The following is a 57,671-nucleotide window of genomic DNA, read 5'->3' as shown; positions in this document are numbered from 1 at the left end:
AATACCGTGATGCTGGTCTGAGTACCGTCGCGTTTCCTGTAGAGACCCGTCGGGCCTTCACGGTCTTCGCTAAGGAAGACCAACAGGAAGCCACACGCGCCGCTGAGGCTGCATGGTTCGCTGAACGAGCCAAGGAACAGGTCCCACCGACTCCCCTTGAGGCTGCCCGTAAGCGTGCTGAGCGTGATGCCCAGAGTGAGCGGATTCGACGTATGGGCGTAGAGACCCGAGCTGCCAGAGGTGGCGGTGCATGGTCCTCTTTCCCCGACTTTGACTGATCCCTCTACGACCCTTCAAGACAACTAATTCAGGAGTAAATACCCATCATGAAACGCGATCAATACGAAGCACCCAACGCCTATACCGTGTCCCAAACCGAAGGCTCGACCCGTATCCAGTTCACCCGTGCCGACAAAATCAAGGAAGGCATGGCGGCGGACACCAGCATCTACGTCGAGATCTTTTCTCAGGCGCTCGATGAGTATTTCAATGAAGGTGATTGGAAAGCCGAAGCGGCCCAAGCGATCCCTTGTGAGTTCCGTCCGGCCAAGACTGAGCCGACTGCTCAACAACTGGTCGTAATGCAGAACCGTTCGGTTACCTTCGACCCTCGGACCAGCATCTATGGTGACAAATCAGAGTTCACCAGTGGTCAGGCTATCGTCGGCGATGTGATCTTCACGGAGCCCTGCGACAAGGCTGCATTGTTCTCCTTCCGTACCACCTTCTTGGACGCTCACCTCATTGCAGGCTGGTCCGGTGAAGGCTTGCAACAGACTGGCAAGAAGCTGCTGGATGACTTTGAGCTGACCTGTGGCGGTGTCGTTGCGGGTATCTTGAAGGACGCTCAGTCCACCGAGACCAAGACCTATACAGGCGCCCTGAGTGCGACTCCGCGTGAGCGTGCAGAAGACATCATCGACGCCTTGACCATGCACCTGAACCTTGCAGTGGGTCGCGACCTTGAGTCCTTCGTGTTGCTGATGCCTGTGGTCTTGTCGGCTGTCCTGAACCGTGCCGCTCAGCGTGCTGGTCATGATGACCTTGAGGACTACTTGGGGACCCGCACTCAGTTCTACTCGGGTGAGGACCATGGTGTGTTTATGCTGCCTATGGGCTTCGCCTCGTTGTCCTTCCGTGAGGGACCAGACGGCGACATCTGGAACGTAACGACCACTCGTAATCCGGCCATTCAAGGCTGGGATCTTGAGGTCACCGGTGTGGCGGACGTAATCGCTCAGGGCAAAGTTCGCCTGAAGCTGGCTAACCCTGCCGACCCTACCGAGAAGTTCCAGACCGAGACAGTTAGCTTTCCGCTAATCACTCGCGTGGTCTTCGCTGCTGAGTAACACCATCACCATCAAGAACCATTGGGGTCCCTTCAAGGGGACCTCGTGGGTCTCGTGGGAAGCCTCAAGCCTACTTTAGGTTTTGAGTTTCAACCGCTACGAATCCGGGTGTTTGAGGCTTCACCACGATACCTACTGCAACACACATCACATCACGAGAAGCCCTAACGATGGTCCATATGAAACTGTGGGCAGTCGTGAAGGCTGTCCTATTGTCCAGAGCGTTCTGGAAGCTTGTCGGCATCCTTGGGGCGACCTTTGGGATCGCTAACGCTGAGGTCGTCTCTGAGGTCCTTGGTGAGCTGTTCACTGAGGTCTTTGCGGGCGCTTGAGGGTCCTGAAAGGCTGATGGAAATATGAAGAAAATTTCTCCGACCTGACCTCAGTGTTAAATGACGTGCAGTTACCCCCGTAGGCCCTCGCGCCTGTGCCTCAGCGCCTGCTCATGGGGTCCTTATCGCGCCCACGTGCGCCACTGTAAGAACCCTTTCGACTGTCACAAGTGATGTCACAACCCCTGTCACAAGTCGTTGCCAAGAGCCTGATGAGGTCGTTAGGATGGGGCTCCCTTGCTCCTTGTAGACTCTCAGTCTGCGAACCGAAGGACATGCGTCTCGCCCAGCAATAACGGGCGGTTTAGCTCAGTCACTTCGCGGATGTAATCCCACAACAGGGTGATCCGCTTGAGCTTCCTCAGGTCCTCGCGGCAGTACATCCAGAACTGGCGTGTGAGGTTGATCTCGTCCGGCAGTACCGGCAGCAAACGCGGGTCCTGTGCCGCCAGAAAGCACGGCAGGATTGCCAGCGAGCGACCCTGCTGCGCCGCCACGAACTGCGCGATCACGCTGGTGCTGCGCAGGTTGGCGCTGGCGCCGGGCAGCACATTGGCCAGGTACAGCAACTCGGAACTGAACGCCAGATCGTCGACGTAACTGATAAACGGGTGATCCACCAGGTCGGCCGCCCGGCGAATCGGCGGGTGCTGGTCCAGGTATTCCTGGGTAGCAAATAACTGCAACTGGTAGTCACACAGCTTGCAGCACACATACGGCCCGTGTTCCGGGCGCTCCAGGGCAATCACGATGTCGGCTTCGCGCTTGGACAGGCTGATGAAGTGCGGTAACGGCAAGATGTCCACGGAAATGGCCGGGTAGGCATCCACGAAGTGGCTCAGCTGCGGGGTGATAAAAAAACTTCCGAAGCCCTCGGTGCAGCCCATTCGCACATGCCCCGACAGCGCCACGCCCGAGCCCGAAACCTGCTCGCAGGCCATGTGCAGCGTGCTCTCGATTGACTCGGCATAGCCCAGTAGACGCTGGCCTTCAGGGGTCAGGGTGAAGCCATTGGTACGGGATTTTTCGAACAGCAAGGTACCCAGCGCGGCTTCCAGCGAACTGATACGCCGTGACACGGTGGTGTAGTCCACCGCCAGGCGCTTGGCGGCGCTGCTGGCCTTGCGGGTGCGGGCCACCTCGAGAAAAAACTTCAGGTCGTCCCAGTTCAGTGCGCTTAACGATGTGATGTTTTTTTGCATGTTAGACCGGCTTTTATGTGCGTTCTTATTAGAAGAACGCACACCTATACTCCAAAAACAGTCCTGCGACCAATCCGGGCGCACCGGTGCACGACTTAATCTGTAGAAGCGAGCTTGCTTGCGAGCAAGCTCGCTCCTACAGATTGGCGTGACCGGACATAACAATAATTTCGGAGACTTCCATGAACGTTTCTACTACCCCGTACCAAAATGCCCGACTGCTGATCGATGGCGAGTGGGTCGAGTCCCAGACCACCGAGTGGCACGACATCGTCAACCCGGCGACTCAGCAAGTACTGGCCAAAGTCCCTTTCGCTACCCCCGATGAAGTCAACGCCGCTATCGCCGCAGCGCAACGCGCCTTCCAGACCTGGAGGCTGACGCCGATCGGCGCGCGGATGCGCATCATGCTCAAGTTGCAGGCGCTGATTCGTGAACACTCCAAGCGTATCGCCACGGTGCTCAGTGCCGAGCAGGGCAAAACCATTGCCGACGCCGAGGGCGATATTTTTCGCGGCCTGGAAGTCGTGGAGCACGCGTGCTCTATCGGTACCCTGCAGATGGGTGAGTTCGCAGAAAACGTTGCGAGCGGGGTGGATACCTACACCTTGCGTCAACCTATCGGCGTTTGTGCAGGCATCACGCCTTTCAACTTCCCGGCAATGATTCCGCTGTGGATGTTCCCGATGGCCATCGCCTGCGGCAACACCTTCGTCCTCAAACCGTCAGAACAAGACCCGCTGTCGACCCTGATGCTGGTGGAGCTGGCTCTTGAAGCCGGGGTTCCACCAGGCGTGCTCAACGTGGTCCATGGCGGCAAGGACGTGGTGGATGCTCTGTGCACCCACGCCGATATCAAGGCTGTATCGTTCGTCGGTTCAACCGCCGTGGGCACCCACGTGTATGACCTGGCAGGCCGCCACGGCAAGCGCGTGCAATCGATGATGGGCGCCAAAAACCACGCCGTGGTACTGCCCGATGCCAATCGCCAGCAAACCCTGAATGCTCTGGTCGGTGCCGGTTTCGGTGCTGCCGGGCAACGCTGCATGGCCACCTCGGTGGTGGTGCTGGTGGGCGCGGCCAAACAATGGTTGCCGGACCTTAAGGCGCTGGCACAAAAGCTCAAGGTCAATGCCGGCAGCGAGGCGGGTACCGATGTCGGCCCGGTGATTTCCAAGCGTGCGAAAGAGCGCGTGCTGGGGCTGATTGAAAGCGGGATCAAGGAAGGCGCGGTACTGGAGCTGGATGGCCGCGATATCAAGGTCCCGGGCTTCGAGCACGGCAACTTTGTGGGGCCAACCCTGTTCTCGGGTGTCACCACCGTCATGCAGATCTACACCCAGGAAATCTTCGGCCCGGTCCTGGTGGTGATTGAAGTCGATACCCTTGACCAGGCCATTGCGCTGGTCAACGCCAACCCGTTCGGCAATGGCACCGGCCTGTTCACCCAAAGCGGTGCGGCGGCGCGTAAATTCCAGAACGAAATCGACGTGGGCCAGGTCGGCATCAACATCCCGATTCCGGTGCCGGTCCCGTTCTTCAGCTTCACCGGTTCCCGTGGTTCCAAGCTGGGCGATCTGGGGCCGTACGGCAAGCAAGTGGTGCAGTTCTATACTCAGACCAAGACCGTCACCAGTCGCTGGTTCGACGATGACAGCGTGAATGATGGCGTCAACACCACCATCAATCTTCGTTGAGGGCACAGACCATGAACATTGCATTTATCGGCTTGGGCAACATGGGCGCACCGATGGCGCGCAACCTGCTCAAGGCCGGGCACTCGTTGAACCTGTTTGATCTGAACAAGGACATTCTGGCTGAACTGGCAGCCCTGGGCGGCCATGTCAGCGCTTCGCCCCGTGAGGCGGCCAAAGGTACTGAACTGGTGATCACCATGCTGCCGGCTGCCGCCCATGTGCGCAGCGTATGGCTGGGTGAAGACGGGGTGCTGGCCGGCATCGGCGAAGGTGTCCCGGCGGTGGATTGCAGCACCATTGACCCGCAGACCGCTCGCGATGTAGCGGGCGCGGCGGCCAGACAAGGCGTGCAAATGGCCGATGCCCCGGTGTCCGGCGGCACCGGCGGGGCGCAGGCAGGCACCCTGACCTTTATGGTCGGTGCCAGCCAGGCCCTGTTCGATACGCTGCACCCGGTCCTTTCGCAAATGGGCCGCAACATAGTCCATTGTGGGGATGTGGGCACCGGCCAGGTGGCTAAAATCTGCAACAACCTGCTGCTGGGTATCTCCATGGTCGGGGTCAGTGAAGCCATGGCTCTGGGCGCGGCATTGGGTATCGACAGCGAAGTGCTGGCCGGGGTGATCAACAGTTCCACCGGACGCTGCTGGAGTTCCGAAATCTACAACCCGTGGCCGGGCATTGTGCCAACGGCACCCGCTTCGCGCGGCTACACCGGCGGTTTTGGTGCCGAGCTGATGCTCAAGGATCTGGGGCTGGCCACCGAAGCTGCACGTCAGGCGCATCAGCCCGTGGTCATGGGCGCAGTGGCGCAACAGTTGTACCAGGCAATGAGTTTGCGCGGAGAGGGCGGTAAAGACTTCTCGGCCATCATCAATAGCTATCGCAAGCCCGAATAGGGCATTTACGGGAGTCCGCGTCGGGCGGACTCCCGGTTTTTTGCGTGGTGCCAATCAGGCAAAGACAAAATACTTGCGCACTGTTTCAACCACTTCCCATGTGCCTTTCATCCCCGGCTCCACGATAAAGATATCCCCGGCCCGCAGATGAATCGGTTGTTTGCCCTCGGGGGTGATGATGCAGTAGCCCTCGCGGAAATCGCAGTACTCCCACTTCACGTATTCCACGTACCACTTGCCGGGCGTGCAAATCCAGGTGCCCATGATTTTGCTGCCATCATCGCTGGTGTAGGCATTGAGGTTCACGGTGTGCGGATCGCCTTCGAGCTTTTCCCATTTGCAGGCATCAAGCACGGGCAGGGGGTGGGTGTCGCGAAGTACGGTAATTGGCGCAGACATAAGGACTCCGGTAGATGGATCAAGGCACGGATTCCAGCCTAACCGGCGGCGGTGTCCGGCAGATGTCTGGTTCCGACCCCCAGTGACCCGAATACGCAGCCTGCGGATACGAAAAAGCCCCGATCCTTGATACAAGGACCGGGGCTTTGTTGTGTCAGGCAAGGATCAGCGCGGGTTTGCCAATGCTTTGCCCGTACGCAGGCGTACTTGATAGAACCCGTAAAGGATCAGCAGCCACACCGGGATCGCATACACCGACGCACGCACATCGGGGATCATCCAGATCACCGAGACGATGGTGGCCATGAACACCAGGCACAGGATGTTGCTGAGCGGGAACCAGAACGCTTTGAACGAAGGCTTCACGCCCTGTACCGCCATGGCCTTGCGGAACTTGATATGGGTCAGGCTGATCAGCGCCCAGTTGATCATCAACGAAGCCACCACCAGCGCGAACAGCAACTCCAGTGCCTTGTGCGGCGCCAGGTAGTTGACCACTACACACAGCAAGGTCACCAGCGCCGACACCCCCAGTGCCCGCAATGGCACACCATTTTTGGTCAGCTTCATCAGCGCCTTGGGTGCATCGCCCTGTTCGGCCAGACCGAAGAGCATGCGGCTGTTGCAGTAAACGCCACTGTTATAGACCGACAGGGCAGCCGTCAGCACCACAAAGTTGAGGATCTGGGCGGCGGTATTGCTGCCGATCAAGGCAAAAATCTGCACGAACGGGCTGCTGCCGTATGCATCCCCGCCGGCGCCAAGGGTCACCAGCAACTGGTCCCAGGGGTACAGCGCCAACAGAACAGTCAGGGCGCCGACGTAGAAAATCAGAATCCGGTACACCACCTGGTTGATGGCTTTGGGGATCACTTTTTTCGGTTCGCTGGCTTCGGCGGCGGTGATACCCACCAGCTCCAGGCCACCGAAGGAGAACATGATAAAGGCCATGGCCATCAGCAAACCGGTGCCGCCATTGGGGAAGAATCCGCCATGGCTCCACAGGTTACTGAATGAGGCTTGGGAGCCGCCGGTGCCGCTGATCAGCAGATAGCAACCCAGCACTATCATGCCGACAATCGCCACCACCTTGATGATCGCGAACCAGAACTCCATCTCGCCGAAGACCTTCACGTTCAGGGTATTGATCAGGTTGACCAGCACAAAGAACACCACGGCACTGACCCAGGTCGGAACCTCGGGCCACCAGAACTGGATGTATTTGCCGACCGCAGTCAGTTCGGCCATGCCCACTAGCACGTACAGCACCCAATAGTTCCAGCCCGACAGAAAGCCCGCATAGCCGCCCCAGTACTTATGGGCAAAGTGGCTGAACGAGCCGGCCACGGGTTCTTCGACGATCATCTCGCCGAGCTGGCGCATGATCAGAAACGCGATAAAGCCGGCAATCGCATAACCGAGAATCATCGACGGCCCTGCGGACTTGAGCACGCCCGCCGAGCCCAGAAACAGCCCGGTACCGATAGCGCCGCCCAGGGCAATCAGCTGGATATGACGATTTTTCAAACCGCGTTTGAGTGTGACCGGGGGGGAGTTAGCGTCAGCCATCGGGTGCCTTGTGGGTGGTTATTCTCAATGATGATGAAATCAACGGGACGACAGGCGCCGCGTTGGGTCAGCAAGCCCCGGATATTACTCTTGGTAAAAATTCAGGCATACAGGCGAACAGCACTCTAGGAAGTTTCTTATCGGTTATCCGGGGTCGATAGCGCCCCAAGCAGGGTTTGCGCACAGGCCGGTAATTGTTCGAAGGAGCGGGCGCACAGCAGCAGTTTGCGGTCTGCCCAGGGCTCATTCAGGGGCACTGCCTTGAAGGTGCGCGGTGCCTGCCAGCGTTCGATGGTGGCCTTGGGCACTATGCCCAGCCCGGCGCCCCGGGCGACCATGCGCAAGACCCCATCAAAGCCCTCGGCCCGGATGCGCACCTGCATGCGGCAACCGCTGTGCAGCGCCTGCTCTTCCAGATACACGGCCAGTGCACTGCTGGCTGACAGTCCAACATAGTCATGGCTCAAGGTGTCGCTGAACCTGAGCTGCGGCAGACTGGAGAGTGGATGCTCCTGGGGTAGCACCAGCACCAGCGGATCATCGCGAAAGGGCCGGGTTTGCAGATCCCGGGTATCGACTGCATTGGAAACTATCCCGATATCGGCGGCGTCCTGGCGCAGGGCATGGGTGATACGCAGGCTGGTCAATTCGTGCTGGTCGACGCTGATATGGGGATGCTGGCGTACAAAATCGGCCAGCAACTCGGGCAGATATTCGGTAAGGGCTGCGGTATTGCACAGCAACCGTACCTGGCCTTTAAAGCCCTGGGCGTATTCGGCCAGATCGTGATTCATGCGTTCCACCTGTCGCAGCAGCAGCCGGGCATGTTGCGCCAGCGCCTGGCCCGCAGGTGTCGGGCTGATGCCCCGCCGGCTGCGTTGCAAGAATGCCACCCCCAGCGCCGCTTCCATCGCCCTGATGCGCGCACTGGCGGCGGCCAGGGACAAATGGCTGAGACCGGCGCCCGCGGTGATGCTGCCGGTCTGCAGGCAATTGAGATACAGCCGTAAATCCACCAGATCGAAGTGCATAAGCCTCCATGTCACCTGCCTTGGTAAATAAGCCTCTTGTCATGCAAGAGGCTGGCTCAGTATATGACGCATTTCCAACCCCGGCACCGTGGCCCAGCATAGGGCCATGAAAACACTCTTCGAGTTCTACCAAAACCTTGGCTGGTCCCTGTCACTGCTGGTGCTGCTTACTTTTCTGGTGGCCGGAACGGTCAAGGGGGTGATTGGCCTCGGCTTGCCGACGGTAGCCATGGGCTTGTTGGGTCTGGCTATTGCCCCGGCACAGGCAGCGGCATTGCTGATCATCCCGTCCATCGTCACCAATACCTGGCAACTGGCTGCGGGCGGCCGGCTACGCAGGCTGATAAAGCGGCTGTGGCCGATGCAACTGGGGATTTTGCTGGGCACCGGCCTTGGCATGCTGTGGCTCAGCAGTGATGGCGGCAGCTGGGTGGTACGGGCTTTGGGCATGGCCTTGTTGCTGTATGCCTTGAGCGGGCTGTTTCTGCCCGTGCTGCGGGTCGCGCCACGGATGGAGAACTGGCTGGGGCCAACCTGCGGGTTGATCACCGGGATCATTACCTCGGCCACCGGTGTGTTTGTAATCCCTGCCGTGCCGTATCTGCAGGCCCTGGGCTTAAGCAAAAATCAGCTGGTACAGGCCTTGGGATTGTCCTTCAGCGTCTCCACCTTGGCCCTGGCTGCCGGGCTTTACTGGCGCGGTAGTCTGGGTGGCGGCGAGCTCAATGGGTCATTGCTGGCGCTGCTGCCCGCCATGCTCGGCATGTGGCTGGGTCAATGGCTGCGTCAGCGCATCAGCGGCGCATTATTCAAATCCGTATTTTTTATCGGTATGGCGCTATTGGGTATGCATCTGCTAATCGCTGGTTAAAGGTTTTGGCAACAATATGGCAGCTATTCGTGCTTGATAAGCAAAGGTGATTTGCTCCGATGCGGGTTTTTCCCGAGGGCAGTGATCAATACCCTGCCAGGTATTAAATCTTTAACACCCGAAGGCCGCTCAACAGCGCTGAGGGTTAATCCCGAATGAGGCTGATGATGAAAAAAATACTCTTGCTTAACGGTGCCAAAAAATTTGCCCACTCCGATGGTCGCTACAACCTGACCATGCACGACACTGCGCTGGCTTTTTTCGATCGCCAGGGCTTCGAAGTCAAAGTCACCCACATCGATGAAGGCTATGACGTGGCCGAGGAAGTCGAGAAATTCCTGTGGGCCGACGTGATCATTTATCAAATGCCGGGCTGGTGGATGGGCGCCCCCTGGATCGTTAAAAAGTACATCGACGAAGTCTTCACCGAAGGTCACGGCAAGCTCTACGCCAGTGACGGCCGTACCCGTTCCGACGCTTCGCAGCGCTATGGCAGCGGTGGTTTGATTCACGGCAAAAAGTACATGCTGTCGCTGACCTGGAACGCACCGCAGCAAGCCTTTGATGATCCGGCTGACTTCTTCGAAGGCAAAGGCGTGGACGCGGTGTACTTCCCGTTCCACAAGGCCAATGAGTTCCTTGGCATGAGCGCCTTGCCGACCTTCCTGTGTGTCGACGTGATGAAACGTCCACAACCCCAGGACGATGCCGCCCGTTATGAGCAACACCTGAAACAAGTGTTCGCCATCTAACGCCTGCAATTGCGGTAGTCGCTGACTCGCGGAGCGCGGCTGCGAGCCGTTTGATTGCGCACCGCGGGACTGCGATCAGTGTGAAATTGCTACCCTGATCGCAGCCTCGCTTCGCGAGTCAGCGACTACGCTGCAGGCAGTTACCAATGAGGGGCACGTGTGAAAGCCAGATCCGATGAGCTGCAAATCTTTGTTTCAGTGATTGAGTGCGGCTCCATTTCCGCGGCTGCCGAACAGGCCGGACAAACTCCTTCGGCGGTCAGCCGTACCTTGTCACGGCTGGAGGCCAAGCTCGAAACCACCTTGATCAACCGCACCACGCGGCGCATGGACCTGACCGAGGAGGGCAAGTTTTTCTTCGAGCGGGCCAAGCTGATCCTGGAGCAAATGGATGAGCTTGAAGACCGTTTGATTTCCCACCAGCGCACGCCTTCCGGGCGTCTGCGGATCAATGCCGCCTCGCCGTTCATGCTGCATGCCATCGTGCCGTATATCAGCGAGTTCCGTGAGCTCTACCCCGAGATCCAGCTGGAACTCAACAGTAATGATCTGATCATAGACTTGCTGGAGCAAAGCACTGACATCGCGATCCGCATCGGTACCCTGGCCGATTCCACCTTGCACGCCCGCTCATTGGGCTGCAGCCCCTTGAGCATCCTCGCCAGCCCCGACTACATCGCCCGCCACGGCGCCCCCGGCAGCGTCGCCGATCTGGCCAGTCACACCCTGATCGGTTTTACCCAAAATGACGGTTTGAACCAATGGCCGTTGCGTTATGCACAAGGCGATCGCTGGGCCATCGAGCCGCACATCAGTGCTTCCAGTGGCGAGACGGTCCGCCATCTGGCGCTGCAAGGGCAGGGCATCGCCTGCCTGTCGCATTTCATGACCCATGAAGACGTCAAGACCGGGCGCCTGCAAGTGCTGCTGGGCGAATTCAACAGCGGCTACCGCCAGCCGATCCACGCGGTGTACTACCGCAACTCGCAGCTGGCGCTACGCATTCAGTGCTTTCTGGACTTCATCCAGGACAAGCTCGCCAGCTATGCGGTGCCGTACTTCAAAGGGTAAATCCCCGCGCATTAGTGATCTGTACGCAAGACTGAATTGGCCCGCGGCGGGTTTTTCCAGTGCCCTCACTCTTCGATACTGGCGGCATCACTTATTTCACGCGGGAGTCACTCCATGAAGGTTTTCGTTACCGGCGCAGCAGGATTTATCGGCGGTTCAATTGCCAGCGCTTTGGTCAAGGCCGGGCATCAGGTTACGGGTCTGGTGCGCAACACCGATCAGCAACAGGAAATGCTCGCCCTTGGCATCACGCCGGTGCTGGGCGCCCTGGATGACAGCGACTTGCTCGCCAAGCAGGCTAGCCAGGCGGATGCGGTGATCAACGCGGCCAGCAGCGACCATCGGGGCGCCGTCGAAGCCTTGCTCAAGGCCCTGCGCGGCAGCGGCAAAGTGTTTTTGCACACCAGCGGTTCGAGCATTGTTGGCGACGCCTCGGGTGGCAAGGCCAGCGACGTTGTCTACTACGAAGGTCAGTTGCCCGAGCCGAGCGTCGACAAGGCGGCGCGGGTTGCCATCGACAATCTGGTACTGGCGGCGGCCAACGACAATGTACGTTCAGCGGTCATCTGCAACACCCTGATTTACGGCCACAGCCTGGGGGTAAAACGCGACAGCGTGCAACTGCCGCGCCTGCTCAAACAGGCCCGCAAGAGCGGAGTCGTGCGTCATGTCGGCAGCGGGCAAAACATCTGGTCCAACGTGCATATCGACGACGTCGTGGCCCTGTACCTGCTGGCACTGGAAAACACCCCGGCCGGGACTTTCTACTTTGTTGAAAGTGGCGAAGCGGCGTTTGCCGACATGAGCAACGCCATCGCCCGGGTGCTGGGGCTGGGTGAAGCCCACGACTGGCCGCTGGCCGATGCTGAAGCTGAATGGGGCTATGAAATGGCCAACTACGGCCTGGGTTCCAACAGCCGGGTACGCGGCAAAAACGCCCGCGAACTGCTGGGCTGGACGCCGCAACGCAGCAGCGTGGTGGAGTGGATCAAAAACCAAATGCTGTAACCCCTGATCTCTGCCCCCCGCAGGAGCGAGCTCTTTTGCGCCCAAGCTCGCTCCTGCTGTTCTTGGATAGCTTTTCGGTTTGTGCACAGGCCCGCATTTTTACTTTTGTTGTTTGTAAACGTTTCTGAAATCAGACAATGTTCGGCATCGTTATACAAAAATAAAAGGAAGTTCCAATGCGTGTTGTATGGTTCAAAACCCTGGCCTTGACGGCTGCCATCGCAGCCAGCTGTTCAGCCTATGCCGTTACGCTGGAAGGCGGTGCAGTCGCCGCCCCGGATCAGTACGGCGCTGAAGTCGCGGCGCAAATTCTCAAAAAAGGCGGCAACGCAGTCGATGCCGCAGTCGCAACCGCCTTCACCCTGGCCGTGACTTACCCCGAAGCCGGTAACATTGGTGGCGGTGGTTTCATGACCCTGTTTATCGATGGCAAACCCTACTTCCTCGACTATCGCGAAACGGCGCCCAAGGCTGCCAGCCGCGATATGTACCTCAATGACAAAGGCGAAATCATCGAGAACCTGAGCCTGGTCGGCTCGCGCGCCGCTGGCGTGCCGGGTACGGTGATGGGCCTGTGGGAAGTCCATCAGCGCTTTGGCAAATTGCCATGGAGCGAGTTGTTGACCCCCGCCGTGGGCTACGCGAAAAACGGCTTCAAGGTGGCCGATCAGCAATACCAGTACCGCGAAGATGCGTTGGCGCTGTTCAAGGGCACCACCAATTTCAGCGACTATTTCGGCAGCATGAAACCTGGCGAAACCTTCAAGCAGCCTGAACTGGCCGCCACCCTGGAACGTATTGCCGACCAGGGCGCCAAAGAGTTCTACCACGGCCAGACCGCCGACCTGCTGATTGCCCAGATGCAGCAGGACAAGGGCCTGATCACCAAAGAAGATCTGAATGACTACAAGGTCAACTGGCGTGAGCCGATGCGGGTCGATTTCCGCGGCAACAGCTTGTACACCGCACCGCTGCCAAGTTCTGGCGGTATCGCACTGGCGCAACTGATCGGCATCAAGGAAGACCGCGCCGCGGACTTCAAAGGTGTCGAACTGAACTCGGCACCTTACATCCACCTGTTGTCCGAAATTGAAAAGCGCGTGTTTGCCGACCGTGCCGATTACCTCGGTGATCCGGACTTCGGCAAGATGCCGGTGGCCGAGTTGACCGACCCGGCCTACATCGCCAAGCGGGCAAAAGAAGTGAACCCGAAAGCGATTTCGCCGACGGCCAATATCAAGCCCGGACTTGAGCCGCATCAGACCACGCACTTCTCCATTGTCGATAAAGACGGCAACGCCGTCAGCAACACCTACACCCTGAATTGGGATTACGGCAGTGGCGTCGTGGTCAAAGGCGCGGGCTTCCTGCTCAACGATGAAATGGACGACTTCAGCTCCAAGCCGGGCGTGGCCAACGCCTTTGGTGTGGTGGGGGGCAATGCCAACGCCATCGAGCCGGGCAAGCGCATGTTGTCGTCGATGAGCCCGAGCCTGGTGACCCGTGATGGTCAGGTCACCCTGGTGCTCGGTACGCCGGGCGGTTCGCGGATCTTCACCTCGATCTTCCAGGTGCTGAACAATATCTACGACTACAACCTGCCGCTGGAAAAAGCCGTGGCCGCCCAGCGGGTACATCACCAGTTGCTGCCTAAAGACACGATCTACTATGACGCCTACGCGCCGCTCACCGGCAAAGTTGCCGATGAGCTCAAAGCCATGGGCTACACCCTGGAGGATCAGGGCTGGAACATGGGTGATATACAGGCGATCCGGGTTAACGGCACCCAGCTGGAAACCGCCTCTGACCCCCGTGGTCGCGGGGTTGGCAAGGTTGTGAAGTAAGAACACCCTGAAAAACCTGTAGGAGCGAGCTTGCTCGCGAGCTCTGCGCTGAAAAGCTCGCAAGCAAGCTCGCTCCTACGGTTATCCCGCATCTTCGCAATTTGTTACCATTCTTTTTTCGATACCCCCTCCGCTTTTCCCGCCCCGAATTTTAGGTACGCCATGAAACTCACACGTCTGCGCGCTGATGCCCTGGCCGGACTCACGACGTCGTTTGCCCTGCTGCCCGAGTGCATCGCTTTCGCGCTGGTAGCCCACCTCAATCCGTTGATGGGGCTGTATGGCGCGTTCATCATTTGCACCCTTACCGCGCTCTTTGGCGGCCGGCCGGGCATGGTCTCCGGTGCTGCCGGCTCCATGGCCGTGGTGATTGTCGCGCTGGTGGTGCAACACGGCGTGCAATACCTGCTGGCCACTGTGCTGCTGGGCGGTCTGATCATGCTGGCGTTCGGGCTGCTCAGGCTCGGCAAGCTGGTGCGCATGGTGCCGCACCCGGTGATGCTGGGCTTCGTCAACGGCCTGGCGATCATCATTGCCATGGCCCAGCTGGATCATTTCAAGGATGGCGCAACCTGGCTGAGCGGCGCGCCGTTGTACCTGATGATCGGGCTGGTGGCGCTGACCATGGCCATCGTTTATTTGCTGCCCCGGGTGACCCGGGCCGCGCCGCCGGCCCTGGTGGCAATCCTCGGGGTCGGGCTGGCGGTTTATCTGCTGGGTTTGCCGACCCGCACCCTGGGTGACATGGCGCATATTGCTGGCGGCTTGCCGACGTTCAGCCTGCCCGATATCCCGTGGAACCTGGAAAGCCTGGGCATCATTGCGCCCTACGCCATCGTCATGGCGCTGGTGGGCCTGCTGGAAACCCTGCTGACCCTGAACCTGACCGATGAAATCACCGAAAGCCGTGGTTATCCGGACCGCGAGTGCGTGGCGCTGGGCGCCGCGAACATGGTATCGGGCGTGTTTGGCGGCATGGGTGGCTGCGCCATGATCGGCCAGACCGTGGTCAACCTCAGTTCTGGCGGACGCGGTCGCCTGTCCGGGGTAACGGCCGGGATCATGATCTTGCTGTTCGTATTGTTTCTGTCGCCGTTTATCGAGCGCATTCCATTGGCGGCGCTGGTGGGCGTGATGTTTGTGGTCGCGCAACAAACCTTTGCCTGGGCCTCATTGCGGGTGCTGAACAAGGTGCCGTTGAACGATGTTCTGGTGATTGTCGCGGTAACGGTGATCACCGTGTTCACCGATCTGGCCGTTGCGGTGTTGTGCGGGGTCATCATCGCGGCCCTCAATTTTGCCTGGCAGCAGGCGCGCCAGCTGTACGCCGACACCTATCTGGAAACTGATGGCAGCAAGCTTTACCGGGTCCACGGCACCTTGTTTTTTGCCTCGACGGCGGCCTTTCTCAAACAGTTCGATCCTGCTGGCGACCCGGCCAGAGTGACCCTGGATTGCAGCCATCTGAGCTTTGTCGACTACTCGGCCATTGCCGCGCTGGACACCCTGCGCGAGCGTTACACAAAAGCGGGCAAACACCTGCGGGTCCTGCATTTGTCCGAGCGCAGCAAAAAACTGCTCAAGCGCGCCCGCGTCCACCACGAGTAACCCCCCGCCTTTTTGTAGGAGCGAGCTTGCTCGCGAGCTTTTCAGACAGCTCGCGAGCAAACTCGCTCCTACAGCCCCAGCCCCGATCGATGAAAATACACCCCCGTGATTTTCATTTCGGCCTGTCGTCCATGCCTGATCGCGACAACACATATCGCTGCGCGAAAATTACTTTCATAAAGATTGTTAATTCACCCCGGTAATGCTTTTTAAGTTTCAGAAGAACTCAAAAAATATTGCCGGGGGAACATCGCATGACGCCATCTTCGGGCTATGGGCTGCTGTTGTATGCGGCCATTGCCATCATTGCGCTGATCGTTTTGATTGCGCGCTACAAGATCAATCCGTTTATCGTCATTACCCTGGTGGCCATCGGTCTGGGCCTGATGGCAGGCATGCCTGCGGGCAGTGTGATCGGGGCGTACGAGGGCGGTGTCGGTAAAACCCTGGGGCATATTGCGCTGGTGGTGGCATTGGGCACCATGCTTGGCAAGATGATGGCCGAGTCGGGGGGCGCGGAGCAGGTAGCACGGACGATGATCGATCGCTTCGGTGAGCGCAACGCGCATTGGGCCATGGTCTGTATCGCCTTCCTGGTTGGCTTGCCGCTGTTTTTCGAGGTCGGTTTTGTACTGCTGGTGCCGATCGCCTTTACCGTTGCCCGGCGGGTCGGGGTGTCGGTACTGATGGTGGGCTTGCCGATGGTGGCCGGGTTGTCGGTGGTGCATGCACTGGTGCCACCGCACCCGGCAGCGATGCTGGCAGTACAGGCCTACCAGGCGTCGGTCGGGCAAACCCTGATGTACGCGATTCTGATCGGCATCCCCACTGCGATCATCGCCGGTCCGGTTTTTGCCAAATTCATCGTGCCGCGTATTCAGTTGCCCGATATCAACCCGCTGGAACAGCAGTTCATCAACCGTGAACCGCGGGCCCGGTTACCCAGTTGCAGCATCACTCTGGCGACGATTCTGTTGCCGGTCGTGCTGATGCTGATCGGCGGCTGGGCCGACCTGATCTCTACCCCCGGCAGCGGGTTTAATCAGTTTCTGCAATTTATCGGCAACTCGGTAATGGCTTTGCTGATTGCGACGGTTGTCAGCTTCTGGACCCTGGGGCTGGCCCAGGGCTTCAACCGTGAATCTATCCTCAAATTCACCAACGAATGTCTCGCGCCTACGGCCAGCATCACACTGCTGGTGGGGGCCGGGGGCGGCCTGAACCGGATTCTGATCGACTCGGGGGTGACCACCGAAATTGTCGGTCTGGCCCAGGACTTTCAGCTGTCACCGCTGTTCATGGGCTGGGTATTTGCGGCCTTGATGCGCATCGCCACGGGCTCGGCCACCGTCGCCATGACCACGGCTTCGGGGATTGTGGCGCCAGTGGCGCTGGGCCTGGGGTATCCGCACCCGGAATTACTGGTGCTGGCTACGGGCGCGGGCTCGGTGATTTTTTCCCACGTCAACGACGGCGGCTTCTGGCTGGTGAAGGAATACTTCAATATGACCGTCGCCCAAACCTTCAAAACCTGGACCGTGCTGGAAACCTTGATTTCAGTCGTGGCGTTCGGTTTTACCCTGATCCTTTCAGAGCTGATTTAAATGGACATCCTGTATCAAATCCGGGTTCGCCAGGACACCTTCAGCGCTGCCGAGGCCCGCATTGCCCGGTTGATACTCAGTGATACCGGTTTTGCCGCCAGTGCCAGCCTCGATGAGCTGGCGCTGCGGGCCGAGGTCAGCAGCGCCACGCTGTCGCGCTTTGCGCGCAGTGTCGGCTGCCGTGATTTGCGTGACTTGCGCCTGCAACTGGCCCAGGCCAGCGGGGTGGGCAGTCGTTTTCTCGATACCGGCAGCATGCCTGAGCAGTCGGCTTTTTTCCGTCAGATTGTGAGTGATATTGAATCGACGCTGCACGAGCATCTGGCCGGCTTCAATGGCGTGCATTTCGCCGATGCGGTCAAGCTGCTGGGCGAAGCGAAGATGATTCATGCGTTCGGGATGGGCGGCTGTTCCAGTGTCTACAGCGATGAATTGCAGGTGCGTCTGGTGCGCCTGGGGTACCCGGTCGCGGCCTGTCGCGACGTCGTGATGATGCGGGTCACGGCGGCGACCCTGGGACCGGAGCATGCCGTTATTGTGTGCTCGCTGACCGGCCTGACCCCCGAGCTGATCGAGGTGGTAAAGCTGGCGCATAACTATGGCGCCAAAGTGATTGCCATCACCCGGCCCGCTACGCCGCTGGCGCAACTGGCCGATGTGGTACTGGCGCTGCAAGGGGTGGAAACCAGCTTTATCTACAAACCAACGGCGGCCCGCTACGGGATGCTGCTGGCCATTGACGTGCTTGCCACCGAGCTGGCGCTGTCGATGCCGGAAGCCAACCAGGAGCGCTTGCGCCGGATCAAACTGGCACTGGATGACTATCGCGGCGGTGATGATTGCCTGCCATTGGGGGATTGAAATGAACTACGACACAGTGATCCGCAATGCCCGGGTTATAGATGGCAGCAACGCGCCGGCCTATAGCGCTGACGTGGCGGTACGCGCAGGGCGTATCGAGCGTATTGGCAACCTCGGTGATGTGCGCGGCACCTGGGAAATAGACGCGGTGGGCCGGGTGCTGGCGCCGGGTTTTATTGATGTGCACACCCACGACGACACGGTGGTGATCCGCCAGCCGCAGATGCTGCCCAAACTCAGTCAGGGCGTGACCACAGTGATTGTCGGCAACTGCGGGATCAGCGCGTCGCCGGTGACCTTGCGCGATGAGCCACCGGACCCGATGAACCTGCTGGGCAACAAGGCCGCGTTTGCCTACCCGCGTTTCAGCGACTACCGCGCCGCCGTTGCGGCGGCCGGTCCCGCGTTGAACGTTGGTGCGCTGATCGGTCATACGGCGTTGCGCAGCAATCACATGGACGATCTGCAGCGCACCGCCACCCCCGGCGAAATTCGCGGCATGTGTCAGCAGCTGCGGGAAAGCCTGGAAGCGGGGGCGCTGGGGTTATCCACAGGGCTGGCGTATGCCAGTGCGTTTAATGCCGAGACCGACGAGGTGCTGCAACTGGCCGCAGAACTGACCGCGTTCGGCGCGCTCTACACCACGCATTTGCGCAGCGAATTCGAGCCGGTGCTGGAGGCCATGGATGAAGCGTTTTTGATCGGTCGCCAGGCCCGGGTGCCGGTGATTATTTCCCATCTCAAATGTGCCGGGGCGGGTAACTGGGGGCGCAGTCCGCACTTGCTGGCAGCTCTGGAGCAGGCAGCCAAAACCCATCCTGTGGGGTGCGACTGTTATCCCTACGCCGCCAGTTCTTCGACTCTGGACCTCAAGCAAGTGACTGACGCGTTCCGGATCACCATTACCTGGTCGACTCCGCATCCTGAAATGGGCGGGCGTGACTTGCAGGACATTGCAGGGCTTTGGGGCGTATCGCTGATGGATGCAGCGCAGCGCCTGCAACCGGCGGGCGCGGTGTATTACGGGATGGACGAAAGCGACGTTCGCAGGATTCTGGCGCACCCGCTGTCAATGATCGGCTCCGACGGCCTGCCTGACGATCCGTTTCCGCATCCACGCTTGTGGGGGGCTTTTCCACGGGTGTTGGGGCATTTTAGTCGTGACCTGGGGTTGTTCCCGCTGCACACGGCGGTGCACAAAATGAGCGGGTTGTCGGCGGCTCGTTTTGGTCTTGAGGGGCGGGGAGAAATACGCGAAGGCAACTGGGCGGATCTGGTGCTGTTCGATGCCGCGAAAGTACGTGATGTCGCCGACTTCAACTCCCCGCAACAAGCGGCACAAGGGATTGACGGGGTGTGGGTCAACGGGGTGCTGAGTTATGAAAACGGTGTGGCCAACGGTAACCGCGCCGGTGTGTTTCTGCCCCGATAGAGAGGAGGCTCAATGGTCCCGGAGCAGGAGCGAGCAGGCTCGCTCCTGCAGTGAGGGTCAGACTTTAAAGTGGCTCACCATCTCTTGTAGCTGATTGCCCAGACGCGCCAGTTCAACGCTGGACTTGGCCGTCTCGTCGCTGGCGGCTGCGGTTTGCTCGGAAACGTCGCGCACATTGACGATGCTGCGGCTGATCTCTTCAGCCACTGCACTTTGCTGTTCGGCGGCGGCGGCAATCTGCTGGTTCATTGACTGAATGTTCGACACGGTACGGGTAATGCCCTGCAGCGAGGTGCCCGCCTGGCGGGTCAGGGTCACGCTGCTGTCAGTCAGGGAGCGACTGTTGTTCATCACGTTGGCCACGTGCTGGGTACCGCTTTGCAAGGCTGCAACCAGGGTCTGGATCTCTTCGGTGGATTTTTGCGTACGCTGGGCCAGGCCACGCACTTCGTCGGCCACCACGGCAAAACCGCGTCCGGCGTCACCGGCACGGGCGGCTTCGATGGCGGCGTTAAGGGCCAGCAAATTGGTTTGCTCGGCGACGGCCTTGATCACATCCATGACGCTGCCGATCTTGTCGCTTTCCTGTTGCAACACGGCCATGGCTTCGGTCGAGCGACCGACTTCAACTGCCAGACGCTCGATCTGGTCAATGGCTTCATTGACCACCTTGTCGCCCTCACGGGCTTCGCCGTCGGCGGCTGCGGCGGCTTGCGAAGCCTGCTCGGCATTGCGCGCAACTTCCTGCACGGTCGCCGTCATTTCATGCATGGCAGTGGCCACCTGATCGGTCTCGATCTTCTGGCTGTTGACCCCGGCACTGGTTTGCTCGGTGACCGCTGACAGCTCTTCGGCGGCGCTGGCGATTTGCGTAACCCCGTCGCGAATACCGCCGATCAGGTCGCGCAGGGTGGTGCCCATGCGCGCAATACCTTGCTGCAACACACCCAGTTCATCGCGACGGGTCACCTGCAGGTTGTGGCTCAGGTCGCCACTGGCAATGCGCTCGACCACATCCAGGGTTTCACGCAACGGGCGGGTAATCTGGCGGGTGATGATCACCGCAGCAGCGATGCCGAACAGCAGCACCAGCAGGGTGGTGATCGCTTGCATGCTGTTGGCGGTGGCACTTTCGATGTCGCGGCGCTGCAACTGGAGTTTGTACAGCTCATCGCTGCGGCTCAGAACGCTGGCGCCGTACTCGGTCATCTTCTTGCGCACGTCGATGATGGTGTTGTCGGTGCTGCTGTACACCTGCAGCGCCTGTTGGTACTGCTCCATGGTCTGGGTCAGGGTACGCAGGGTCTCTGCGGGGCTCGTCGCGAAATAAGGGTTGAGCTTTTCAAGACTGTCGACGGTCTTTTCCAGTTGCTGGCTGGCGGCCTTTTCGGTCGCCGGCGTTGGCGCAGCAATATAGGCACGGACCTGATAACGCGAGAGCAGGAATTGTTCGCGGACTTCAGACACAGTCTGGTACATCGCGAAACGGGACTCTTCAGCGGCAGGCAGTTGCAGGGTGCTGGTCAGCAGCGTGGCGATGGCGTCCTGGGCCAGTTTGGCATTGCGGTCCATGGCGGCCCGCGCTTCGGCAGACTCGACATAAGCCTTGCGCATGGTCACCAGTGCGCGCTCGTAGTCGCCGATGATGGCTTGCTGCTCCTTGAGCAGTACGAGGTTTTCCTGGCTCTTGAAGGTGTCGATCAGCTTTTTCTGCTGTTCCTGAAAGGCGTCAATACTGCCTTGCACTGCTTGCGCGGCCGTCTCGTCGCCGTCAGTCAGCATGTACTGCAAGCGTGTCACCCGCAGGTTGGTAAACGCGGTATTGAGCCGGGTGATATCGCTCATCCAGTTACTGCGATCAACCATTTTGTCCAGGCTGAGCCAGTCAAAGATCGCCATTACGCAAGTGAGGACCAGTACCAGGCCAAAGCCAAGGGTCAGTTTCAGGTTGACGCTGATGTTGCTCAGCCAGCTGTTCATAAAGTTCTCCAGGAACGGTGCACGCAGGATCGAATTTCGCTGGAGGGTTTTAGTTATTGGCCCAGCAGAATGCTTGTGTTGGGGTGTATCGGCGGCAGTTCTCAGAGCTGAAATGTTTTCTTGATAACAATGAATATTCGGCGAAAAGCCCTTGCAAGCATGTGGGCAAGGGCGGCTTTACGTTTTTTTTCACATTCGTTTCACCTGTCCCTGACGTGGGGGTTTTTAGAATCTGGTTCAGCTAACCGATATCCGTCGTGTGCAATCTTTGCTCTTACAAAAAGAGGCGCGCATCGACCCATTGTCATATTCGCGTTTTAGGGTAACGGCCAGTGTCGTCCCTTGACTGCCATAGAGGGTATTTCTTCCGTGATTTTGAGTCTTCGTCTGGCTGGAGCCACACGTGCCATGCTGCGCGGTGTGCTGGCGCGTTACAGAAATGCATTGGTGATAGTCGCCGCAAGCCTGCTCACCGGTGCGGTCACGTGGAACCTTCTGGCGCCAGTGCCGGCGCCCAATCTGGCGCAGTCAAAACATGCCGGACAGGTACTGACCCTGACCCAGAGCTGGGCCAGAGGTGATGTGATTGCACTGGTGCGCCATGGCGAGCGCTGCGATCGCTCGTCGACCCCATGCCTGGGCCTGCCTGACGGGATCACGGTGCATGGCGAAGAGGTGGTTCAGGGGCTGGGCGCCAATTTCAGGCAGTTGGGGCTGAAGAACGTCGATATTTACAGCAGTGAGTTGACCCGGGCGCGGCAAACCGCCGATGCCATGTTCATTCGCCCGGTGCCGGCGCAGGACTGGTTATTCAACTGCCGCGGCACGATGTTGCGTGATGCCCTCAAGCACAAGGTGCCGGGGCGCAACCTGGTGCTGGTGACCCACAGCGAATGCATGGACGCGCTGGAAGCGGACATGCATGTGCCAACGGATACAACGTTCGGCTACGGGGCTTCATTGTTCATCCAGGACGATGGCACCCATGACCCGCAGATGCTGGGGTATGTCGAGACCAACGACTGGTCGGCCATCCTGCCGGAGGCAGCACCAGAGCATCACGTGTTCGAAGCCTCGCAATTCTGAGCCAATTCCACTGCAGGTGCCGGCTTGTCTGCAGTGCAGACAAGCCGGTGCTAGCGCGGGCAAGCCATGCTTGCACAGGGTTTGCCCTGACTGACAACCTCTCCAGGCCTGTGTGCAGCTCACGCCCGATTAAGCAGGCGGTTCCAGTTTTGCTCTTCGGGCAACGGCAGGTCGCTGAGTTCACGGGCCACAACATTTTCGATATCGCCGGCGCTCAGGACTTTTTCGTCCAGCCATGGCCACGTCGCATCCGCATCGCGAAAATTCAGCTGATCGTTTAATTGATGGCAGGCAAGTGCGAGTAAATGCATCAGCACCCACTGGCTGGTGATGTATTGCTTCTGCCCGGCCGGGATACGACTGAGCAGGGCCGCCACGTCGGCCAGTTGCGGGCTTGGCGAGGTCGCGGTGTGCAGGTTCCATAAAATCACCCCGTTGTTTGAAGCATCCTTTTGCGCCAGCGCCGGGTCGCTGCTGACGTCAATGCTGAGTTTTACGTCTTGCTGTTCAAGCTGATCAATCAAATAGTTGGCAAGATCGGACTTGCGCAGAAACGCGGTGGCCGTATTGAACGCCAGATGAGCGTCATAGTCGCTCAGGGTCTTGCTGGTGATGTTGATGGTCATGACAGGCTCCTTGGCTGGGAATCGTCCAGCACAGGGAGCGTAGTCAATGCAGGGTAATCGGCCACGCTAACCGGCTTTGTATTGCCCGGGATCAAGTCCGGGGCCCGGGCGTTGCCAGGCTGATGAAGTAATAGTGGTGACGTCCGACGCTGACCTTGTCCACTATGTTCAAGGCTAACCCGGGTATAACCGGTTGTTCGACGATGGCGACGTTATCGGGCGAGGCGCGGAGAAAGGCCTGCAGTTCGGCTGTGGAGTCCAGCGTCTGCTGCAGTTGCTGGCTGTAGAACACCAATGCGCCCAGGCGTTCATCCGGTTGCATCAACGCGATGTGTTTGCCGGCGGCTTGCAGGTTGAGTGCATGGGCCGCTACCGGTTGGAATGACTCCTCCTTGTCGGCCCGTGGCGCCCACAGCGCCGCCAGCAGGTAGCTGGCCACGATGCAGGCTAATACCGCTCCCGCCAGGGCACGATGATGCTCGCTCAGGAATCTGGCCAGGGTCGAGGTCCGGCTTTTCTTGTACAGCCAGTCCAGCACCACCCGGGCATATTCGGCGGCAATGACAGCAGCGGCCGGGGTCAGTGACATGAGGTACACCGCACGTTTGCTTGAGGCCAGGTTCAGCAGCAGAAACTGCGCCAGTAGCCAGACACAGAAGAACAGCAGATACGGGTTGCTTCGAAGTTGCCGGCGAAAGTGCCAGAGCCCCAGATAGGTCAGCAGGTTCCACGGCAGGAAGGCTTCGGGCAGCTTCCTCAGGTAGTAGTAAAACGGTTCGTAATGCCCGGCATCAACAAAGGAGCCGCTGAAACGTCCGACGCTGTTGGTCCACAGCACTTCGCCCACAGCCTGGAGCCCGCCGCGCTGATACAGCACCCACAACCAGATCATCAGCGGAATCAGTCCCAGCAGGGTCAACAGTGCCGGTCGTAGCCAGTCTCGCAGGACAAAGCGCTTCTCCATCAGGCTTTCGCACAGCAGAAATACAAAGATCACCACCCCTGGCAGCGCCAGCCCCAATACCCCTTTGCTCAGGGTTGCAATGGCGATCCCGGCAGCAAACAGCAGCCAGCTGCCCCGTGCAAAGCCCGGCTGGCGGCTGGCGTGAAAAAACGCCAGCAGCGCCATGCTCACGCCCAATGTCAGCAGGGCATCTTCCCCCACTTGACGGGTATTGCCCCAAAAGCTGCCCATGGTCGCCAGCATGGCGGCAGCCGTCCAGGCCAGTGCCGTGGGGCGTCCAAGTTTGCGCAGCATGGCGTATAGCAACATGACGCAAAATAATCCGGCGAAGGCTGATGCCAGGCGCACGGCGAACAGTTCACCCCCGAACAGGCGAATGGCGCCCGTATCCAGCCACAGGCTTAGCGGCGGTTTTTCGAGGAAGGGCTGGTTGAGCAGGGACGGCGTCACCCAATCGTTGCTCAGGTGCATCTGCATGGCGATGCCCGCTACCCGGGACTCGGTCGAGCCTTGCAGTTGGTGGTTGCCCAGGGCAAAAAAGAACAGCAGACAACCGAGCAGCAATAACAGCAGAGCAGGGCGGGTCAGGCGCATTTGGCTACCAGGGCAGAGTCGGAAGTAATGGTGCGCTGGAGTATAGGAGGGCAATTCTTAACAAAATGTGAAACCTGAGACCTCCGGGCTGCAAAGGGTGTGCGGGCTGCGGGAGGTACTCATCCGGGCGCCGGCCTGCCAGCTCCGGCAGGCACACCGGTCAATCACTGGGGCATCTGCCGGCCCCATCCGCTAGACTCCCGCGCTCAACGTGTGTCTCCTCCCTCTGCAGCAAAGGATGTTCATGATCTGGTTTCTTGAAGGGCAATCCAGCCAGCGCGATGTGATTGCCGGCGCGCGCGCGGCGCTGCCCGATGCAGTTCGGATTTTCGCCTCGCACCGTCAAAATCGCCCTGAAATAACCGGACTGGCGGATGTCGCCTGGCGCGAGCCGCTGGACAATCAAGAGCGTATTGCCTGGGTCATTGAGCAGGCCCTGAGCCATCAGATCAAGCTGGTGCTGGCCGGGCGTGTGGGGCAGGTCTATGAAGCCCATCGTGGCCAATTCGAGGCCGCAGGCTTGCAACTGGTCACGGGCGCCCTGGACCTGGACACCTTTGAGCGGGTCGACGACAAGTCGGTATTCACCCGTCAGGCGCTGGCCGCAGGGCTTGCCTGCATTCCGGCGGTGACCGTGCACAACCAGGCCGAGCTGCAAGAGGCCTACGCGCGGCTGTCCCGTGAAGGGCAGGTGTGTGTGAAACCGACCCGCGGCATTTATGGTCAGGGCTTCTGGCGCCTGGGGGATGATGTCGATCCGTTTCGCAGCTTTGCCAATGCCGATGCCCATGAGGTGAATGCCGAGGTATTTGCCCGGGCCTACGGCCAGTCCATTGAGCCCAAACCGTTGCTGGTCATGCCGTACATGCCCGGTAGCGAGGTGTCGGTGGACATGGTGTGCGAAGCGGGCAACGCGGTGGCATATGTCGGGCGGCGCAAACAGGGCCTGATGCAGTCATTCGAATGCGACGGTGCCGCCGTCGAGCTGGCACTCAGAGCCGCGCGGCATTTTTGCTGCGACGGCATCGTCAACGTGCAAACCCGTGATGATGCCGAAGGCAATCCGCATCTGCTGGAGATCAATCTGCGCTACTCCGGTGGTATCGGCTATACCCGGGAAGCGGGGGTTAACCTGCCCGGTATTTTCGCCGCCCGTCGCCTGGGAATGCCCGCGCCGGCCAGTGTCTGGCGCGAGAATGTTCAGGTAAAGGCGATCACTGTCGTGGTTCCGGTTTGCGGCGAAGCGCTTTTGGATCGGCAGAATTGATTTTGGCCATCTTTGGTAACCATTTTTAACTTGTCCTAAAACCCGGGCTCCCAGATCGTCCCTCACTTTTTAAGTCTTTCCAGGTAGTAAAACATTGATGAACAGCGGTAACCCCATGACCGGATCCAAGGCTTTGCACGCAAACCTTAAGCGCGGTCGACTGGATGTTGAGGTCAATGCATCGACCTTTGATCCCCAGGCACTTTTCAGTTTTGCCGAGCGCCGCAATCCCAAGCGCGCTTTTTTGTTTGTTTCCCGTGTGCTCGGCCGGCATATCCCGGCTCGTCCGTCGCTGATGGCCGCAAGCTTTAACGCGCTGGCGGCGAAAATCCCTGCCGACCTGCCTGGCCCGGTGCTGGTGATCGGCATGGCAGAAACCGCCGTGGGCCTGGGCGCAGGTGTGCATCGCGCCCTGAGCCGGACCCGTGATGACAGCCTGTACCTGTGCAGCAGTCGCCACCCCACCGGCGGCGAACTGTTCACCCGTTTTGAAGAAGAACACAGCCACGCCAGCTCGCATTTGCTGCACCTGCCGCAAGATGCCAGGACCCGGGAGATGATGCTGACTGCCCGTTCGCTGGTTCTGGTGGACGACGAAGCCTCGACCGGCAATACCTTCATCAACCTGAGCAAGGCGCTTGCCGAAGCCGGGCTGGATTCCATTCAACGGATAGTCACGGCAACCCTGACCGACTGGTCCGGGGACGCGGTGCGCAAGGCCATGGGCGATCACGTCAGCAGCGTGTCGTTGCTCGACGGTCGCTACACCTTCACCGAAGACCCCGCCGCAGAACTGCCCGACATGCCTGAAGTCGGCAGTGTGGCCCGGGGCGACTGGCCCCTGGACCCGAATCGCGACTGGGCCCGTATGGGGGTGCGTGAACACCTCGATACCCTGGCGCCCGGCTTGCAGGTTTTGCCAGGGGAGCGGGTGTTGGTCATTGGTACCAGCGAGTATGTATGGCGCCCGTTCCTGCTGGCCGAGCGCCTGGAGCGAGCCGGTGCCGATGTGCACTTCAGCTCCACCAGCCGTTCGCCGATTGCGCTGGGGCATGCCATCGATCATGCGCTGTCGTTCTGCGACAACTACGGTCTGGGTATTCCCAACTTCTTGTACAACGTTGCTCCCGGCCAGTTCGACCGGGTGCTGATCTGTACTGAAACCCCGGCAGCGGCGGTGGATCCGGCGCTGGTCAGCGCATTGAATGCACAGGTGATCGTTGATGAGCGTTAATCGTCCACTGGTGTTCGTTGATCTGGACGACACCCTGTTTCAGACCGCCCGCAAAATGGGGGATGAGCCACGCTTCCCGGCGACCCTGGATGTGGACGGTCAGCCCAACGGCTTTATGAGCGCGACGCAGAAAAGCTTTGTTGAATGGCTGCTGGCCACTGCCGATGTGGTCCCGGTGACCGCCCGCAGCATCGAGGCCTATCAACGGGTGCAACTGCCTTTTGTGCATGGCGCGGTGTGCGCCCATGGCGGGGTGATCCTCAATCCTGACGGTTCGCTGGACCCGGTCTGGCATGCGCACATGGGTACTGAGCTGGCGCTGGAGCAAACCCGCCTGCATCAGTTGAGTGAGCAAACCCTGGCCATTGGCGCCGAGCTGGGTTTCTCCCTGCGTGGCTGGGTGGTTGAGGAGCAAGGCTTGGCCAATTACGTGGTCACCAAGCACAACAACGAAACTGACGATGCACTGCTCACCGTGCTGGCCGTGGTCAAGGCGCGCGGTTTGCTGGACGGGTTGTACGTGCACGGCAACGGCAACAACCTGGCGTTCCTGCCGGTGGCCCTGCAAAAGCGCGCCGCAGTGCGCGAATGGGTACGTCGCGATCAGGCGATCAACGGTAAACGACCGTTGCTGGGCTTTGGCGACAGTGTCTCGGACATGGGCTTCATGACCGAGTGCGATTGGTGGGGGACGCCCAAGCGTGGTCAGCTGGCCAGTCATGTGCTGGCGAGCGTCAGCCATGAGTAATGCTTTCGAAGGCCTGCAAACCGTCGGCAGTGGCAGTTATGCCACCGATGATGTGCACTTTTTGCTGCGCACCATGCAGATTGAAGTCACCGATGTGCAGGAAAAAGAGCGCCTGATCCAGACCCGTCAGCGTCACTACTCGGAGATGATCAGCCAGGAACATCCGCCGTCCGACACCCATAAAAGCCTGTACCGCCTGGCGCTGGCGCAGAACGGCGCGCGCATGGCCGCAGATGTACAGGCGCTGGCCCGGGCCCTGGACCAGCGTTACAACGGCCCGACCATTGCGCTGGTGTCGTTCGTGCGTGCCGGGTTGCCGCTGGGTGTGTTGTTGCGTCGTGCGCTGGTCGAATCGGGCCGTGACGCCCGGCATTACGGGATCAGCATTATTCGTGATCGTGGAATCGACAACGTAGCACTCGAAGCTATCATCAAGACCCACGGCGCCGAGAACATCGTGTTTGTGGATGGCTGGACCGGCAAAGGTGCAATCAGCGGGCAGATCCGCGACAGCCTGGCCGGCGATTCGCGTTTCCCGGCCGACCCGCGCCTGGTGGTGCTGGCCGACCCCTGCGGAAGGGCCTGGCTGGCGGCTTCGGCAGAAGACTGGCTGATTCCTTCGGGCATCCTGGGGGCGACAGTGTCGGGCCTTGTTTCCCGTTCGATCTGGCCGCAAGACCCCGGCCTGCATGGTTGCGTGGTGTATTCGCATCTGGCCGGGCACGACGTGACACAAGACTTTATCCGCAGTATCGAAGCCGAGCGCGCGCAATTGGCGCCCCAGGCAGCCGCCCAACCCTGGACTGCGGAGCAGGCGCAAATATTGCAACGCTCAGCCGTGGCTGCGGTCGAACGTATCTCGACACGGTTTGCAGTGAGCAACCCGAACCGCGTCAAACCGGGCATCGCCGAGGCCACGCGCGCAGTCATGCGCCGGGTGCCGGACCACGTGCTGGTGCGCAACCGCGACGATCAGGATGTTCAATTGCTGCTGCACCTTACCCGGCAGGCGAATATCGAGGTCGAAGAAGTCGGTGAAGAGTTGGGGCCGTATCGCGCCGTGACTGTAATCAGGAGTGTTCGCTGATGATCAAGCATTCCGCCTTTGCCTTGGGCGCCACTCTTTATATGCCGGCCACCCGTCCCGACATTATGGACGTGGTCATGGGCGAGAAAATCCAGGGCCTGCGTTCGCTGGTGGTGTGCCTTGAAGACGCAGTGGCCGAGACGGACGTGCAGCAGGGGCTGAGCAACCTGAAAAATCTGTTGCTGGGCATCGAGGCGCGCGGCGGTCGACCGTCCGGCGGGCCGATCCTTTTTGTTCGGCCCCGGGATGCGGCAATGGCAGCGGTGCTTAATGAGTGGTCGTTGATGCGTCACGTCGACGGTTTTGTGGTGCCCAAACTGCGTCTGGGCAATATCCGCGAGTGGCAGCAGGCGGTGACCCGCAACGAATTGATGCTGATGCCGACCCTGGAAACTCCCGAGGTGTATGACCCGGGGGCCATGGTTGAATTGCGCAGTGCGATGCTCGAGCAGCTGCCGGGGCGGATTATCGCCTTGCGCATCGGTGGCAACGATTTGATGGGTTGCCTGGGCTTGCGTCGCAGCCCGGCGATGACCCTGTACAGCACGCCCATGAGCTATGTTATTCCGATGCTGTGCGGCGTGATGGGCTCTGCCGGTTTCGCCCTTACGGCCCCGGTGTTTGAACAGCTCAATAGCCCGCAGTTGCTGGAGCAGGAACTGGCGCTGGACATGGCCCACGGGCTGGTGGGTAAAACCGCTATCCATCCGTCGCAAATTGCAGTTATCCACAGGGCGTTGCAAGTCAGCCTTGAAGATCTCAACAGCGCACGCCACATACTGAGTGAGGCGGCGCCTGCGGTGTTCAAGTTCAACGACGCCATGTGCGAGCCTGCGACCCATTACAAATGGGCGCAAACAATTATTGAGCGAGCGCACTGGCAGGGGGTTCGCCCTGAAACCGGCGGCTCGTCGGACACTTTTGGAGGCAGCCTGCGATTGGCTGAATTAGTGGGTTGAACGACGTTTTGAATACACCAGTTAAAGGCAAGCAGGTTCTGTCAGCGTTTGATTTCGATGGCACGCTGACCTATCACGATACCTTTGTGCCGTTTTTGCGCTTTGCTTTTGGCAACCGGCTGTTCGCCATGCGCTTGATGCGGATGATTCCATCAACAGTTTGTTACCTGCTGGGTCAGATATCGCGTAATGATTTGAAGGAAAAGCTGATCACGGTCTATCTGACAGGTGCCAAAGAAGCCTGGGTCAAGGAACGTGCAGAAGCATTTTGTGACGTTTCGTGGCAGCGCCTAATGCGCCCTTTGGGCTTAACATCTGTCGCCAACCAGCTGGAGCAGGGCGCCACGGTCACCATTTGCTCGGCGTCCCCCGAACTGGTGCTCACGCCTTTCGCCAAAAAGCTTGGTATCGGCCTGATCGGTACCCGGCTGGCATCAGTCGACGGCGTACTGACGGGAGAGATCGACGGTACCAACTGTCGCTGTGAACAAAAAGTCATCCGGTTAGAGGCCAAGTATGGGCCTCTGGACCGCTACACATTGCGCGCCTGGGGTGACACCCGGGGTGATGAACAAATGCTCGGAGCCGCCGAGGAGCCACATTGGCGCGAATTTCACGCGCTGTGGCGCCGCAAGCGGCCACTTGATGTGTGCTTGCGCGAAGAGTTGTAAGCAAGGCGTAAGCAAAGCACGTCAATAATCAGCACCAACCTATCGTGCTTCAGTGCAGACAAGGAGACGCTTCATGGCCATTTCGCTATCCAAGAACCAAACCATTTCTCTCGAGAAAGAAGCCGGAACCGGTCTTAAGAAAATTCGCATGGGCCTGGGATGGGACCCGGTCAAGCCGAGCGGTTTTTTTGCCAAATTGCTCAACAGTGATACCGCCATCGATCTGGATGCTTCATGCATCCTGCTCGACAGTGCCGGCCAACCCCAGGATCTGGTGTGGTTCCGCCAGCTCAAATCCACTGACGGTTCCATCGTTCACTCCGGCGACAACCGTACGGGTGAAGGCGATGGAGACGATGAGTCGATACAGGTCAATCTTGAGCAACTGCCCGCCAGCGTGAAACACCTGGTGTTTACCGTTAACTCGTTCACCGGGCAAAACTTTGAAGCGGTAGAGAATGCCTACTGCCGTATCGTCGATGAACTGAGCGGTAAAGAACTGGCGCGCTTCAACCTCTCCGACAAGGGCCGCCACACCGGTGTAGTCATGGCCTACCTGAGCCGTACTGCGGCGGGTTGGGACCTGACCGCAGTGGGTACCGTTGCCAATGGCCGTACGGCACAGGACCTGAGCAGCGAGGCCGCCAAGGCGGTGCGCCCATGAGTACTCTGACTCCCGGCGCCAACACTGCGGTGACCACCGGCACCCTCAGTGTCACCATCAGCTACAGCCCTGTGCCGGGGGCTGATCTGGACGTGTCGGCCTTCCTGCTCAATGAGTCGGGCAAGGTTCGCGGTGACAACGACATGTGTTTCTTCGGCCAGCAAAGCGTCAACAATGGCGCGGTAAAGCTGGCGGAATCTGCGCCCGGTCGCAGCGTGTTCAGCCTCAATCTGGACGCCATAGACGCGGCTATCGATAAAGTCGCACTGACCGCGACCATTTATGAGAACAAGGCCAGATTCGACGCGTTCCCGCAGCTCAATGTGTCTGTGAGCGGCGGTATTGAAGCGCCGATTCCGACCGTGGGCATGCAGGAAACCGCATTGATCCTCGGCGAGTTTTACCGCCGCCAGGGCGCGTGGAAGTTCCGTTGCGTGGCCCAGGGTTTTGCCGGTGGTCTGGCGCCTTTGGCCCAGCACTTCGGGGTTGATATTGCGGCACCTGCACCGACCCCGGCAGCACCGCCAGCAGCGCCTGCGCCAGTTGTTGCTCCGGCGGCTGCACCAGCCCCGGCATCGAAGGTCAACCTGTCGAAAATCACCCTCGACAAGCAGCGTCCCTCGATCAGCCTGGACAAAAAGGACGGTGATTTTGGCGAGATCAAAATCAACCTCAACTGGAACCGCGCCACGCCGAGCGGCGGCGGTGGTTTCTTTGCCTCGCTGCGCGGCAAGTCGGGCGGTATCGACCTTGATGTCGGCTGCCTGTACGAAATGGAAAACGGCCGCAAGGGTGCCGTTCAGGCCCTGGGCAACGCGTTTGGCGATTTCCGTGACGAGCCGTTCATTCAATTGATGGGTGACGACCGCACCGGCTCCGTGAGCGACGGCGAGTGGCTGCGCATCAACGGCAAGGAGTGGCGCAAGATGCGTCGCGTACTGGTGTACGCATTCATCTACGAAGGCGCCCCGAACTGGCAGGCCACCGATGGCGTGATTACCTTGTATATTCCGGGCGAGCCCCCAATTGAAGTGCGTCTGAGTGAAGAGGGCGGCACCAAAGGCATGTGCGCCATTGCCCTGCTCGAAAATGTCGGTGGCAGCGTCAAGGTCAACCGCAGGGTCGAGTTCTTCAAAGGGCACTCGGACATGGACAAAGCATTTGGCTGGGGCATGCGCTGGGCTGCCGGCTCTAAATGAGCGTTATGTAATTGGCCGCCAGCCGAGGCTGGCGGCATTCACTCAATTTCTGACAAGGTGACCCCAATGCTTGAATGGCTGAAAACCAACGCAACCGCCGCCCGTGACAAGCTTTCGGCGGAAGTCAGCAAATTTAAAAACCGTGAGTTCATGGAAGCCGTGGTTTCCGGATGCGCACTGGTGGCGGCAGCTGATGGCAACATCAGCAGCGACGAAAAGCAGAAGATGGTCGGGTTCATCCAGAACTCAAACGAATTGAAGGCCTTTGACGTTAAAGACGTGATCAAGTCCTTCAACGAGGTCTGCGACAAGTTTGAATTCGATCAGCAGATCGGTCGCGCAGAAGCCCTGAAGTCGATCGGTCAGTTACGAAAAAAAGAAGATGCTGCCCGTCTGCTGGTGCGTGTTTGCTGCGCAATCGGTAGCGCCGACGGCAACTTCGATGAAAGTGAGCGGGCTGCTTGCCGCACTATCTGCAATGAGCTGGGGTTGAACCCTGGCGATTTTGATCTCTGAGGACATCATGGAAAACACGGCAATTGGCTTTCCGCCAACTACCATCGCTGTATTTGTGGCGCTAGCGGTCATTGCTCTGGCAGTCGACCTGTTTACCCACAAAAGCGATAAACCGGTCACGCTGACCAACGCCGCCGTCTGGTCGGTGTTCTGGGTGCTGATCTCGCTCGCGTTCGCGGGCTACCTGTACTACGCCCACGGTCCGAGCGTGGCCAGTCTGTTCGTTACCGGTTATGCGCTGGAAAAAGTGCTCAGCGTCGACAACCTGTTCGTGTTCATGGCCATCTTTGCCTGGTTCAAGGTGCCTGACGCGCTGCGTCACCGCGTTCTGTACTGGGGCATCATCGGTGCCATCGTCTTCCGCCTGATCTTTGTGGCAATCGGTACCGGCCTGCTGGCGTTCGGTCCCTGGGTCGAAGTGCTGTTCGCGGTGGTTGTGGCCTGGACCGCAATCATGATGCTGCGCAGCAAGGAAGAGGATGAGGAGGAGGATTACTCCAAGCACATGGCCTACCGCTTTGCGCAAAAACTGTTCCCGGTCTGGCCGAAGCTGCACGGACATAATTTCTTTGTTTCGCGCAAAGAGCTTGAAAAAGAGATCACGAAGCCGCAGAACAAGGGAATGACCCTGGCTGCCAAAGGCACCTTGTTCGCGACACCGCTGTTTCTGTGTGTGGTAGTGGTCGAGGTTTCGGACATTTTGTTCGCCTTCGACTCCGTACCTGCAGTGATCGCAGTGAGCCGTGAACCGTTGATCGTGTACTCGGCCATGATGTTCGCCATTCTTGGCCTGCGGACCATGTACTTTGTCCTCGAAGCGCTGAAGCGCTACCTGGTTCACCTGGAGAAATCGGTTATCGCGCTGTTGTTCTTTATCGCCGGCAAGCTGGCCTTGAACGCAACCGATCACCTGTTTGGCCATGGTTATGAAATTGATCCAAACACCAGCCTGATCGTGGTGTTGGTGGTACTGGCCATCGGTGTTGTGGCCAGCATCATGTTTCCCGGTAAAGAAGAGCAGTCCGACGTTAAAAACGATACGAACGCTTGATCGCACATTACTAAGGAGAATTACACATGGCACTTTCCCTTTCCAAAGGCGGCAACCTGTCCCTGTCCAAAGAAGCTCCGGGGATGACTAAAGTCCTCGTGGGCCTGGGCTGGGACGCTCGTTCCACCGATGGTCAAGACTTCGACCTGGATGCGAGCGCTTTCTTGCTCAAGGCTGACGGCAAAGTACGCGCTGACTCCGATTTCATTTTTTACAACCAGCTCAAAAGCACCGACGGCTCGGTTGAGCACACCGGCGATAACCGTACCGGTGAAGGCGACGGCGACGACGAGGCGATCAAGATCGACCTGTCCAAAGTCCCTGCCGAGATCGACAAGATCGCGATCACTGTGACCATCCACGAAGCTGACGCCCGCAAGCAGAACTTCGGTCAGGTGCGCAATGCCTTCATCCGTCTGGTCAACCAGGACAACAACAACGAAGTTGTTCGCTATGACCTCGCGGAAGATGCCAGCACCGAAACCGCAATGATCTTTGCCGAGCTGTATCGCAATGGCGCCGAATGGAAATTCCGCGCTGTAGGCCAGGGCTTCAACGGTGGCCTCAAGCCATTGGCTGAAAGCTTCGGTCTGAAGTTTTAATCGACCCATCCATCTTTCTATATAAGGGTTCACGAACATGGCAGTAAGTCTGAGCAAGGGCGGCAACGTCTCCCTGACCAAAGAAGCACCTGGCCTGACAGAAGTAATTGTTGGCCTGGGTTGGGATCCACGTGTCACCGACGGTACCGAGTTCGACCTGGACGCCTCGGTATTTATTGTTGGCGAGAGCGGCAAAGTGCTGAACGACGGCAGCTTTGTGTTCTACAACAATAAAACCTCACCGGACGGCAACGTCGTGCACCAGGGCGACAACCGCTCGGGCGCTGGTGAAGGCGACGATGAGCAAATCAACGTCAACCTGGCTGGTCTGGCACAAGAAGCCAAGAAACTGGCTTTCGCCGTGACCATCCACGACGCTGATGGCCGTAAGCAGAACTTCGGCCAGGTGTCGAACGCTTACATCCGCGTACTGAACAAAGCGGATAACAAAGAGCTGGCACGTTTTGACCTGAGCGAAGACGCATCCACCGAGACTGCCATGGTCTTCGGCGAGCTGTATCGCAATGGCGAAGAGTGGAAGTTCAAGGCAATCGGCCAGGGCTTTGCAGGCGGTCTGGCACCGTTGGCATCGAACTTTGGGGTTAACCTGGGCTAAGCCCGGCGTTACACAAAAGGCCCTCCCCGGTAACGGGGAGGGCCTTTTTTATGCCTGCCTGACCCTGCAGGAGCGAGCTGGTTAACAAAGCTCGCTCCTGCCGGTTTTTACAAAATGATGTATCTGAATACAACCTGAACCTCTGTATCGTGTCGGCACTTGTAAGTTTTTCACCTTTTTCGGCGCCTTCAGGTTTTTTCAGTCACTACCGCGCCCTCTTATCGAAGTGGTTCAGCCCCGACATGGATACAGTACGTGCACGTCTCGCCAGTCTGATTGAGTTCGTCAAACAGACCGCGCTCATGCAAAAGCGCCCCGCGTTAACCGTCAGCCAGCACAACACATTCAGTGCCAGCGAAGAAAAGCTGCGCTCACTACCGGGTGTCAGCCTGGATGTTCACGTGGGCGATGAAGATGAAATCTGGCTTCGGCTCGAGCGTTTGCACGAGACCCGGCCACCTGTGCCGCTCAGCCCGTTGCTGGGGCTGTGGATCGAGCTCAAGGGCACGCCGCAAATCGAGCCCGGGCTCAAGCAGCGGGTAGCACGCGAGGCGTTGCGCGCCAGTGGCGTCCTGACAGAACCGGCATCGCTCACCGCCCCCCCCGGCAGTGAAGAGTCCGCCGAGGATGAGTGGGTCAATCTGGAAGACTGCCTGGATGCCGGTGAAATCAAGGCTCAGCTCAAGTCCTACAGCCAGACTGCCTGGCGACTGTGGGCGCAAGAGGAAAAGCAGCGGCGTAAAAGTATCGAGCTCTACGCCGAGCTGTTTTTGCTGGTGCAACAGATGCAGGGCAACCTGGGAGACGCACAGCTGGAACTGGTGTGGGGTATGGGCGTTTCGACGTGGGAGCATCCCGAGATCGGCGTCATCCACTACCCGCTGATCAGTCAACTGGTCGAGATCGATATCAACCCGGACAGCATGGCCCTCGAAGTGCGCCCGCGGGTCGCCGAGCCGCGTCTGGAAGTGGACGCCTATGTGGCCGCGGATATCGCCGGTGTCGGTGCCCTGGACAAGCTGGCCAAGGATTTCTTCAAGAAGGATCAGGCGGGAATCAGCCCGTTCAATCCTTCCAGCTACGACCCGGTGATCCGTTCGGCATCGTCATTGCTCGATGCCCAGGGGCAGTTCCTGCCGGTGACGATTGCCGACGGGGACCGCTCTGTGCCCAAGGCTGCCGAGCACTTGTGCGTCACTGATACCTGGACCCTGTTTGCCCGCGCCCGCGACAGCAATATGTTTATTGAGGACCTGGGCCGCTTTGACGCCGGGATCGAGGACCTGGAGCATTTGCCGCCGGCATTGCAGGCGATTTTGACCGAGCCTTCAAACGTGCTTGAGGATGTGGTTCTGCCGCCGTTTCGCGGCTTGTCCTATGTCAGCGGCACCCAGGGTGCTGACGCTGGCGCGTCAAAAGTGCACGAGCTGTACTTCCCCAAGCCTTACAACGACGAGCAAGTGCAAATCATCCAGTTGCTGGAGGTGCACGACGGGGTTGTGGTGCAAGGGCCGCCCGGCACCGGCAAGACCCACACCATCGCCAACGTCATCAGTCATTACCTGGCCAATGGCAAGCGGGTACTGGTGACGTCCATGAAGGATCCGGCGCTGGCGGTGTTGCAGGAGAAACTCCCCGAAGACATTCGTCCGCTGGCGATCAGCTTGCTGAGCAGCGAAGCGGACGGCATGAAGCAGTTCGAGTTCGCGATCCAGAAGATTTCGGCTGAGGTGCAACGAATTGACCGCGCGCTGTACAAGCGCGAAATCGGCCAGATTGATGATGAAATCAACACGCTCCACGGTCAGATATCCGTCGTTGATCGTGAGATCACCCAGTGGGCCGAGCGTAATCTTTCAGAGCTGGAAATCGACGGTGAACGGCTGAGCCTCACCCACGCCGCGTTACAGGTGGCCGCTGCCCAGGACCAAATAAACAGCTTTGCTGACCGGCTCGGCATTGGCGCAGAACATCGTGCGCTGTTCACCCTGCAAGACATCATCGCCGTGCGCGAGGCGCGGCTTGAGCTCAAGGACGGGCTGTCTTATCTGGGGCACAAGGTGCCGCAACTGGCCGATTTCCCGGATGCGCAGACATTGATTCAGGTCCATCAGGATCTGGCGCAGGAAAGCCAGCTGCAACACAAGGAAAGCATCGGCGAAGTGCCGCGACTGCTGGACAGCAGTGGGCCGACCCTGGAGCAGGCGCAGGCCTTGCTCGAACACATCGGCCACTTGCAGGCCTTGCGCACCACTATCACGGCTGCGCAACAGGGCTGGGTGCCAACCATGCAGGCCTGGTTGATGCGCAACGGCAACAATGATGTGCTGGCGCTTTTCGACAACCTGAAGGTCGAAATCGAGGACACCCTCGCGGGGCGCAAAGCATTTGTGGCACGGCCGGTGAGCCTGCCGTTCGAGCTGCACACGCAGCCCGAGGTACTGGCCGCCATCGATAACCTGGCCCAGGGGCGCCGTCCGTTCGGGTTGTCCGGCCTGATCGGCAAGGGCAGCCAAAGGCAGTTGCTGGACACCATTGTGGTGCTCGGCAGCAAGCCGCAAAGCGATCAGGACTGGGCCCATGTGCAAGGGTTCGTGCACTTTCAGCAGCACAGTCGCACCTTGCTGCTGCGCTGGAATGCGCTGGCCGCCGAAATGCCGCTTCCGCTGTTCGAGGCCGATGCCGAGCAACTGCCGGCGGCTGCCCGGGCGATTGAGCAGTTTGACGATATTGTGCGCGCCGAACGTTGGGAGACCCGTGCTCAGACCGAACTGCGCCAGCTGCTCCCGGAGTGGCCACAGGTGAACAACCTGCGCACTGACGAGGCGGTACTGGGCCAGGGTGAAAGCATTTTGCGTCATCACCTGATGCGCCAGCGGCTGGCAGCCACCTGGGTAATCAAGGAAACCTTTAACAAGGCACTGGCCGGTTGTGGCGGTGCCGTGAGCGAACGCTTGCAAGGGTTCCTGGACCTGAGCCTCGGCCAGCCGGACGTACAGGTGGCTGAGATACAGGTGCAGTGGTCGGAATTGATGGACCAGTTGCGCGGCGTCCTGGCGCTCACGGACGCCCTCGATACGGTGCAGCAGGTGACCACGGTTATTGCCCAAAGCGGTGGCCTGATCTGGGCGGCCCGGTTACGAGAAGAGCCGTGCACCGGGCCGGTGGATGCCTTGCTCCCGGACAACTGCCTGGAGATATGGCGCCTGAGCCGGCTGGCCAGTTACCTGGACAGCATCGACGGGCGCGAAGATCTCAAGCGGCTGTTTAAATTGCGCGCAGAGCTGGAGCTGAGCCTGTCGCGCCTGTATCAGGATGCGGTGGTCAAGCGGACCTGGCTGCGACTGTCAGAAAACGCTACACCGAGTGTCCGGGCCGCGCTGGAGCTGTACCGCACGGCAATTCGCAAAATTGGCAAGGGCACCGGCGTCCGGGCCGGACGTTATCGACAGGATGCGCGACTGGCTGCCGATGTGGCCATTTCGGCGATTCCTTGCTGGATCATGCCGCACTACCGGATCTGCGAGAGCCTGCCAGCGCAGTACGGCGCGTTCGACCTGGTGATTATCGACGAAGCCTCGCAATCCGACCTGAGCGCGCTACCGGCCTTGTTGCGGGCCAGGAAAGTGCTGGTGGTGGGCGACGACAAGCAGGTCTCCCCCGACGGTATCGGCATGGAAGAGGAGCGGGTGCAGAACATGATGACGCGCTTTCTGGGCAATCAAGTCAAGCTCTACCGACCGTTGATGTCACCCGAGCGCTCATTGTACGACTTGTTCAAAGTGGTGTTTGCCAAGAGCGGCACCATGTTGCGCGAGCACTTTCGCTGCGTGGCGCCGATCATCGAGTACTCCAAGCGCGAGTTCTATAACCACGAACTCAAACCTCTGCGCCTGCCGCTGATGACCGAGCGTCTGGACCCGCCGCTCATTGATCTGCTGGTCATGGACGGGGTGAAAAAGGGCAAGTTGAACCTCGGTGAAGCCAATGTGATTGTCGAGGAGATCCGCCGTTTGATCGCACTGCCGCAGATCGCCGGGCGCAGCATCGGCGTGGTCTCGCTACTGGGGGCCGAGCAAGCGCAAACCATCATGCAAATCCTGACCCGGGAACTGGGCGAAGAAGTCATCACCCGGTTCCAGATCAGCTGTGGCGATGCACGTACTTTCCAGGGCAAGGAGCGCGACGTGATGTTCCTTTCGCTGGTCGCGTCCCCCGGCGACTGCTTTGCCAACAGCCGCGACTCGATTGCCCAGCGCTTTAACGTGGCGGCGTCCCGGGCGCGGGACCGCATGTACCTGGTGCGCAGTGTCGAGCTGACCGACCTCAGCGCGGTCGATACTTTGCGCCGTGGTCTGATTGAGCACTTCGAAACCCCCTTTACTCAGGATGCCGAACAGGTCAGCGATTTGCGCGAGTTGTGCGAGTCCGGTTTTGAACGTGACATGTACGATGAACTGACCCGGCGCGGCTACCGGGTGATTCCGCAGGTCGGCGTGGGCGCTTACCGCATAGACATGGTGGTCGAAGGCGACAACGACAGTCGCCTGGCAATCGAGTGTGACGGCGACCGCTTCCACGGCCCCGACCGCTGGGACAGCGACATGCGCCGCCAGCGCATTCTGGAACGTGCCGGGTGGCGTTTCTGGCGCTGTTTTGCATCGGCCTTCACCCTCAATCGGCAGCTGATTATTGACGACCTGCTAAGCACCTTGAAGGCCATGAATATCGAACCGTGCAGTGGTGAAGGCGCGGCCCCGAGCATTCATGTCGAGCGGCGTCAGGTGTATGGATTCAAGCGCGCCGGCGGGGAGGGTGCAGTGCGCCCTTACGACCATCGTCCGGCCAAAGATCCGTTCCTGTTCTGGGTGCCGGATGGCCCGGCAACCAGTGATCCCCAACCGGACTTGTCTGCCCCGCAGATGGCCTGAGCGAAGCGGTGCGCGCCCGGCGTCAGGCGGCCTGAACCAGCATGGCCGCTGCGGCGCCGAGCATGATGATTGCCGCCCCCCTGAACAGCCCCCGTTGGGCCCGGGGGCTGGCAAGCACATGGCGGATGCGCACCGCGCCCAGCACAAACAGGCCGCCGACCATAAATAAAACAGCAATGGTCAGCGGCACCAGCATGACGCCCCAGACTTGCAGGGACACCGACTCCAGGTTGATCACCAGCGGCAGTAGCGCCAGATAGAAGGCAATGGTTTTCGGGTTGCCCAGGGTGATGGTCAGGCCTGAGAGCCAGGCGCTGAACAGCTCTTGTCTGTTCAGCGGCTTGCCCACGTTGACGGGCTGGGGTTGCGCCCTCCAGAACTGCCAGGCCAGATAAGTCAGATACAGCGCAGCACATATTCGTACCAGTACAAACAAGGTATCGAAGTGTTGGGCGACCAGGCTCAGGCCAAATACTGCGAACGATAAATAAATCAAATCCCCCAGAATCAAGCCAAGCAGCAAACTGAAGCCGGGCAAGGCACCGCCGCTCACGCTGCGGGCCACCAGTGCCGCCATACCGGGCCCTGGGATAGCCGCGGCAACAGCGAGGGCGGCGGTGTACGTGAGTACCTGAGAAAATTCCAGCATGATTCGAAGGCATCCTTGGGAGAGAGTTTGTGCAAATAAGCATATCTCCCGGACCCAGGATAAATTGGTCTATTCAAGTTGTCGGCAGCTGGATTTTGGGTCAGATTTACCCTGAACAAACCATTGGAAGGTATTTATGACCGAGCAGACTTTAAGCGCAATCGACGCCAGAATTCTCGCGGCCTTGCAGCAGGATGGGCGCACGACCAACCAGACCCTGGCCGATGGCATTGGCATGTCGGCCTCGCCTTGCTGGCGCCGGGTGCGCCAGCTTGAAGAGCACAAAGTGATTCAGGGTTATCGCGCGGTACTGGACCGCCGCAAGATCGGGCTGGGGGTGCTGGTGTTTGTGCGGGTCACCATTGATCGTCACAGCGAAGTCGAAGCCCGCAAGTTCGAGCAGGAAGTCATGGCCCTCGAAGACGTGGTGGCTTGCTACAGCATTGGTGGCGACGCGGACTTTCTGTTGCAAGTGGTCTCGCGGGACCTGGACACCTTTGCCGACTTTGCCATGTCGGTGATCCGGCGCCTGACAGGGATCAAAGAGATGCAGAGCATGTTTGTACTCAAGGAAATCAAGCCGTTCGTGGCCTGGCCGGTCAAAGGCCCAAAAGCTTGACCGCAATGCCGGCGAGCCAATCGCTGGCAAGCCAGCTCCCACAAGAAGCTCTCAGCCTCACAAGCGCCCTGTTGGAGAAGGCATGCCCACACAGCCAATCCCTGGCAAGCCAGCTCCCACAAGAAGCTTTCAGCTTCACAAGTCCCCTGTGGGAGAAGGCATGCCCACACAGCCAATCCCTGGCAAGCCAGCTCCCACAAGATGCTTTCAGCCTCACAAGCCCCCTGTGGGAGAAGGCATGCCCGCACAGCCAATCGCTGGCAAGCCAGCTCCCTCAAGAAGCTTTCAGCTTCACAAGTCCCCTGTGGGAGAAGGCATGCCCACACAGCCAATCGCTGGCAAGCCAGCTCCCACAAAAAGCTCTCAGCTTCACAAGCCCCTCTGTGGGAGCTGGCTTGCCAGCGATGCAGGCGACGCGGTTTTACTCTTGGCCCCGCACAGGCAATCCCGGGCAAGCCAGACCCGCCCATGACCCTTTTGGGTGTTTCTTTACTGGTGGGCATTAGGCTAAGGTGCGCCAATAATAATTATTACTGGCAGTGTCCCGTTGGCTTGGACCCGGGCACAAGGAAGGGCAGCCGTATGCAGATTCAATCCCATGACACGGCGGATGGGGATCAGCAATTAGTCATCGCGGGCTGGCATGAGCATTACCAGCAAATGTCCGCGGGCTGTTTCCACGGTGCAGTGGTGCACATGCAGCTCAATGGCATTGAAGCCTATGAAGAACGCATGAACACGCGCATCGAGCAGCATTTTCAAGCGCCGGCAGACTCACTGGTCTTCAGTTTCGATACGCGTAACGGCTCCCTGTATCTGCTCAATGAAGACACGCAAAACACCTGGATCACCCCCGAGAACTATCAGGAAGTCGGAGTCGTGATCGGCCCCCGCTATTTAAGCCGGCTCGATAACCTGAGCAACATGGACGGCCTGTTCCTGACGCAGCTGGTGTCTCAGCAAAGCCAGGTTTTTGGCCGCTGGCTGAGCCGTACATTGCAGCAGCTGGCCACCCAGCACTCGCCCCTGATCGAGGAAAGCCTGGCGCAGCAACTGGTCGACGATTGCCTGTATATCCTCGACTGCCCCAGCCAGGCGCCGGACCGCACCAGCCAGAAACACCTTGCCCATGACCGGCGGCTGATACAGCGGGTATTTGATCTGGTCATGGCCAGCCCCCAGGAACACCTGGATGTATTGCACCTGGCCAAGGGGGTCGGCGTTTCCGTTCGCCAGTTGCAGCACAGCTTCACTTCTTTCGCCGGGGTTTCGCCGAGCCAGTGGCAGCGCTTGCGGCGGTTGAATTTCGCCCGCCGGGATTTGCTGCGCTGCACCCCCGGCGATACCCGGGTGGCGGAAATCGCCATGCGCTGGTCATTCTGGCACCTGGGGCGTTTCTCCCAGACCTACCGCAGCCTGTTTGGCGAACTGCCCAGCCAGACCTTGCTGCGCCCTCGCTGACGCCGCCTGAGTCCATCTAACGCCCCAAAATGGGGCGTTAATAAAAGCGCAAATCGGATAGAAGCCCTCCTGCCCACGATTGCACTATCGCCTTGCAGCATGGAACCGGGTCGTCATGTGGCGCCCAGTCAAATTCCTGTAAGAGGCGTTATGAAAGGCAATCTGGATCGACTCAGCCATTGGCTAAAAGAAAACAAAATCACCGAAGTTGAGTGCCTCATCTCTGATTTAAGCGGCATCGCACGGGGCAAAATATCGCCGACCAACAAGTTCCTCAACGAGCAGGGCATGCGCCTGCCGGAGAGCGTTCTGTTGCAGACCGTTACCGGGGATTACGTCGAAGACGATATTTACTACGAGTTGCTGGATGCCGCAGATATCGACATGCATTGCCGTCCGGATCAGGACGCCGTGTTTATCGTGCCCTGGGCCTCCGAGCCCACCGCCCAGGTGATTCACGACACCTATGACAAGCAGGGCAACGCCATCGAGCTGTCGCCGCGCAACCTGCTGAAAAAAGTCCTGAGCCTCTATACCGCCCGTGGCTGGAAGCCGATCGTGGCGCCGGAAATGGAGTTCTACCTGACCCAGCGCAGCCCTGACCCGGACTATCCGTTGAAACCCCCGGTCGGCCGTTCGGGCCGCCAGGAGACCGGGCGCCAGTCATATTCAATTGAGGCCACCAACGAATTCGATCCGCTGTTTGAAGACATGTATGACTGGAGCGAGGCCCAGGGGCTGGATCTGGACACTCTGATTCACGAGGAAGGCACTGCCCAGATGGAAATCAACTTCCGTCACGGTGGCGCGCTGTCCCTGGCCGACCAGATCATTATTTTCAAAAGAACCATGCGTGAAGCGGCGCTCAAACATGACGTCAGCGCCACCTTCATGGCCAAGCCGATGACCGGTGAACCGGGCAGCGCCATGCATGTCCACCAGAGCGTGGTCGATCTGGAGACCGGAGTTTCGGTGTTCTCCAATCCCGATGGCAGCATGAGCGAGCTGTTCATGCATCACATTGGCGGCCTGCAAAAATACATCCCTGAAACCCTGCCACTGTTCGCCCCCAACGTGAACTCGTTCCGCCGCTTCCTGCCCGATACCTCGGCCCCGGTGAACGTGGAATGGGGCGAAGAAAACCGTACCGTCGGCCTGCGCGTGCCGGACTCCGATCCGCAGAACCGCCGCGTGGAAAACCGCCTGGCCGGTGCCGATGCCAACCCCTATCTGGCCCTGGCCGCCAGTCTGCTCTGCGGTTATGCAGGTATGGTCGAGGGTATCGAACCGAGCGCGCCGGTGGTCGGCCGCGGCTATGAACGGCGCAACCTGCGCCTGCCGCTGACCCTGGAAGCTGCGCTGGAATGCATGGAGCAGTCGGACATGGCGAAAAAATATCTGGGTGAGCGTTTCACCAAGGGCTTTGTCGCGGTCAAGCGCGTCGAGCACGAGAACTACAAACAGGTCATCAGTTCCTGGGAACGCGAGTTCCTGCTGTTCAGCGTGTAGGCCGTACCTGCGGCCAAAGCATTGCAAAATGTACTCAGAGAAAGGACATGTGGATGAAACGTATCGCCCTGAAACTGACGCTCGCGGCACTTTGCGGCCTTGCTGGCCAGGCGTCGGCGCAAGACGTGGTCAATATCTATAACTGGACGGACTACATTGCCGAAGACACGTTGGTGAACTTTGAGCATCAGACCGGGATCAAGCCGGTTTATGACGTGTTTGACTCCAACGAAACCCTGGAAGGCAAGTTGCTGGCCGGGCGCACCGGCTACGACGTGGTCGTGCCGAGCAACCACTTCCTGGGGCGTCAGATCAAGGCCGGGGTGTTCCAGAAACTCGACAAGTCCCAGATTCCCAACTGGAAGAATCTTGACCCGGTGTTGCTGGCGCGCCTGGAAGCCAACGACCCGGGCAATGAGTACGCGGTGCCTTATCTGTGGGGCACCAATGGCATTGGCTACAACGTCGACAAGGTCAAGCAGGTGCTTGGCATCGACAAAATAGACTCCTGGAGCGTGCTGTTCGAGCCTGAAAACCTGAAGAAACTCAAAAGTTGCGGTGTTGCCTTTATGGACTCCGCCGACGAAGTGATGCCGTCGATGCTCAACTATCTGGGGCTCGACGCCCGCAGCCTGAAGCCTGAGGACTACAAGGTCGCCGAGAAAAAACTGCAGCCACTGCGGCCTTACATCAGCTACTTCCATTCCTCCAAATACGTGACCGACCTGGCCAACGGCGACATTTGTATCGCCTTCGGTTATTCCGGAGACGTGTACCAGGCCATCCATCGTGCGCAAGAGGCGGGCAACGGGGTGAACATTGCCTACGTGGTGCCCAAAGAGGGGGGCAACCTGTGGTTCGACATGCTGACCATCCCGGCCGATGCCAAGAACCCCAAGCAGGCCCACGCGTTTATCAATTACCTGCTGCAACCCGAGGTGATTGCCAAAATCAGCGAGTACGTGGGGTATGCCAATGCCAACACCCAGGCCACGGCCCTGATGAGTGATGAAATTACCCACAACCCGTCGATCTACCCGCCCGAGTCGGTGCAGGCCAAGCTCTATGTGTCATCGGAGCTGCCACCTGACCTTATGCGCTGGATGACGCGCTCGTGGAACAAGTTCAAGTCCGGTCGTTAATCCTGTACCGGGCACCCAGGGGTGCCCGGTCACTGAGCAGGCAAATTCTTTATGACGTCCATGCTGTCTTTACCGCATACCTATTACAACGCCACCCGCAATCAGCAGCTCACTTGCCCGGTACTTGAGGGGCAGGCCGAGGCGGACGTGTGCATCATCGGCGCGGGTTTTACCGGGTTGAATACCGCGATTGAACTGGCGGAGCGCGGCCATTCGGTGATCGTGCTCGAGGCGCATCAAGTCGCCTGGGGTGCCAGTGGCCGTAACGGCGGGCAGTTGATTCGCGGGGTGGGTCACGATCTGGATGCGCACGAAAAAACCATCGGCCGTGAAGGCGTCAGAGTGCTGGAACATTTGGGCCTGGACGCAGTGGATCTGGTGCGTCAGCGCATCGAAAAACATGCCATCGACTGCGACTTGCGCTGGGGGTTCTGCGAGCTGGCCAATACCCCGCGCCATGTTGAAAACCTGATCGCCGAGCAAGAGTCGCTGCACAGGCTGGGCTACAGGCACAAGGTCGAGCTGATCGGGCGCGCTGACATGCACCGGGTGGTGGGTTCCGATCGCTACCTCGGCGGGCTGACTGATGAAGGCTCGGGGCACTTGCATCCGCTCAATCTGGCACTGGGCGAAGCCCGGGTAGCTCAGCAACTGGGCGTCAGGTTGTACCAGAACAGTGCCGCCACCCGTATCGAATATGGCCCGCAGATCCGGGTCCATACCGCCAGCGGCGTGGTCAGGGCCAAAACCCTGGTACTCGCCGGCAATGCCCATCTGGGCGAGCTGGAGCCGGCACTCAGTGGCAAGGTGCTGGCCGCCGCCAGCTATGTCATCGCCACCGAACCCTTGAGCGAGGAGCTGGCCAGTGCGCTGATTCCGGACAATCGCGCTTTGTGCGATCAGCGGGTAGGGCTTGATTACTATCGGTTGTCGGCTGACCGACGACTGTTGTTCGGGGGCGCGTGCCATTACTCGGGGCGCACCTTGCAGGACATCGCCGGTTACATGCGCCCGAAAATGCTGGAGGTCTTCCCGCAGCTGGCGGGCAAGCGCATCGACTTCCAGTGGAGCGGCATGATCGGCATCGGTGCCAACCGGCTGCCGCAGATCGGCCGGTTGCAGGCCCATCCCAACGTGTTTTATGCCCAGGCGTATGCCGGGCACGGGATCAACACCACGCATATGGCGGCGCGCCTGGTCGCGCAAGCGATCAGCCTTGAACAGAGCAATGGTTTCGAACTGTTCAGCCGCGTGCCACACATGACATTCCCGGGGGGCAAGCACCTGCGTTCACCGCTGCTGGCGCTGGGCATGTTGTGGTACCGGCTCAAGGAAATAGCAGGGCATTAATCACCCTTCGGGAGCTGGTTGCCAGCTCCCGAAGGGTGTGTCTGACAACAACAAGAAAATCCTCAAAGGACCTTCACATGAAGCGATTTACCCCCTGTGTGCTGGCCGCGCTGTTCGCGTTGCCGTCTTTGCCAGCTCTGGCCGCTGCCGACCTGGTGTTCATCAATGGCAAGGTATTCACCGGCGTGCCGGGTCAGCCCTTGGTCAGCGCCGTGGCGGTGGAAAACGGCAAAATCAGCAAGGTGGGCAGTGATGCCGAAATCCAGGCACTGGCCGACAGCGGCACCCAGCGTGTCGACCTGGCAGGCAAGGTGTTGATGCCCGGGATGATTGATACCCACAGTCATCCGGTGAGCGCCGGTCTGAACAGTCTGGGGGCGAATTTGCTCGACGAAGAAAAACCGCTGCCCGAACTTGAGCAATGGATCATCGAGCAGGACAAGGCGGGCACCGCGCGGTCGGGCGACGTGATCAATATTGCCGGGGTCAGTTCTGCTTATTGGGAGCAGGCGCGGGAGCTGGGGAAAATTTTCAATCAGGGCCGCTGGGCCGATCAGCCGCTGGTATTGAGCGGCATCGACGGGCACACCGGCTGGGCCAATAACGCGATGCTCAAGCGTGCGAAAATTGATGCCGCCCTGGTCAAAAGCCTGCCAGCCAACGAGCAGGGCTATGTGGGCCACGAAGCAGACTTCACTCCAACCGGTTTTTTTGCCGAGTCGCGCTGGGACCAGGTCCGGGGCCAGATTCCTCCGGCAAGTCCTGAGGTCATGCTCAAAGCTGCCCGCGAAGCGGTAAAGGTCAATAATCAATACGGGGTGACGGCCTGGATGGACGCGGCCTCCAACGCTGGCCCCGATGACGCGCTGTTTGATTTCACGGCTACCGAGCAAACCCTGGGGGTGCTGCCGCTTTATCGCCAGCTTGCAGAAAATGGCGAGCTCACCGCCCACGTCGCGGCGCTGATGCTCACCAACTCCCAAAGCAAGCCTGCCGATCTTGAAGTGCTGGCCCGGGTCATGAAGCAGTTCGAAGGCGTGCCCAACCTCACATTCCCCGGGATCAAGGTGTTTGCCGACGGCATTCTGGAGTACCCGGGGCAAACCGCAGCGGTGATCGTGCCGTATAAAAACAGCAACAAAAATGGCGAGCTGTTGATCGACCCGGCGCACTTCGGTGAGCTGGTGGTCGCGGCAGAAAAGCGCGGCTGGATCGTGCACATGCACGCAGTCGGTGACCGCGCGGTACGTGAGTCACTCAACGGCTTTGAGTATGCGCGCAAGCTCAATCCGACCCCGGTGGCCCATAGCATCAGCCACCTGCAACTGGTCAATCCCAAAGAGTTTCCACGCTTTGCCCAGCTCGGTGTGATTGCCTCGATGCAACTGCTGTGGGCCATCGAGGAGAGCTACACCATTGACCTGGTCAAGCCTTATATCAGTGCCTTCGCTTATGGCTATCAGTACCCGGCCAAATCCCTGCAGGACGCGGGTGCGATGATTTCGGGGGCCAGTGACTGGCCGGTATCGAGCCCTAACCCGTGGAACGCCATCGGCCAGGCCGTCACTCGCGATGGCCCCATGGGCGTGCTCAATGCCAAAGAACGGGTCGATCGCCAGACCATGTTTTACGCCTACACCATCAACGCTGCCAAAACCCTGGGGCTGGCTGAACAGATCGGTTCCCTGGCACCGGGCAAGCAGGCTGACCTGATCATCCTCGATCGTGATGTGTTCAACGTCGGCGACCACGAGTTGTACGATACCAAAGTGCTGAAAACCTACTTCGCCGGTAAGCCGGTAAACGCCCCCGAAGCCTGATTGAAAAACCCTGCCTCTGGCGCCACGACCCCGTGGCGTCCGGCGCAGCCGTGGGTGAGTTTCCATGCAGCTCTATAAAAACAAGAGAAACCCTATGAACGCAGCCTCAGTCTTCATGCTTGCCGGTCTCGCCCTGTCGCCATTGCTCAGCGCCCAGGCGGTGGAACTCAATGACCAGTTTTCCCTGCTGATCACCCCCACGCTGGTCAGTGATTACCGGGCCAACGGGCTTTCACAAACCAAGGGCGATCCTGCCGCGCAACTGGCCGTCACACTCAGCCACGCCAGTGGTTTGTACGCCGGTATCTGGACCTCCAATGTCAATTTCGGCTATGGCTCAAAAGCGCGCCAGGAAATCGAGTACTACGCCGGCTATGCCTGGCAAATCAGCGACAACATCAGCCTGGATACTTTCTACACCCGTTATGAATATCCCCGTGAAAGCGGCTACAACCAGAGCGACGTGCAGACCGTGCTGGATGTGTACGGTGTATTACTGGGGGGCAAATATGTCACCAACATGCAGGGTCCGGAATACGAGGATGAGAACGGCGAATTTCATGAAGGTAAAAAAGACGAGGACTTGTCGACGTTTTTTGTCGGCTACCGCACGCTGTTGCCTGCAGAGTTCGGTTTAGAGCTGCGTTATGAATATGTGGACTACAAGGACAAGGTTTTTTTCAGCGACAGCGGCAAGGGGCGGGCGGACTACACCGATTGGGAAATCAAGCTTACTCGCGACTTTGTCGGCGTCAGCTGGGGCTTGAGTTACATCGACACCAGCCTGTCGAAAGCCGAGTGCCAGAGCTACACCGGTTATGACGATGTGTGTGGTGCGACCCTGCTGGCCAGCGCCAGCAAAACCTTCTAAACCGGGGTTGCAAGGGTGTCGGCAAGCTCAGCATGTGATCGTACAACCCGCTTGAGCTATCATGCGTGGATGTTTTGCCCCGATGCCCTTGAATCCGAGAAAGATTTTCACCATGGAAAACCCAAACGACGTCCCCCGCCTTCCGCGCAAACGCCGCAGCCTCGCGCAGGAGTTGGTGACGGTGCTGTCCGAACAGATTCGTGACGGCTTGCTCAAACGAGGTGACAAACTACCCACCGAGTCCGCGATCATGGAAGCGCACGGGGTCAGCCGCACGGTGGTACGTGAGGCGATTTCTCGTTTGCAGGCAGCAGGCCAGGTCGAGACCCGGCATGGCATCGGCACTTTTGTGCTGGACACACCGAGCCCGAGCGGTTTTCGCATCGACCCGGCCACCGTGGTCACTTTGCGTGATGTGTTGGCGATTCTTGAACTGCGTATCAGCCTCGAAGTCGAGTCTGCCGGGCTGGCCGCCCAGCGGCGCAGCGACGAGCAACTGGCCGCGATGCGGGCGGCACTGGATGCGTTGAACGAAAATACCGCCCGTGACGGTGATGCGGTGGCTTCGGATTTCCAGTTTCATCTACAGATTGCGTTGTCGACGGGCAACCGCTACTTCACCGATATCATGACCCACCTGGGTACCAGCATCATTCCCCGTACCCGGCTCAACTCTGCGCACCTGGCCCATGATGACCAGCAGCAGTACATGCATCGCCTGAGCCGGGAGCACGAAGAAATCTACACCGCCATTGCCCGCCAGGACTCGGACGCCGCCCGGGCCGCCATGCGCCTGCACCTGACCAACAGTCGCGAACGACTGCGCCATGCCCACGAAGAAGCCGAAGCAAGGGGTTGATCGAACCCCCGCGAACCCCTAGTCGCTGACGAGGCTCGGGGCTGCGATCGGCTGCGAAGCAGTCGTAGCCTGGAAGCAGGGCTTCCCTCGAAAAGCTCGCAGCCTGGTGCCTCGTCAGCGACTACGGTTGCGGTTGTGACGTCTTCTCGTACAACTTGCATCCGTCCTTGAATTAATTTTCATCCAGCCGCCAACCTTCAGAAACCCTTGTGCCACGGGCCTTTGCTCTGGTTTGTGGCTCGGCAACGGAACCCCTGTGCAGGCAATTTGAAGAATTTGGATTGACGATTATATTTATAGTTGTACGATGACGTACGACACGGCGAAAGCGCTGCCGTTTTTATCATTACTACAAGCTCCCAGGGTGTTCGAATAATGAATCCACAAGAACTGAAGTCCATCCTCTCTTCCGGTCTGCTGTCTTTCCCGATTACCGATTTCAATGCCCAGGGTGATTTCCACCGTGAGGGCTACATCAAGCGTCTGGAATGGCTGGCCCCGTATGGCGCTTCTGCTTTGTTCGCCGCAGGCGGCACCGGTGAGTTCTTCTCCCTGGCGGCCAGCGAATATTCGCAAGTGATCAAAACCGCAGTCGATACCTGTGCCAACAGCGTGCCGATTCTCGCCGGTGTCGGCGGCTCGACCCGTCAGGCCATCGAATACGCACAAGAAGCCGAGCGTCTGGGGGCCAAAGGTTTGCTGCTGCTGCCGCACTACCTGACTGAAGCCAGCCAGGACGGGGTTGCCGCCCACGTTGAAGCCGTGTGCAAGTCGGTCAAGATCGGGGTGATCGTTTATAACCGTAACGTCTGCCGCCTGACCGCGCCGCTGCTGGAGCGTCTGGCCGAGCGCTGCCCGAACCTGATCGGTTACAAAGATGGCCTGGGTGATATCGAGTTGATGGTTTCGATCCGCCGCCGTCTGGGCGATCGCTTCAGCTACCTCGGTGGCCTGCCAACCGCAGAAGTCTATGCCGCCGCCTACAAGGCGCTGGGCGTGCCGGTTTACTCCTCGGCAGTGTTCAACTTCATTCCCAAGACCGCGATGGATTTCTACCACGCCATCGCCCGTGAAGATCACACCACCGTGGGCAAGATCATTGATGACTTCTTCTTGCCGTACCTGGATATCCGTAACCGCAAGGCCGGTTACGCAGTGAGCATCGTCAAGGCCGGCGCCACCATTTCCGGTTACACCGCAGGTCCGGTGCGTACGCCACTGACCGATTTGTTGCCGGAAGAATACGAAGCACTGGCCGCCTTGATCGACAAGCAAGGTCCGCAGTAACCCATAATCAAGGCCGCTGAGAAATCAGCGGCCTTTTGCGTTGTAGACACACCGATCCACCTTGTAGGAGCGAGCTGTCCGGGTTTAAAAGCTCGCGCCTGCAGGATAAAAAATAGTTACCCGCGCATAAAAATAATCAGTGGGAGTACATCTACATGCCAGCGACCAAGCCGACGCATGTCCGTTATTTGATTCTGCTCATGCTGTTTGTGGTGACCACGATCAATTATGCCGACCGCGCCACCATCGCTATCGCAGGTTCAAGCCTGCAAAAAGACCTCGGTATCGACGCCGTTACCCTGGGTTTCATTTTTTCTGCTTTTGGCTGGGCCTACGTGGCCGGACAAATCCCCGGCGGCTGGCTGCTCGACCGTTTCGGCTCGAAAAAAGTCTATGCCCTGAGCATCTTCACCTGGTCGCTGTTCACCGTGCTGCAAGGCTATGTCGGGGAATTCGGCATCTCCACCGCCGTGGTGGCGCTGTTTATGCTGCGTTTTCTGGTGGGCCTGGCGGAAGCGCCTTCCTTTCCCGGTAATGCCCGTATTGTCGCCGCGTGGTTTCCCACCGCCGAACGCGGCACCGCGTCTGCGATCTTCAATTCGGCGCAGTACTTCGCCACGGTGATTTTTGCTCCGCTGATGGGCTGGATCGTTTACACCTTCGGCTGGCAGCACGTGTTTATCGTGATGGGCGGCATCGGCATTGTGTTCTCGCTGATCTGGCTCAAAGTTATCCACAGCCCGCGCCAGCATCCAATGATCAACGAGGCCGAGTTCAGGCATATCGCCGACAACGGCGGGCTGGTGGACATGGATCAGGACAAGGGCACAGGTAAAAAAGTCGACGGTCCGAAGTGGGATTACATCCGCCAGTTGCTGACCAACCGCATGATGCTCGGCGTGTACCTGGGCCAGTACTGCATCAACGGCATTACCTATTTCTTCCTGACCTGGTTCCCGGTGTATCTGGTCCAGGAGCGCGGCATGACCATTCTCAAAGCCGGCTTCATTGCCTCGCTTCCGGCGATCTGCGGCTTTATCGGGGGTGTGCTGGGCGGTGTGATTTCCGATTACCTGCTGCGTAAAGGCCACTCCCTGACCTTCGCCCGCAAGGCCCCGATCATTGGCGGCCTGTTGCTGTCCACCAGCATCGTGGCCTGCAACTATGTCGATATTGAATGGATGGTGGTGGGCTTCATGGCCCTGGCCTTCTTCGGCAAAGGCGTTGGCGCTCTGGGTTGGGCGGTGGTGTCTGACACCTCGCCGAAACAAATCGCCGGTCTGAGTGGCGGTCTGTTCAACATGTTCGGCAACATTGCCTCGATCACCACGCCGATCGTCATCGGCTACATCATCAGCACCACTGGCTCGTTCAAGTGGGCACTGGTGTTTGTCGGCTGCAATGCGCTGGTGGCGGTGTTCAGCTATCTGGTTATCGTTGGCCCGATCAAACGGGTGGTGCTCAAAGAGCCACCGGTAAGCGGGCCACAACTGACCAAACTTGTTTCAGCACATCCTTGAAGGGCGGCGCCATGACTTTGATTGAACACTCCGACTCGCCGCGCACTATCCGTCTGCATGCACTGGACAACGTCGCGGTGGTGGTCAACGACCAGGGCGTACCGGCCGGGACCGAGCTTGCCGATGGCCTGGTGACCCTGGATTTTGTGCCGCAGAGCCACAAGGTCACGCTGGTGGACATTGCCCGGGGCGGCGCAGTCATTCGATACGGCCAGACCATCGGCTACGCCTTGCAGGCCATCGCCCGCGGCAGCTGGGTCAATGAAGACCAACTGCGCATGCCCACTGCGCCACCCCTGGACAGCCTGCCGCTGGCCACCGAGGTGCCGGTGGCCCAGGCGCCTCTTGAAGGCTTCACCTTCGAGGGTTATCGCAATGCCGACGGCACCGTCGGCACGCGTAACATTCTGGGGATTACCACCACTGTGCAGTGCGTGACCGGGGTGTTGAACCACGCGGTCAAGCGTATCCGTGATGAACTGTTGCCCCGATACCCCCATGTCGATGATGTGGTCGCGTTAACCCACAGCTACGGCTGCGGCGTGGCCATCAGCGCCACCGATGCCTACATCCCGATCCGCACGGTGCGTAATCTGGCACGCAACCCCAACCTGGGCGGCGAAGCGCTGGTCATCAGCCTGGGCTGTGAAAAACTTCAGGCCGGCCAGGTGATGCACGACAACGACAGTTCGGTGGACCTCAGCGAACCGTGGTTGTACCGCTTGCAGGATTCCAGCCACGGCTTCGGCGAAATGGTCGAACAGATCATGGCGCTGGCAGAGACCCGTCTGAAGAAACTCGATCTGCGCCGCCGTGAAACCGTGCCCGCGTCCGAGCTGATTCTGGGCATGCAGTGTGGTGGCAGCGATGCGTTTTCCGGGATCACCGCCAACCCGGCGCTGGGCTATGCCTCGGACTTGCTGCTCAGGGCCGGAGCGACGGTGATGTTTTCTGAAGTCACTGAAGTGCGCGATGCCATCTACCTGCTGACCTCCCGTGCCGAAAGCCGTAGCGTCGCCCAGGAACTGGTGCGGGAAATGGACTGGTACGACCGCTATCTGGCCAAAGGCGAAGCGGATCGCAGCGCCAATACCACACCGGGCAACAAGAAAGGCGGGCTGTCGAACATCGTCGAAAAATCCCTGGGTTCCATCGTCAAGTCCGGCAGCAGCGCGATCAATGCTGTGCTCGGCCCTGGTGAGCGTTTCACGGGCAAAGGGCTGATTTTCTGTGCAACGCCGGCCAGCGATTTTGTCTGCGGCACCTTGCAACTGGCCGCGGGGATGAACCTGCACGTGTTCACCACGGGGCGCGGCACCCCTTATGGTCTGGCCATGGCACCGGTGGTCAAGGTCTCGACCCGTACCGAGCTGGCGCAGCGCTGGCCGGACTTGATCGATATCGACGCCGGGCGCATTGCCACCGGCCGCGCGACCATAGAAGAGCTGGGCTGGGAGCTGTTCCACTACTACCTGGATGTGGCCAGTGGCAAAAAACACACCTGGGCCGAACAGCACAAATTGCACAACGACATTACCTTGTTCAACCCGGCGCCCATTACCTGAGGTTCCCTGTTCAATCCGGGCGCATGTCTCAAGAGTTAAGTCCATTGGGCAGCCCGCCGAAGGCCGGCATCGGCCGGTTCGCGGTCAGCAGTGACAGTTTGCTGATCCCTGCACGCACATCTCGGGGCAGTGCGCCGCAGAGGTGCTGAATCAATAAATTGTCCTGCGCTGCCCGGGCTTTACAGGGTTTCTTCGGTCTGGGTCCTTTCCAGGTAATTCACCAGCAGCCACCATAAATGCTCTGACGCCGGGTGTAGTCGTCGATCGGAGCTACGCAGAATATGACACTGCGAGGCCCTTGCTATGGGGTGATCCAGGGGGATGGCCAGCAGTTTTGAATCTTTGCCCTGTTGCCCCAGAGACTGAGCGGTCATGAACGCTACGCCAAGACCTGCCTGGCACAGGGTGATCGCCACAGACTGTTGGTTGCAGCGATAGGCGGGGGTGAATACCTGATTTTCAGACTCGAATATTTTATTGATATAGCGCTGTACGCCATAGGCGTTAGACAGGCCAATCAACCTGTGGTTGGCCAGTTCACTGACAGCAATGACAGTGAATTCTTTTAAGGGATGATCTTCAGGAACAATTGCGCAAATAGGGCCTCTGGTGAAACTGCGACGCTGCAGCGATACGTTGTCGATGGGGCCGAATGACAGCGCCATATCGACCTCTCCGCGTACCAGCATCATCAGCGTGGCGCTCATATCCCCGGAACTGATGTCCACAAAAACGTCGGGATAGACTTTGGAGAATTCACGCAATTCGTTGGCGACAAAGTCGGCAACCATCCCGGGTCCGATTCTCAGGGAGACGGTTCCGCCGCGCATATATCGCAGGTCATTCAATTGTTTGCTCAGGACTTCCCGACGTTTTTGCGTTTCACTGAAATGATCAGACAGGAGTTTGCCTGCTTCAGTCAGCACTACATTGCGTCCGCGACGTTCAAGCAAGGGTAAATGCAGGCTGCGCTCGAGGAGGGCGATCTGTCGGCTGATGACGGAGGGGTTTACGTCAAGTACGTCGGCTGCTTTGCGAATGCCACCTTGAAACCCGACTTCGTGCAGGTAGCCAAGGCGCTTTTCCTGGAAACTGTTCTCCATCTCTTAGCCTTCTGGTCGTCAACTGTTGCTCTGTGGGCAACAATCTAGTGTTCACCCTCGTATTTTTCAACCCACAAGAGCATTCCATACTCGGGGCCTACTCCTCCAGGACAGGCCCAAAATATGAGCGCCGTACAAGAATACCTTCGCCTGCACTCCGATGTTCTGCTCGCCGATTTAAAGCGACTGGTACTTGCCGAGTCCCCCTCTACAGACAAGCGGGCTGTTGATGCCTGTGGTGAAGTGCTGCAAGACATCATGGCGCAGCGCATCGGCGCTACCGTGGAGGTTGTCGCGCGCGAGGAGTACGGAAATCATCTGATGTTCACGGTGGGTAAAGGGCCAAAGCGCACGGCTGTGCTCGGGCATTTTGATACCGTTTGGGACATCGGCCGTCTTTCAATGCGGGTCGAAGAAGGCAAACTTTACGGCCCGGGCATTCTGGATATGAAGGGTGGGCTCATTCAGGCCATTTGGGCTACCAAGGCCCTGATTGACCTTGGCTTGCTGGGGGATCGGCAAATCCGCTTTTTATGTTCCAGTGATGAAGAAATCGGCAGCCCGAGTTCTCGTGAGTGGATTGAAAGTGAAGCGCGTCTGTGCGAACAAGTGCTGGTGGTTGAGCCGGCCACCTCGCATACCAATGAACTGAAGATCGAGCGCAAAGGCACAGGCCGTTTCGATATCAAGATCAAAGGTCGGGCAGCTCACGCAGGTAACAACCCCGAAGACGGAATCAGCGCAGTACATGAAATGGCTGAGCAGATTCTTTTCCTCCATGGACTGAATGCGCCTGAATTGGGCACAACCATTAATGTCGGGATTGCCAACGGCGGCCAGCGTACCAATGTGATCGCCGACAGTGCAGAGTTGAGTGTTGACCTGCGTGTCAGCAGTTTGGCAGAGGCCCGGCGGATTGAATCCATCGTCAAAGACATGAAACCATGCCTGGCTGGCGCGCAGATCGCTGTCAGCGGTGGTCTGGTGCGTCCTCCCCTTGAATACACCCCGTTAAACCAGAAACTTTTTGCCGTAGCCCAAGAGGCTGCAGAGGCACTGGGCATTCAAATCAAAGGTGCCTCGGTGGGAGGAGGAAGTGACGGCAACTTCACCTCTGCCATCGGTATCCCGACCCTGGACGGACTTGGGGCTACGGGGGTAGGGCCGCACTCTACCCATGAACACATCATTATCTCGGATTTACCAGTACGGGCCGCACTTCTGGCTGAACTGATCCAGAGACTTTAAACCGGCTGAGAAACCTGAGGTAAAAGCTATGATAAATATAAAATCGGCTTCTGAGGGCGTAAGTACGGCCTCTAAATCTTCAAAGCAAGAAATCAAAAGTCCCTATGTTTTTCTTTTTATTATCTTGCTGATTGCGGCGGCCGCTACATGGATTATTCCCGCGGGTGTGTTTGATCGTGAAATGCGCGATGGCATCTCATTTGTCGTGAATGGCAGTCTGAATCGCCCCGGGTTTCCTAGACACTCTCCAGGCTCGCTGCGTAACGCTTTTCAAACTCTACCGGTGACAGCTGATTGTTGAAACTGTGGCGTCGTTTTGGGTTGTAAAACATCTCGATGTAATC

The 57,671-nt window shown here is 59.1% G+C and carries 49 protein-coding genes (1 of these 49 running past the window's edge); 39 read left to right on the top strand and 10 right to left on the bottom strand.

All coding sequences use genetic code 11. The annotated features are described in order from the left end of the window. Together EQV90_RS17605 and EQV90_RS17600 are read left to right on the top strand one after the other, a co-directional pair. Positions 1-278, top strand: the 3' portion of a protein-coding gene (locus tag EQV90_RS17605; protein WP_240878481.1) for a hypothetical protein. The gene continues 145 nt to the left of window position 1, outside the view; the window shows 278 of its 423 coding nt (coding positions 146-423); its start codon lies off the left edge, out of view; its stop codon occupies positions 276-278. A gap of 48 nt (positions 279-326) precedes the next feature. Further along, positions 327-1,349 (top strand): hypothetical protein, encoded by a 1,023-nt coding sequence (locus tag EQV90_RS17600; protein ID WP_240878480.1) that lies wholly within the window; start codon positions 327-329, stop codon positions 1,347-1,349. A 586-nt stretch (positions 1,350-1,935) separates the two neighbouring features. Here the strand turns inward: EQV90_RS17600 and EQV90_RS17595 are convergent. Continuing rightward, on the bottom strand, positions 1,936-2,883 hold the full coding sequence (locus tag EQV90_RS17595; RefSeq protein ID WP_240878479.1) for a LysR family transcriptional regulator: 948 nt from the start codon (positions 2,881-2,883) through the stop codon (positions 1,936-1,938). A 182-nt stretch (positions 2,884-3,065) separates the two neighbouring features. On the opposite strand from EQV90_RS17595, the gene EQV90_RS17590 reads away from it, so the two are divergent. Continuing rightward, positions 3,066-4,580: a CoA-acylating methylmalonate-semialdehyde dehydrogenase gene (locus tag EQV90_RS17590; RefSeq protein WP_240878478.1), complete on the top strand. Its 1,515-nt coding sequence runs from the start codon at positions 3,066-3,068 to the stop codon at positions 4,578-4,580. Positions 4,581-4,591: 11 nt separating this feature from the next. After that, on the top strand, positions 4,592-5,479 hold the full coding sequence (mmsB, locus tag EQV90_RS17585) for a 3-hydroxyisobutyrate dehydrogenase (protein ID WP_010657277.1): 888 nt from the start codon (positions 4,592-4,594) through the stop codon (positions 5,477-5,479). A gap of 54 nt (positions 5,480-5,533) precedes the next feature. Here the strand turns inward: mmsB and EQV90_RS17580 are convergent, their stop codons facing one another. From EQV90_RS17580 to EQV90_RS17570, 3 genes are all read right to left on the bottom strand, one after another. Next, positions 5,534-5,878, bottom strand: a complete 345-nt coding sequence (locus tag EQV90_RS17580; protein WP_003439389.1) for a cupin domain-containing protein — start codon at positions 5,876-5,878, stop codon at positions 5,534-5,536. Between the two features lie 165 nt (positions 5,879-6,043). Beyond that, on the bottom strand, positions 6,044-7,447 hold the full coding sequence (locus EQV90_RS17575; RefSeq protein WP_240878477.1) for an amino acid permease: 1,404 nt from the start codon (positions 7,445-7,447) through the stop codon (positions 6,044-6,046). Between the two features lie 137 nt (positions 7,448-7,584). Further along, positions 7,585-8,478, bottom strand: coding sequence for a LysR substrate-binding domain-containing protein (locus tag EQV90_RS17570; protein WP_060781833.1), 894 nt, complete (start codon positions 8,476-8,478; stop codon positions 7,585-7,587). A 106-nt stretch (positions 8,479-8,584) separates the two neighbouring features. Here EQV90_RS17570 and EQV90_RS17565 point away from each other — a divergent pair, with 106 nt between their 5' ends. The 9 genes from EQV90_RS17565 to EQV90_RS17525 all read left to right on the top strand — a co-directional run bounded on the left by EQV90_RS17565 (position 8,585) and on the right by EQV90_RS17525 (position 19,529). Further along, positions 8,585-9,349, top strand: coding sequence for a sulfite exporter TauE/SafE family protein (locus EQV90_RS17565; RefSeq protein WP_240878476.1), 765 nt, complete (start codon positions 8,585-8,587; stop codon positions 9,347-9,349). Positions 9,350-9,516: 167 nt separating this feature from the next. Beyond that, the gene (locus EQV90_RS17560) at positions 9,517-10,101 is read left to right on the top strand and encodes an NAD(P)H-dependent oxidoreductase (protein ID WP_003439393.1); all 585 of its coding nucleotides are present in this window, start codon (positions 9,517-9,519) and stop codon (positions 10,099-10,101) included. 159 nt (positions 10,102-10,260) lie between these two features. Beyond that, positions 10,261-11,172 carry a LysR family transcriptional regulator gene (locus tag EQV90_RS17555; protein WP_003439394.1) on the top strand — a complete coding sequence of 304 codons (912 nt, stop codon included), beginning with the start codon at positions 10,261-10,263 and terminating at the stop codon, positions 11,170-11,172. Positions 11,173-11,286: 114 nt separating this feature from the next. Next, the gene (locus EQV90_RS17550; RefSeq protein ID WP_003439395.1) at positions 11,287-12,180 is read left to right on the top strand and encodes an NAD-dependent epimerase/dehydratase family protein; all 894 of its coding nucleotides are present in this window, start codon (positions 11,287-11,289) and stop codon (positions 12,178-12,180) included. Positions 12,181-12,356: 176 nt separating this feature from the next. Beyond that, on the top strand, positions 12,357-14,024 hold the full coding sequence (gene ggt, locus EQV90_RS17545) for a gamma-glutamyltransferase (RefSeq protein WP_003439396.1): 1,668 nt from the start codon (positions 12,357-12,359) through the stop codon (positions 14,022-14,024). A gap of 162 nt (positions 14,025-14,186) precedes the next feature. Then, positions 14,187-15,632, top strand: a complete 1,446-nt coding sequence (locus EQV90_RS17540) for a SulP family inorganic anion transporter (RefSeq protein ID WP_003439397.1) — start codon at positions 14,187-14,189, stop codon at positions 15,630-15,632. Positions 15,633-15,886: 254 nt separating this feature from the next. Beyond that, positions 15,887-17,236, top strand: coding sequence for a gluconate:H+ symporter (locus EQV90_RS17535; RefSeq protein WP_003439398.1), 1,350 nt, complete (start codon positions 15,887-15,889; stop codon positions 17,234-17,236). After that, positions 17,237-18,097, top strand: a complete 861-nt coding sequence (locus EQV90_RS17530) for a MurR/RpiR family transcriptional regulator (RefSeq protein WP_003439399.1) — start codon at positions 17,237-17,239, stop codon at positions 18,095-18,097. Position 18,098: 1 nt separating this feature from the next. After that, positions 18,099-19,529 carry a D-aminoacylase gene (locus EQV90_RS17525; protein WP_240878490.1) on the top strand — a complete coding sequence of 477 codons (1,431 nt, stop codon included), beginning with the start codon at positions 18,099-18,101 and terminating at the stop codon, positions 19,527-19,529. A gap of 57 nt (positions 19,530-19,586) precedes the next feature. On the opposite strand, the gene EQV90_RS17520 is transcribed toward EQV90_RS17525, so the two are convergent. Next, a complete protein-coding gene (locus EQV90_RS17520; protein ID WP_240878475.1) occupies positions 19,587-21,509 on the bottom strand; it encodes a methyl-accepting chemotaxis protein in 1,923 nt (640 codons plus the stop codon). A 408-nt stretch (positions 21,510-21,917) separates the two neighbouring features. On the opposite strand from EQV90_RS17520, the gene EQV90_RS17515 reads away from it, so the two are divergent. Beyond that, positions 21,918-22,595 carry a histidine phosphatase family protein gene (locus EQV90_RS17515; RefSeq protein WP_003439403.1) on the top strand — a complete coding sequence of 226 codons (678 nt, stop codon included), beginning with the start codon at positions 21,918-21,920 and terminating at the stop codon, positions 22,593-22,595. Between the two features lie 119 nt (positions 22,596-22,714). Here the strand turns inward: EQV90_RS17515 and EQV90_RS17510 are convergent, their stop codons facing one another. Together EQV90_RS17510 and EQV90_RS17505 are read right to left on the bottom strand one after the other, a co-directional pair. Continuing rightward, a complete protein-coding gene (locus tag EQV90_RS17510; RefSeq protein ID WP_003439405.1) occupies positions 22,715-23,221 on the bottom strand; it encodes a hypothetical protein in 507 nt (168 codons plus the stop codon). A gap of 91 nt (positions 23,222-23,312) precedes the next feature. Further along, positions 23,313-24,779 carry a phospholipid carrier-dependent glycosyltransferase gene (locus EQV90_RS17505; protein ID WP_240878474.1) on the bottom strand — a complete coding sequence of 489 codons (1,467 nt, stop codon included), beginning with the start codon at positions 24,777-24,779 and terminating at the stop codon, positions 23,313-23,315. Positions 24,780-25,023: 244 nt separating this feature from the next. Between EQV90_RS17505 and EQV90_RS17500 the strand changes: the two genes are divergently transcribed. The 13 genes from EQV90_RS17500 to EQV90_RS17440 all read left to right on the top strand — a co-directional run bounded on the left by EQV90_RS17500 (position 25,024) and on the right by EQV90_RS17440 (position 40,324). Beyond that, positions 25,024-26,046, top strand: a complete 1,023-nt coding sequence (locus tag EQV90_RS17500) for an ATP-grasp domain-containing protein (RefSeq protein ID WP_127196845.1) — start codon at positions 25,024-25,026, stop codon at positions 26,044-26,046. 97 nt (positions 26,047-26,143) lie between these two features. After that, the gene (locus EQV90_RS17495; RefSeq protein WP_010657268.1) at positions 26,144-27,280 is read left to right on the top strand and encodes a phosphoribosyltransferase domain-containing protein; all 1,137 of its coding nucleotides are present in this window, start codon (positions 26,144-26,146) and stop codon (positions 27,278-27,280) included. Then, on the top strand, positions 27,270-28,028 hold the full coding sequence (locus EQV90_RS17490) for a hypothetical protein (RefSeq protein WP_003439414.1): 759 nt from the start codon (positions 27,270-27,272) through the stop codon (positions 28,026-28,028). The genes EQV90_RS17495 and EQV90_RS17490 overlap by 11 nt, the downstream gene beginning before the upstream one ends. Further along, a complete protein-coding gene (locus EQV90_RS17485; RefSeq protein WP_003439415.1) occupies positions 28,021-29,115 on the top strand; it encodes a cysteine protease StiP domain-containing protein in 1,095 nt (364 codons plus the stop codon). Before EQV90_RS17490 ends, EQV90_RS17485 begins: the two co-directional genes overlap by 8 nt. Next, a complete protein-coding gene (locus tag EQV90_RS17480) occupies positions 29,115-30,074 on the top strand; it encodes an HpcH/HpaI aldolase/citrate lyase family protein (protein ID WP_003439417.1) in 960 nt (319 codons plus the stop codon). The genes EQV90_RS17485 and EQV90_RS17480 overlap by 1 nt, the downstream gene beginning before the upstream one ends. After that, positions 30,071-30,745, top strand: coding sequence for an HAD-IB family hydrolase (locus EQV90_RS17475; RefSeq protein WP_003439418.1), 675 nt, complete (start codon positions 30,071-30,073; stop codon positions 30,743-30,745). The genes EQV90_RS17480 and EQV90_RS17475 overlap by 4 nt, the downstream gene beginning before the upstream one ends. A 73-nt stretch (positions 30,746-30,818) precedes the next feature. Then, positions 30,819-31,409, top strand: coding sequence for a TerD family protein (locus tag EQV90_RS17470; protein ID WP_003439420.1), 591 nt, complete (start codon positions 30,819-30,821; stop codon positions 31,407-31,409). Continuing rightward, a complete protein-coding gene (locus EQV90_RS17465) occupies positions 31,406-32,608 on the top strand; it encodes a TerD family protein (protein ID WP_240878473.1) in 1,203 nt (400 codons plus the stop codon). Before EQV90_RS17470 ends, EQV90_RS17465 begins: the two co-directional genes overlap by 4 nt. A 66-nt stretch (positions 32,609-32,674) precedes the next feature. Further along, the gene (locus tag EQV90_RS17460; protein WP_003439424.1) at positions 32,675-33,124 is read left to right on the top strand and encodes a tellurite resistance TerB family protein; all 450 of its coding nucleotides are present in this window, start codon (positions 32,675-32,677) and stop codon (positions 33,122-33,124) included. Positions 33,125-33,131: 7 nt separating this feature from the next. Continuing rightward, the gene (locus EQV90_RS17455; RefSeq protein WP_003439426.1) at positions 33,132-34,175 is read left to right on the top strand and encodes a TerC/Alx family metal homeostasis membrane protein; all 1,044 of its coding nucleotides are present in this window, start codon (positions 33,132-33,134) and stop codon (positions 34,173-34,175) included. A gap of 26 nt (positions 34,176-34,201) precedes the next feature. Continuing rightward, positions 34,202-34,777 carry a TerD family protein gene (locus EQV90_RS17450; protein ID WP_003439428.1) on the top strand — a complete coding sequence of 192 codons (576 nt, stop codon included), beginning with the start codon at positions 34,202-34,204 and terminating at the stop codon, positions 34,775-34,777. A gap of 37 nt (positions 34,778-34,814) precedes the next feature. After that, positions 34,815-35,393, top strand: coding sequence for a TerD family protein (locus EQV90_RS17445; protein ID WP_003439429.1), 579 nt, complete (start codon positions 34,815-34,817; stop codon positions 35,391-35,393). 242 nt (positions 35,394-35,635) lie between these two features. Next, complete coding sequence (locus tag EQV90_RS17440; RefSeq protein ID WP_240878472.1) at positions 35,636-40,324, top strand: AAA domain-containing protein; 4,689 nt, start codon at positions 35,636-35,638, stop codon at positions 40,322-40,324. A 22-nt stretch (positions 40,325-40,346) separates the two neighbouring features. Here EQV90_RS17440 and EQV90_RS17435 read toward each other — a convergent pair whose 3' ends face one another. Beyond that, on the bottom strand, positions 40,347-40,973 hold the full coding sequence (locus tag EQV90_RS17435) for a LysE family translocator (RefSeq protein ID WP_003439433.1): 627 nt from the start codon (positions 40,971-40,973) through the stop codon (positions 40,347-40,349). 136 nt (positions 40,974-41,109) lie between these two features. Here EQV90_RS17435 and EQV90_RS17430 point away from each other — a divergent pair, with 136 nt between their 5' ends. The 11 genes from EQV90_RS17430 (at position 41,110) to garD (ending at position 54,976) form a co-directional block, all read left to right on the top strand. Next, positions 41,110-41,592, top strand: a complete 483-nt coding sequence (locus EQV90_RS17430) for an Lrp/AsnC family transcriptional regulator (protein WP_003439435.1) — start codon at positions 41,110-41,112, stop codon at positions 41,590-41,592. Positions 41,593-42,174: 582 nt separating this feature from the next. Further along, positions 42,175-43,053: a helix-turn-helix domain-containing protein gene (locus EQV90_RS17425; RefSeq protein WP_240878471.1), complete on the top strand. Its 879-nt coding sequence runs from the start codon at positions 42,175-42,177 to the stop codon at positions 43,051-43,053. Positions 43,054-43,203: 150 nt separating this feature from the next. Continuing rightward, positions 43,204-44,562, top strand: coding sequence for a glutamine synthetase family protein (locus tag EQV90_RS17420; RefSeq protein WP_010656940.1), 1,359 nt, complete (start codon positions 43,204-43,206; stop codon positions 44,560-44,562). Between the two features lie 53 nt (positions 44,563-44,615). After that, a complete protein-coding gene (locus tag EQV90_RS17415; RefSeq protein ID WP_003439441.1) occupies positions 44,616-45,704 on the top strand; it encodes a polyamine ABC transporter substrate-binding protein in 1,089 nt (362 codons plus the stop codon). Positions 45,705-45,755: 51 nt separating this feature from the next. Beyond that, on the top strand, positions 45,756-47,054 hold the full coding sequence (locus EQV90_RS17410) for an FAD-binding oxidoreductase (RefSeq protein WP_127196837.1): 1,299 nt from the start codon (positions 45,756-45,758) through the stop codon (positions 47,052-47,054). Positions 47,055-47,131: 77 nt separating this feature from the next. Further along, complete coding sequence (locus tag EQV90_RS17405) at positions 47,132-48,874, top strand: amidohydrolase (RefSeq protein ID WP_160626224.1); 1,743 nt, start codon at positions 47,132-47,134, stop codon at positions 48,872-48,874. Between the two features lie 94 nt (positions 48,875-48,968). Further along, the gene (locus EQV90_RS17400) at positions 48,969-49,745 is read left to right on the top strand and encodes a TorF family putative porin (RefSeq protein ID WP_003439448.1); all 777 of its coding nucleotides are present in this window, start codon (positions 48,969-48,971) and stop codon (positions 49,743-49,745) included. A 112-nt stretch (positions 49,746-49,857) separates the two neighbouring features. Continuing rightward, entirely contained in the window at positions 49,858-50,604 is a 747-nt protein-coding gene (locus EQV90_RS17395) for a FadR/GntR family transcriptional regulator (protein WP_003439449.1), read from the top strand. Between the two features lie 375 nt (positions 50,605-50,979). Continuing rightward, positions 50,980-51,891: a 5-dehydro-4-deoxyglucarate dehydratase gene (gene kdgD / locus EQV90_RS17390; protein ID WP_003439451.1), complete on the top strand. Its 912-nt coding sequence runs from the start codon at positions 50,980-50,982 to the stop codon at positions 51,889-51,891. Positions 51,892-52,046: 155 nt separating this feature from the next. Continuing rightward, positions 52,047-53,411 (top strand): MFS transporter, encoded by a 1,365-nt coding sequence (locus EQV90_RS17385; protein WP_003439453.1) that lies wholly within the window; start codon positions 52,047-52,049, stop codon positions 53,409-53,411. Between the two features lie 11 nt (positions 53,412-53,422). Next, entirely contained in the window at positions 53,423-54,976 is a 1,554-nt protein-coding gene (gene garD / locus EQV90_RS17380) for a galactarate dehydratase (protein WP_010656944.1), read from the top strand. 179 nt (positions 54,977-55,155) lie between these two features. Here the strand turns inward: garD and EQV90_RS17375 are convergent, their stop codons facing one another. Continuing rightward, entirely contained in the window at positions 55,156-56,079 is a 924-nt protein-coding gene (locus EQV90_RS17375; RefSeq protein WP_003439457.1) for a LysR family transcriptional regulator, read from the bottom strand. A gap of 123 nt (positions 56,080-56,202) precedes the next feature. Here EQV90_RS17375 and EQV90_RS17370 point away from each other — a divergent pair, with 123 nt between their 5' ends. Continuing rightward, the gene (locus EQV90_RS17370) at positions 56,203-57,327 is read left to right on the top strand and encodes a M20 family metallopeptidase (protein WP_240878470.1); all 1,125 of its coding nucleotides are present in this window, start codon (positions 56,203-56,205) and stop codon (positions 57,325-57,327) included. A 236-nt stretch (positions 57,328-57,563) separates the two neighbouring features. Here EQV90_RS17370 and EQV90_RS17365 read toward each other — a convergent pair. Next, positions 57,564-57,671: IS3 family transposase (locus EQV90_RS17365; protein ID WP_138762977.1), on the bottom strand; the 108-nt coding region annotated here is incomplete at its 5' end.

Origin of the sequence: Pseudomonas sp. TMW22089 (assembly GCF_022496645.1) — a bacterium.
In the GTDB taxonomy this organism is placed as follows: Bacteria; Pseudomonadota; Gammaproteobacteria; order Pseudomonadales; family Pseudomonadaceae; genus Aquipseudomonas; species Aquipseudomonas paraversuta.
Note: the sequence above shows the minus strand (reverse complement) of the source record. Positions and strands in the feature narration are given on the sequence as shown.

Excerpts from the sequence above, each read along its gene's own strand:
- EQV90_RS17600 (WP_240878480.1), top strand. The coding sequence starts at position 327 with ATGAAACGCGATCAATACGAAGCACCCAACGCCTATACCGTGTCCCAA.
- EQV90_RS17595 (WP_240878479.1), bottom strand. The coding sequence starts at position 2,883 with ATGCAAAAAAACATCACATCGTTAAGCGCACTGAACTGGGACGACCTG.
- EQV90_RS17590 (WP_240878478.1), top strand. The coding sequence starts at position 3,066 with ATGAACGTTTCTACTACCCCGTACCAAAATGCCCGACTGCTGATCGAT.
- mmsB (WP_010657277.1), top strand. The coding sequence starts at position 4,592 with ATGAACATTGCATTTATCGGCTTGGGCAACATGGGCGCACCGATGGCG.
- EQV90_RS17580 (WP_003439389.1), bottom strand. The coding sequence starts at position 5,878 with ATGTCTGCGCCAATTACCGTACTTCGCGACACCCACCCCCTGCCCGTG.
- EQV90_RS17575 (WP_240878477.1), bottom strand. The coding sequence starts at position 7,447 with ATGGCTGACGCTAACTCCCCCCCGGTCACACTCAAACGCGGTTTGAAA.
- EQV90_RS17570 (WP_060781833.1), bottom strand. The coding sequence starts at position 8,478 with ATGCACTTCGATCTGGTGGATTTACGGCTGTATCTCAATTGCCTGCAG.
- EQV90_RS17565 (WP_240878476.1), top strand. The coding sequence starts at position 8,585 with ATGAAAACACTCTTCGAGTTCTACCAAAACCTTGGCTGGTCCCTGTCA.
- EQV90_RS17560 (WP_003439393.1), top strand. The coding sequence starts at position 9,517 with ATGAAAAAAATACTCTTGCTTAACGGTGCCAAAAAATTTGCCCACTCC.
- EQV90_RS17550 (WP_003439395.1), top strand. The coding sequence starts at position 11,287 with ATGAAGGTTTTCGTTACCGGCGCAGCAGGATTTATCGGCGGTTCAATT.
- ggt (WP_003439396.1), top strand. The coding sequence starts at position 12,357 with ATGCGTGTTGTATGGTTCAAAACCCTGGCCTTGACGGCTGCCATCGCA.
- EQV90_RS17540 (WP_003439397.1), top strand. The coding sequence starts at position 14,187 with ATGAAACTCACACGTCTGCGCGCTGATGCCCTGGCCGGACTCACGACG.
- EQV90_RS17535 (WP_003439398.1), top strand. The coding sequence starts at position 15,887 with ATGACGCCATCTTCGGGCTATGGGCTGCTGTTGTATGCGGCCATTGCC.
- EQV90_RS17530 (WP_003439399.1), top strand. The coding sequence starts at position 17,237 with ATGGACATCCTGTATCAAATCCGGGTTCGCCAGGACACCTTCAGCGCT.
- EQV90_RS17525 (WP_240878490.1), top strand. The coding sequence starts at position 18,099 with ATGAACTACGACACAGTGATCCGCAATGCCCGGGTTATAGATGGCAGC.
- EQV90_RS17520 (WP_240878475.1), bottom strand. The coding sequence starts at position 21,509 with ATGAACAGCTGGCTGAGCAACATCAGCGTCAACCTGAAACTGACCCTT.
- EQV90_RS17515 (WP_003439403.1), top strand. The coding sequence starts at position 21,918 with ATGCTGCGCGGTGTGCTGGCGCGTTACAGAAATGCATTGGTGATAGTC.
- EQV90_RS17510 (WP_003439405.1), bottom strand. The coding sequence starts at position 23,221 with ATGACCATCAACATCACCAGCAAGACCCTGAGCGACTATGACGCTCAT.
- EQV90_RS17505 (WP_240878474.1), bottom strand. The coding sequence starts at position 24,779 with ATGCGCCTGACCCGCCCTGCTCTGCTGTTATTGCTGCTCGGTTGTCTG.
- EQV90_RS17500 (WP_127196845.1), top strand. The coding sequence starts at position 25,024 with ATGATCTGGTTTCTTGAAGGGCAATCCAGCCAGCGCGATGTGATTGCC.
- EQV90_RS17495 (WP_010657268.1), top strand. The coding sequence starts at position 26,144 with ATGAACAGCGGTAACCCCATGACCGGATCCAAGGCTTTGCACGCAAAC.
- EQV90_RS17490 (WP_003439414.1), top strand. The coding sequence starts at position 27,270 with ATGAGCGTTAATCGTCCACTGGTGTTCGTTGATCTGGACGACACCCTG.
- EQV90_RS17485 (WP_003439415.1), top strand. The coding sequence starts at position 28,021 with ATGAGTAATGCTTTCGAAGGCCTGCAAACCGTCGGCAGTGGCAGTTAT.
- EQV90_RS17480 (WP_003439417.1), top strand. The coding sequence starts at position 29,115 with ATGATCAAGCATTCCGCCTTTGCCTTGGGCGCCACTCTTTATATGCCG.
- EQV90_RS17470 (WP_003439420.1), top strand. The coding sequence starts at position 30,819 with ATGGCCATTTCGCTATCCAAGAACCAAACCATTTCTCTCGAGAAAGAA.
- EQV90_RS17465 (WP_240878473.1), top strand. The coding sequence starts at position 31,406 with ATGAGTACTCTGACTCCCGGCGCCAACACTGCGGTGACCACCGGCACC.
- EQV90_RS17460 (WP_003439424.1), top strand. The coding sequence starts at position 32,675 with ATGCTTGAATGGCTGAAAACCAACGCAACCGCCGCCCGTGACAAGCTT.
- EQV90_RS17455 (WP_003439426.1), top strand. The coding sequence starts at position 33,132 with ATGGAAAACACGGCAATTGGCTTTCCGCCAACTACCATCGCTGTATTT.
- EQV90_RS17450 (WP_003439428.1), top strand. The coding sequence starts at position 34,202 with ATGGCACTTTCCCTTTCCAAAGGCGGCAACCTGTCCCTGTCCAAAGAA.
- EQV90_RS17445 (WP_003439429.1), top strand. The coding sequence starts at position 34,815 with ATGGCAGTAAGTCTGAGCAAGGGCGGCAACGTCTCCCTGACCAAAGAA.
- EQV90_RS17440 (WP_240878472.1), top strand. The coding sequence starts at position 35,636 with ATGGATACAGTACGTGCACGTCTCGCCAGTCTGATTGAGTTCGTCAAA.
- EQV90_RS17435 (WP_003439433.1), bottom strand. The coding sequence starts at position 40,973 with ATGCTGGAATTTTCTCAGGTACTCACGTACACCGCCGCCCTCGCTGTT.
- EQV90_RS17430 (WP_003439435.1), top strand. The coding sequence starts at position 41,110 with ATGACCGAGCAGACTTTAAGCGCAATCGACGCCAGAATTCTCGCGGCC.
- EQV90_RS17425 (WP_240878471.1), top strand. The coding sequence starts at position 42,175 with ATGCAGATTCAATCCCATGACACGGCGGATGGGGATCAGCAATTAGTC.
- EQV90_RS17420 (WP_010656940.1), top strand. The coding sequence starts at position 43,204 with ATGAAAGGCAATCTGGATCGACTCAGCCATTGGCTAAAAGAAAACAAA.
- EQV90_RS17415 (WP_003439441.1), top strand. The coding sequence starts at position 44,616 with ATGAAACGTATCGCCCTGAAACTGACGCTCGCGGCACTTTGCGGCCTT.
- EQV90_RS17410 (WP_127196837.1), top strand. The coding sequence starts at position 45,756 with ATGACGTCCATGCTGTCTTTACCGCATACCTATTACAACGCCACCCGC.
- EQV90_RS17405 (WP_160626224.1), top strand. The coding sequence starts at position 47,132 with ATGAAGCGATTTACCCCCTGTGTGCTGGCCGCGCTGTTCGCGTTGCCG.
- EQV90_RS17400 (WP_003439448.1), top strand. The coding sequence starts at position 48,969 with ATGAACGCAGCCTCAGTCTTCATGCTTGCCGGTCTCGCCCTGTCGCCA.
- EQV90_RS17395 (WP_003439449.1), top strand. The coding sequence starts at position 49,858 with ATGGAAAACCCAAACGACGTCCCCCGCCTTCCGCGCAAACGCCGCAGC.
- kdgD (WP_003439451.1), top strand. The coding sequence starts at position 50,980 with ATGAATCCACAAGAACTGAAGTCCATCCTCTCTTCCGGTCTGCTGTCT.
- EQV90_RS17385 (WP_003439453.1), top strand. The coding sequence starts at position 52,047 with ATGCCAGCGACCAAGCCGACGCATGTCCGTTATTTGATTCTGCTCATG.
- garD (WP_010656944.1), top strand. The coding sequence starts at position 53,423 with ATGACTTTGATTGAACACTCCGACTCGCCGCGCACTATCCGTCTGCAT.
- EQV90_RS17375 (WP_003439457.1), bottom strand. The coding sequence starts at position 56,079 with ATGGAGAACAGTTTCCAGGAAAAGCGCCTTGGCTACCTGCACGAAGTC.
- EQV90_RS17370 (WP_240878470.1), top strand. The coding sequence starts at position 56,203 with ATGAGCGCCGTACAAGAATACCTTCGCCTGCACTCCGATGTTCTGCTC.